This is a genomic window from Bradyrhizobium sp. NC92, from assembly GCF_025200865.1.
Taxonomy (GTDB): Bacteria; Pseudomonadota; Alphaproteobacteria; order Rhizobiales; family Xanthobacteraceae; genus Bradyrhizobium.
In genome coordinates, this window is the sequence record NZ_CP104171.1 from 7720810 (window position 1) to 7776383 (window position 55574).

56 protein-coding genes and 1 tRNA gene (2 of these 57 only partly in view) are annotated in these 55574 nt (G+C 64.6%); 30 read left to right on the plus strand and 27 right to left on the minus strand.

The annotated features are described in order from the left end of the window. The 6 genes from N2602_RS35875 to N2602_RS35900 all read right to left on the minus strand — a co-directional run. Positions 1-555, minus strand: partial view of a D-amino-acid transaminase gene (locus N2602_RS35875; protein WP_172787093.1) — the 5' portion only. It extends 306 nt beyond the left edge of the window; 555 of the gene's 861 nt are visible here — the first part of the coding sequence; the start codon lies at positions 553-555; the stop codon falls past the left edge of the window. 189 nt (positions 556-744) lie between these two features. Then, positions 745-1476 (minus strand): amino acid ABC transporter ATP-binding protein, encoded by a 732-nt coding sequence (locus N2602_RS35880; RefSeq protein ID WP_260381056.1) that lies wholly within the window; start codon positions 1474-1476, stop codon positions 745-747. A gap of 12 nt (positions 1477-1488) precedes the next feature. Beyond that, positions 1489-2181 carry an amino acid ABC transporter permease gene (locus tag N2602_RS35885; RefSeq protein WP_212260105.1) on the minus strand — a complete coding sequence of 231 codons (693 nt, stop codon included), beginning with the start codon at positions 2179-2181 and terminating at the stop codon, positions 1489-1491. A 3-nt stretch (positions 2182-2184) separates the two neighbouring features. Further along, entirely contained in the window at positions 2185-2916 is a 732-nt protein-coding gene (locus N2602_RS35890; protein WP_035997279.1) for an amino acid ABC transporter permease, read from the minus strand. 129 nt (positions 2917-3045) lie between these two features. Next, entirely contained in the window at positions 3046-3957 is a 912-nt protein-coding gene (locus tag N2602_RS35895) for an amino acid ABC transporter substrate-binding protein (RefSeq protein ID WP_172787089.1), read from the minus strand. A gap of 87 nt (positions 3958-4044) precedes the next feature. Beyond that, positions 4045-5430 (minus strand): M20 family metallopeptidase, encoded by a 1386-nt coding sequence (locus N2602_RS35900; RefSeq protein WP_260381057.1) that lies wholly within the window; start codon positions 5428-5430, stop codon positions 4045-4047. A gap of 271 nt (positions 5431-5701) precedes the next feature. Here N2602_RS35900 and N2602_RS35905 point away from each other — a divergent pair, with 271 nt between their 5' ends. Then, positions 5702-7081, plus strand: a complete 1380-nt coding sequence (locus N2602_RS35905) for an LLM class flavin-dependent oxidoreductase (protein ID WP_260381058.1) — start codon at positions 5702-5704, stop codon at positions 7079-7081. A 138-nt stretch (positions 7082-7219) separates the two neighbouring features. On the opposite strand, the gene N2602_RS35910 is transcribed toward N2602_RS35905, so the two are convergent. From N2602_RS35910 to N2602_RS35925, 4 genes are all read right to left on the minus strand, one after another. Beyond that, a complete protein-coding gene (locus tag N2602_RS35910) occupies positions 7220-8881 on the minus strand; it encodes a thiamine pyrophosphate-binding protein (RefSeq protein WP_260381059.1) in 1662 nt (553 codons plus the stop codon). A gap of 106 nt (positions 8882-8987) precedes the next feature. Beyond that, positions 8988-9491 (minus strand): GFA family protein, encoded by a 504-nt coding sequence (locus tag N2602_RS35915; RefSeq protein WP_260381060.1) that lies wholly within the window; start codon positions 9489-9491, stop codon positions 8988-8990. Between the two features lie 242 nt (positions 9492-9733). Further along, complete coding sequence (locus N2602_RS35920) at positions 9734-10861, minus strand: alkene reductase (protein ID WP_260381061.1); 1128 nt, start codon at positions 10859-10861, stop codon at positions 9734-9736. Between the two features lie 119 nt (positions 10862-10980). Next, complete coding sequence (locus N2602_RS35925; protein ID WP_260381062.1) at positions 10981-12477, minus strand: aldehyde dehydrogenase family protein; 1497 nt, start codon at positions 12475-12477, stop codon at positions 10981-10983. Between the two features lie 180 nt (positions 12478-12657). Between N2602_RS35925 and N2602_RS35930 the strand changes: the two genes are divergently transcribed. The 6 genes from N2602_RS35930 (at position 12658) to N2602_RS35955 (ending at position 19173) form a co-directional block, all read left to right on the plus strand. After that, positions 12658-13503, plus strand: coding sequence for an SDR family NAD(P)-dependent oxidoreductase (locus N2602_RS35930; protein WP_172787082.1), 846 nt, complete (start codon positions 12658-12660; stop codon positions 13501-13503). A gap of 125 nt (positions 13504-13628) precedes the next feature. Next, positions 13629-14438 (plus strand): crotonase/enoyl-CoA hydratase family protein, encoded by an 810-nt coding sequence (locus N2602_RS35935; RefSeq protein ID WP_172787081.1) that lies wholly within the window; start codon positions 13629-13631, stop codon positions 14436-14438. Positions 14439-14448: 10 nt separating this feature from the next. Next, positions 14449-16332: a feruloyl-CoA synthase gene (locus N2602_RS35940; RefSeq protein WP_260381063.1), complete on the plus strand. Its 1884-nt coding sequence runs from the start codon at positions 14449-14451 to the stop codon at positions 16330-16332. Positions 16333-16565: 233 nt separating this feature from the next. Then, positions 16566-17327: an SDR family NAD(P)-dependent oxidoreductase gene (locus N2602_RS35945; RefSeq protein WP_172787079.1), complete on the plus strand. Its 762-nt coding sequence runs from the start codon at positions 16566-16568 to the stop codon at positions 17325-17327. A 184-nt stretch (positions 17328-17511) separates the two neighbouring features. Beyond that, entirely contained in the window at positions 17512-17931 is a 420-nt protein-coding gene (locus N2602_RS35950; protein WP_172787078.1) for a thioesterase family protein, read from the plus strand. 90 nt (positions 17932-18021) lie between these two features. After that, complete coding sequence (locus N2602_RS35955; RefSeq protein WP_260381064.1) at positions 18022-19173, plus strand: ABC transporter substrate-binding protein; 1152 nt, start codon at positions 18022-18024, stop codon at positions 19171-19173. A 255-nt stretch (positions 19174-19428) separates the two neighbouring features. Here the strand turns inward: N2602_RS35955 and N2602_RS35960 are convergent, their stop codons facing one another. Further along, positions 19429-20157, minus strand: a complete 729-nt coding sequence (locus N2602_RS35960) for a glutathione S-transferase family protein (RefSeq protein WP_172787076.1) — start codon at positions 20155-20157, stop codon at positions 19429-19431. A gap of 38 nt (positions 20158-20195) precedes the next feature. After that, positions 20196-20504, minus strand: coding sequence for a hypothetical protein (locus N2602_RS35965; protein WP_260381065.1), 309 nt, complete (start codon positions 20502-20504; stop codon positions 20196-20198). A 127-nt stretch (positions 20505-20631) separates the two neighbouring features. Between N2602_RS35965 and N2602_RS35970 the strand changes: the two genes are divergently transcribed. Together N2602_RS35970 and N2602_RS35975 are read left to right on the plus strand one after the other, a co-directional pair. Then, complete coding sequence (locus N2602_RS35970; RefSeq protein ID WP_025033709.1) at positions 20632-21330, plus strand: YafY family protein; 699 nt, start codon at positions 20632-20634, stop codon at positions 21328-21330. 5 nt (positions 21331-21335) lie between these two features. Continuing rightward, positions 21336-21650, plus strand: a complete 315-nt coding sequence (locus N2602_RS35975; RefSeq protein WP_172787074.1) for a YkgJ family cysteine cluster protein — start codon at positions 21336-21338, stop codon at positions 21648-21650. Here N2602_RS35975 and N2602_RS35980 read toward each other — a convergent pair. Then, positions 21647-22042: a hypothetical protein gene (locus tag N2602_RS35980; protein ID WP_172787073.1), complete on the minus strand. Its 396-nt coding sequence runs from the start codon at positions 22040-22042 to the stop codon at positions 21647-21649. The two genes, N2602_RS35975 and N2602_RS35980, sit on opposite strands and share 4 nt — an antisense overlap. 193 nt (positions 22043-22235) lie before the next feature. After that, positions 22236-22583 carry a DUF3307 domain-containing protein gene (locus N2602_RS35985; RefSeq protein ID WP_172787180.1) on the minus strand — a complete coding sequence of 116 codons (348 nt, stop codon included), beginning with the start codon at positions 22581-22583 and terminating at the stop codon, positions 22236-22238. A 398-nt stretch (positions 22584-22981) separates the two neighbouring features. On the opposite strand from N2602_RS35985, the gene N2602_RS35990 reads away from it, so the two are divergent. From N2602_RS35990 to N2602_RS36005, 4 genes are all read left to right on the plus strand, one after another. Further along, positions 22982-24427 carry a TAXI family TRAP transporter solute-binding subunit gene (locus N2602_RS35990; protein ID WP_172787072.1) on the plus strand — a complete coding sequence of 482 codons (1446 nt, stop codon included), beginning with the start codon at positions 22982-22984 and terminating at the stop codon, positions 24425-24427. 193 nt (positions 24428-24620) lie between these two features. After that, positions 24621-24839: a hypothetical protein gene (locus N2602_RS35995; protein ID WP_035997220.1), complete on the plus strand. Its 219-nt coding sequence runs from the start codon at positions 24621-24623 to the stop codon at positions 24837-24839. 161 nt (positions 24840-25000) lie between these two features. Beyond that, positions 25001-26107 carry a cyclic nucleotide-gated ion channel gene (locus N2602_RS36000; protein WP_260381066.1) on the plus strand — a complete coding sequence of 369 codons (1107 nt, stop codon included), beginning with the start codon at positions 25001-25003 and terminating at the stop codon, positions 26105-26107. A 15-nt stretch (positions 26108-26122) separates the two neighbouring features. Next, the gene (locus N2602_RS36005) at positions 26123-26908 is read left to right on the plus strand and encodes an enoyl-CoA hydratase/isomerase family protein (protein ID WP_260381067.1); all 786 of its coding nucleotides are present in this window, start codon (positions 26123-26125) and stop codon (positions 26906-26908) included. Positions 26909-26917: 9 nt separating this feature from the next. On the opposite strand, the gene N2602_RS36010 is transcribed toward N2602_RS36005, so the two are convergent. Further along, positions 26918-27562, minus strand: a complete 645-nt coding sequence (locus N2602_RS36010) for a glutathione S-transferase family protein (RefSeq protein WP_260381068.1) — start codon at positions 27560-27562, stop codon at positions 26918-26920. Between the two features lie 86 nt (positions 27563-27648). Between N2602_RS36010 and N2602_RS36015 the strand changes: the two genes are divergently transcribed. Both N2602_RS36015 and N2602_RS36020 read left to right on the plus strand, forming a co-directional pair. Then, positions 27649-28629, plus strand: coding sequence for a YafY family protein (locus N2602_RS36015; RefSeq protein WP_260381069.1), 981 nt, complete (start codon positions 27649-27651; stop codon positions 28627-28629). A gap of 137 nt (positions 28630-28766) precedes the next feature. Next, positions 28767-29015 (plus strand): hypothetical protein, encoded by a 249-nt coding sequence (locus N2602_RS36020; protein WP_027574962.1) that lies wholly within the window; start codon positions 28767-28769, stop codon positions 29013-29015. A 56-nt stretch (positions 29016-29071) separates the two neighbouring features. On the opposite strand, the gene N2602_RS36025 is transcribed toward N2602_RS36020, so the two are convergent. From N2602_RS36025 to N2602_RS36035, 3 genes are all read right to left on the minus strand, one after another. Further along, positions 29072-30019, minus strand: coding sequence for a fatty acid desaturase (locus tag N2602_RS36025; RefSeq protein WP_260381070.1), 948 nt, complete (start codon positions 30017-30019; stop codon positions 29072-29074). Positions 30020-30034: 15 nt separating this feature from the next. Then, positions 30035-31051 carry an alpha/beta fold hydrolase gene (locus tag N2602_RS36030; protein ID WP_260381071.1) on the minus strand — a complete coding sequence of 339 codons (1017 nt, stop codon included), beginning with the start codon at positions 31049-31051 and terminating at the stop codon, positions 30035-30037. Positions 31052-31195: 144 nt separating this feature from the next. Further along, positions 31196-31999, minus strand: a complete 804-nt coding sequence (locus N2602_RS36035) for an MBL fold metallo-hydrolase (protein ID WP_260381072.1) — start codon at positions 31997-31999, stop codon at positions 31196-31198. A 185-nt stretch (positions 32000-32184) separates the two neighbouring features. Between N2602_RS36035 and N2602_RS36040 the strand changes: the two genes are divergently transcribed. Continuing rightward, the gene (locus N2602_RS36040; RefSeq protein ID WP_260381073.1) at positions 32185-33384 is read left to right on the plus strand and encodes an MFS transporter; all 1200 of its coding nucleotides are present in this window, start codon (positions 32185-32187) and stop codon (positions 33382-33384) included. Positions 33385-33587: 203 nt separating this feature from the next. After that, positions 33588-34538, plus strand: coding sequence for an AraC family transcriptional regulator (locus N2602_RS36045; RefSeq protein ID WP_260381074.1), 951 nt, complete (start codon positions 33588-33590; stop codon positions 34536-34538). 36 nt (positions 34539-34574) lie between these two features. Here N2602_RS36045 and N2602_RS36050 read toward each other — a convergent pair whose 3' ends face one another. The 4 genes from N2602_RS36050 to N2602_RS36065 all read right to left on the minus strand — a co-directional run bounded on the left by N2602_RS36050 (position 34575) and on the right by N2602_RS36065 (position 39538). Then, positions 34575-36188: an acyl-CoA synthetase gene (locus N2602_RS36050; protein ID WP_260381075.1), complete on the minus strand. Its 1614-nt coding sequence runs from the start codon at positions 36186-36188 to the stop codon at positions 34575-34577. Positions 36189-36328: 140 nt separating this feature from the next. Next, positions 36329-36817, minus strand: a complete 489-nt coding sequence (locus tag N2602_RS36055; RefSeq protein ID WP_260381076.1) for a DUF2059 domain-containing protein — start codon at positions 36815-36817, stop codon at positions 36329-36331. Positions 36818-36858: 41 nt separating this feature from the next. Beyond that, the gene (locus N2602_RS36060) at positions 36859-38070 is read right to left on the minus strand and encodes an OpgC domain-containing protein (RefSeq protein WP_260381077.1); all 1212 of its coding nucleotides are present in this window, start codon (positions 38068-38070) and stop codon (positions 36859-36861) included. A 571-nt stretch (positions 38071-38641) separates the two neighbouring features. Then, positions 38642-39538, minus strand: coding sequence for an alpha/beta fold hydrolase (locus N2602_RS36065; protein WP_172787058.1), 897 nt, complete (start codon positions 39536-39538; stop codon positions 38642-38644). Positions 39539-39753: 215 nt separating this feature from the next. On the opposite strand from N2602_RS36065, the gene N2602_RS36070 reads away from it, so the two are divergent. Beyond that, complete coding sequence (locus N2602_RS36070; RefSeq protein WP_212260072.1) at positions 39754-40449, plus strand: DUF899 family protein; 696 nt, start codon at positions 39754-39756, stop codon at positions 40447-40449. A 346-nt stretch (positions 40450-40795) separates the two neighbouring features. Then, on the plus strand, positions 40796-41707 hold the full coding sequence (locus tag N2602_RS36075) for an NmrA family NAD(P)-binding protein (RefSeq protein WP_260381078.1): 912 nt from the start codon (positions 40796-40798) through the stop codon (positions 41705-41707). Positions 41708-42063: 356 nt separating this feature from the next. Here the strand turns inward: N2602_RS36075 and N2602_RS36080 are convergent, their stop codons facing one another. Both N2602_RS36080 and N2602_RS36085 read right to left on the minus strand, forming a co-directional pair. Further along, positions 42064-42840 carry a cyclase family protein gene (locus tag N2602_RS36080; protein ID WP_260381079.1) on the minus strand — a complete coding sequence of 259 codons (777 nt, stop codon included), beginning with the start codon at positions 42838-42840 and terminating at the stop codon, positions 42064-42066. Positions 42841-42913: 73 nt separating this feature from the next. Then, complete coding sequence (locus tag N2602_RS36085; RefSeq protein WP_260383798.1) at positions 42914-43903, minus strand: fumarylacetoacetate hydrolase family protein; 990 nt, start codon at positions 43901-43903, stop codon at positions 42914-42916. 112 nt (positions 43904-44015) lie between these two features. Here N2602_RS36085 and N2602_RS36090 point away from each other — a divergent pair, with 112 nt between their 5' ends. Genes N2602_RS36090 through N2602_RS36110 form a run of 5 tightly spaced genes read left to right on the plus strand, consistent with a single transcriptional unit; the run spans position 44016 to position 47986 of the window. Then, positions 44016-44942, plus strand: coding sequence for an ABC transporter substrate-binding protein (locus N2602_RS36090; protein WP_260381080.1), 927 nt, complete (start codon positions 44016-44018; stop codon positions 44940-44942). Positions 44943-44953: 11 nt separating this feature from the next. Then, positions 44954-45658 carry a GntR family transcriptional regulator gene (locus tag N2602_RS36095; RefSeq protein ID WP_260381081.1) on the plus strand — a complete coding sequence of 235 codons (705 nt, stop codon included), beginning with the start codon at positions 44954-44956 and terminating at the stop codon, positions 45656-45658. After that, positions 45655-46461 (plus strand): ABC transporter ATP-binding protein, encoded by an 807-nt coding sequence (locus N2602_RS36100; RefSeq protein WP_260381082.1) that lies wholly within the window; start codon positions 45655-45657, stop codon positions 46459-46461. Before N2602_RS36095 ends, N2602_RS36100 begins: the two co-directional genes overlap by 4 nt. Beyond that, the gene (locus tag N2602_RS36105) at positions 46458-47222 is read left to right on the plus strand and encodes an ABC transporter permease (protein ID WP_172787051.1); all 765 of its coding nucleotides are present in this window, start codon (positions 46458-46460) and stop codon (positions 47220-47222) included. Before N2602_RS36100 ends, N2602_RS36105 begins: the two co-directional genes overlap by 4 nt. Beyond that, a complete protein-coding gene (locus tag N2602_RS36110) occupies positions 47219-47986 on the plus strand; it encodes an ABC transporter permease (protein ID WP_172787050.1) in 768 nt (255 codons plus the stop codon). The genes N2602_RS36105 and N2602_RS36110 overlap by 4 nt, the downstream gene beginning before the upstream one ends. Before the next feature lie 78 nt (positions 47987-48064). Here N2602_RS36110 and N2602_RS36115 read toward each other — a convergent pair. Beyond that, a tRNA-Met gene (locus tag N2602_RS36115) sits at positions 48065-48141 on the minus strand. Positions 48142-48562: 421 nt separating this feature from the next. On the opposite strand from N2602_RS36115, the gene N2602_RS36120 reads away from it, so the two are divergent. Next, positions 48563-50155, plus strand: a complete 1593-nt coding sequence (locus N2602_RS36120; RefSeq protein ID WP_260383799.1) for a GMC family oxidoreductase — start codon at positions 48563-48565, stop codon at positions 50153-50155. A 152-nt stretch (positions 50156-50307) separates the two neighbouring features. On the opposite strand, the gene N2602_RS36125 is transcribed toward N2602_RS36120, so the two are convergent. Further along, entirely contained in the window at positions 50308-51069 is a 762-nt protein-coding gene (locus N2602_RS36125) for an SDR family oxidoreductase (protein WP_260381083.1), read from the minus strand. Positions 51070-51190: 121 nt separating this feature from the next. Between N2602_RS36125 and N2602_RS36130 the strand changes: the two genes are divergently transcribed. Together N2602_RS36130 and N2602_RS36135 are read left to right on the plus strand one after the other, a co-directional pair. Next, positions 51191-51703 carry a CvpA family protein gene (locus N2602_RS36130; protein ID WP_260381084.1) on the plus strand — a complete coding sequence of 171 codons (513 nt, stop codon included), beginning with the start codon at positions 51191-51193 and terminating at the stop codon, positions 51701-51703. Positions 51704-51946: 243 nt separating this feature from the next. Further along, a complete protein-coding gene (locus N2602_RS36135; protein WP_212260058.1) occupies positions 51947-52729 on the plus strand; it encodes an SDR family oxidoreductase in 783 nt (260 codons plus the stop codon). A gap of 184 nt (positions 52730-52913) precedes the next feature. On the opposite strand, the gene N2602_RS36140 is transcribed toward N2602_RS36135, so the two are convergent. Continuing rightward, on the minus strand, positions 52914-53390 hold the full coding sequence (locus N2602_RS36140; protein WP_172787046.1) for a DUF3775 domain-containing protein: 477 nt from the start codon (positions 53388-53390) through the stop codon (positions 52914-52916). A 127-nt stretch (positions 53391-53517) separates the two neighbouring features. On the opposite strand from N2602_RS36140, the gene N2602_RS36145 reads away from it, so the two are divergent. The 3 genes from N2602_RS36145 to N2602_RS36155 form a co-directional block, all read left to right on the plus strand. Then, the gene (locus N2602_RS36145; protein ID WP_260381085.1) at positions 53518-54369 is read left to right on the plus strand and encodes an MBL fold metallo-hydrolase; all 852 of its coding nucleotides are present in this window, start codon (positions 53518-53520) and stop codon (positions 54367-54369) included. Between the two features lie 207 nt (positions 54370-54576). Then, a complete protein-coding gene (locus N2602_RS36150; RefSeq protein ID WP_260381086.1) occupies positions 54577-55419 on the plus strand; it encodes a fumarylacetoacetate hydrolase family protein in 843 nt (280 codons plus the stop codon). 131 nt (positions 55420-55550) lie between these two features. Beyond that, positions 55551-55574 carry the beginning of a glutathione S-transferase family protein gene (locus N2602_RS36155; RefSeq protein WP_212260054.1) on the plus strand. It continues 588 nt past the right edge of the window, so only the first 24 of its 612 coding nucleotides appear in the window; its start codon is at positions 55551-55553; its stop codon lies off the right edge, out of view.

Sequence of the window (55574 nt, forward strand, 5' to 3'; positions counted from 1 at the left end):
GGACGAGCCGCCCTCGGTCACATAGCCCTCCTGCAGCATCCAGGCTTCGCCGGCGCCGGCTTCGGCCGCGGCCTGCTTCGCCAGCACCTGCGCCAGCAGCGCCACGCTCTTGATGTCGCGGCGCTCCCAGCGGATGTCGGGCACCGTGATGACTTTGATGCCGGTCTTGGCCACCGGGGTGTTGATGATGTCCTTCTCCGAGGTGAACATCACCAGGCTCGACTTGACGTCAGCCTTGGGAAACGGGAAGTCGCGCCCCTTGTCGGCGCCGCGCGTCACCTGGAGATAGACGAGGCCGTTCACGAGCTTGTTGCGCGCGATCAGCTCCTTCTGCAGCTCTGTGATGCGCTCGATGGTCTCCGGCAGCCTCAAGCTGATCTCGCCGACGGACCGCTCCAGCCGCGCCAGATGCGAAGCATTGTCGACCAGCTTGCCGTCGAGCACGGCCGAGACCTCGTAAATGCCATCGGCGAACAGGAAGCCGCGATCGAGCACCGAGATCCTGGCTTCCGAGAGCGGGACGAATGAGCCGTTGACGTAGGCGATCGAGTCCAAGGCAGGTCTCCTGGGAGGGAAAAGGGGGGAATTGGCTATCGGTATAGGAGATTTGGCGAGCCCGATAAACCCTCGATCAGTCATTCCGGGGCATTCGCAAAGCGAATGAGCCCGGAATCCATCTCACCCCGGTACTGGCGCCCGATGGATCCCGGGCTCGCGCTAAGCGCGCCCCGGGATGACGACCGGTTAATGCGACAGAATCTTCGACAAGAACTTCTGCGCGCGGTCGCTGCGGGGCTTGCCGAAGAAATCGTCCTTCGCCGCGTCCTCGACGATCTCGCCGCGGTCCATGAAGATGACGCGGTTGGCGACTTTGCGGGCAAAACCCATCTCGTGGGTCACGACCATCATGGTCATGCCCTCGCGGGCGAGATCGACCATGACGTCGAGCACCTCGCTGACCATTTCCGGATCGAGCGCCGAGGTCGGCTCGTCGAACAGCATCACGATCGGATCCATGGCGAGCGCGCGGGCGATGGCGACGCGCTGCTGCTGGCCGCCGGAGAGCTGCGCCGGGAATTTCTGCGCCTGCTCCTTCAAGCCGACGCGCTCGAGCAGCTGCATGCCCTTGGTCTGCGCCTTGTCATGCCCCCTGCCCAGCACCTTCTCCTGCGCGAGGCACAGATTGTCGATGATCTTGAGGTGCGGAAACAGCTCGAAATGCTGGAACACCATGCCGACGCGCGAGCGCAGCTTCGGCAGATTGGTCTTGGGATCGTTGACCTTGGTGCCGTCGACCAGGATGTCGCCGCTCTGGAACGGCTCGAGCGCATTGACGCATTTGATCAGCGTCGACTTGCCCGAGCCCGAGGGGCCGCAGACCACGACCACCTCGCCCTTGGTGACATTGGTGGTGCAGTCGGTCAGCACCTGGAAGGTGGGGCTGTACCATTTGTTGACATGGCTGATTTCGATCATGATCGACACGCTCTATCGAATGATGGCGATGCGCGCCTGCAGGCGACGGACGCCGTAGGACGCGATACAGGAAATGGTGAAGTAGACGATCGCTGCGAACAGATACATCTCAACCAGGCGGCCATCGCGCTGCGCCACCTTGCTCGCCGCGCCCAGGAAGTCGGTGATCGACAGGACGTAGACCAGCGAAGTGTCCTGGAACAGCACGATGGTCTGCGTGATCAGCACCGGCAACATGTTGCGGAAGGCCTGCGGCAGCACGACGTAGCGCATGGTCTGCGCGTAGGTCAGCCCCAGCGCGCTGGCCGCGGCCGGCTGGCCGCGCGAGATCGACTGGATGCCGGCGCGCATGATCTCGGAGAAATACGCGGCCTCGAACATGATGAAGGTAATCAGCGAGGATGCGAAAGCGCCGACGCTGATCGGACGTGAGGCGCCGGTCAGCCACTGGCCGATATAGGGCACCAGGAAGTAGAACCAGAAGATCACCAGCACCAGCGGCAGCGAGCGCATGAAGTCGACATAGATGCCGGCGATGCGGCCGAGAATCTTGAAGCCGGACAGGCGCATCAGGGCGAGCGCCGTACCGAAGACCAGGCCGCCGAGGGCAGCCAGTGCCGTCAGCGTCAGTGTGAACGTCATGCCCTCGTAGAACAGATAGGGCAGCGCGCGGCGGATGACATCGAAATCGAGATTGCCGAGCATCGCTTATTTCCCCGTGATGTAGCCGGGGATCGCCACCCAGCGCTCGAGGAAGCGCATGGCGGTGACGACGACGGCGTTGACGAGGAGATAGAGGATGGTCGCGGCGGTGAAGGCCTCGAACACCTGGAACGAGAATTCCTGCATCGAGCGCGCTTGTCCGGTCAGCTCGAGCAGGCCGATGGTGATGGCGACCGCGGTGTTCTTGATGGTGTTGAGGAATTCAGACGTCAGCGGCGGCAGGATGATGCGGAAGGCCATCGGCAGCAGCACGTAGCGATAGCCCTGCACGGTGGTCAGGCCGAGCGCAGTCGCCGCCATCTTCTGCCCGCGCGGCAACGAGGAGATGCCGGCCTGCAGCTGCACGGCCACGCGCGCCGACATGAAGAAGCCGACCCCGATCGCAGCCGTCCAGAACGGCGCGTTCGGCAATTGCTTCAGCCACAGGCCCGCGGCTCTCGGCAGAATCTCCGGCAGCACGAAGAACCACAGGAAGAGCTGCACCAGCAGCGGCATGTTGCGGAAGAATTCGACGTAGGCGAAGCCGAACCAATTGGCGCCTTTCGAGGGCAGCGTGCGCATGACGCCGACGATCGATCCTGTGATCAGCGCGATCACCCAGGCCAACGCCGCGGTCTTGAGGGTCAGCGCCAAACCCGACAGCAGCATGTCGAGATAGGTGCCGGTCCCCATCGGATTCGGCTGGAAGAAAATTCCCCAGTTCCAGTTGTAGTTCACGTGTCCCCCGCGCGAACGCGCCCGTCATGGATGTCCTGGGCGCCTATGCAAATGTCCGGCCATTCTCCCTCCAGAAAAGGCCGAATGTACCGCCTCCCCCCGCAAACGGGGAGAGGCGGATGATGCATCTTACTTGTAATCGTCCGGGTTCGGCGAGTCCGTCGGCTTGGCGAACTCGTTCTTCAGCTCGGCCGAGATCGGCGTGTTGAGGTTCAGGCCCTTCGGCGGGATCTTCTGGGTGAACCACTTGTTGTAGATCTTCTCGGCCTCGCCCGAGGTGTAGAGCGCGGCGGTCGCAGCATCGACCACCTTCTTGAAGGGCGCGTCGTCCTTGCGCAGCATGATGCCGTAGGGCTCGGGCTTGGAGAACGCGTCCTTGGAGACCTCATAATCGCCCGGCGACTTCGAGCCGGCGACGAGGCTCGCGAGCAGGATGTCGTCCATGACGAAGGCGATCGCGCGATCGGTCTCGACCATCAGGAAGGCCTCGGCGTGATCCTTGGCGGGAATGATGTTGGCGCCGAGGCCCTTGGCGACGTTGGCCTCGGTGAGCTGCTTGATATTGGTGGTGCCGGCGGTCGAGACCACGGTCTTGCCCTTGAGGTCCTCGATCGACTTCAGGCCGCTCGACTTCTTGAAGACGTAGCGGCTCGCGGTCAGGAAGTGGGTGTTGGTGAAGGCAACCTGCTTCTGGCGCTCGGCATTGTTGGTGGTCGAGCCGCATTCGAGATCGATGGTGCCGTTGGCCATCAGCGGGATACGGGTCGCCGACGTCACCGGGTTGAGCTTGACCTCGAGCTTGTCGAGCTTGAGCTCCTTCTTCACGGCGTCGACGATCTTGTAGCAGATGTCCATCGCGAACCCGACCGGCTTCTGGTTGTCGTCGAGATAGGAGAATGGGATCGAGGAGTCGCGGAAACCGAGCGTGATCGCGCCGGTGTCCTTGATGTTCTTCAGCGTGCCGGTCAGCTCCTGGGCCCCGGCCTGGCTGACGACGAAGGTCGCGGCGAGCGCGAGCCCGATGTGACGGAAATGTTTCACGTTTTACTTCCCCTTTCGGATGGTGCGGCCCGGATGCAAGCACAAATCGGGCCGGATTAGAATGTAACTTTCGGCTGGATTAACGGCTCAGGTTAACGGCGCCGGCAACTCGCCGAGATCCCAGAACAGCCCGGCCATCACCGTCAAGGCCTCTTCGGTCAATGGCAGCAGGATGTGCTCATTGGGCGCATGCTGGGAGCAGCCGGGATAGGAGTGCGGCACCCAGATCGTCGGCAGGCCAAGGATCTCGGAGAACACGTCATTGGGCAGCGAACCGCCGAAATTCGGCAGCACGGCCGGCGCCTTGCCGGTGGTCTCCTGCACCGAATCCGCGGCCCATTTGATCCACGGGCTGTCGAAATCGGTGCGCGATGCAGCAAAACTCTGCGCCGCGCGCACCTCGACCATCGGGAAACCGCGTCCGACCAGGTGCGCACGGATCGCCTCGATCAGCCCCTCGACCTTCGTCCCGACCACGAAACGCAGTTGCAGCACGGCGTTGGCCTGGCCCGGAATAGCGTTGGCCGGCTTCTCGATATTGCCTGAGGACATCGCCAGCACTTCCAGCGTGTTCCAGGCGTAGAGCCGTTCGGCGGCCGAAAGCCCCTCCTCGCCCCAGTTCTCCGCGAGTGCGGGCTCGTCCGCGGTCGGGACCACCTCGACATCGGCGAGATAGGAGCGAATTTGGTTGGTCAGCCGCGGCGGCTTCAAGGCGTCGAGCTGGAGACGGCCATGGCCGTCGACCAGGGTGGAGATCGCGTTGACCAGGATGGTCGCGGGGTTGGCGAGCACGCCGCCCCAATTGCCGGAATGGTGACCGCCGTCGCGCAAGTTCACGTCGAGATGGATGCGGATGCCGCCACGGCAGCCGAGAAAGAGCGTCGGCCGATCGGCCGAGAGGCGCGGCCCGTCCGAGGCCATGAACAAATCGGCCTTGAGCGCGTCGCGATGGAGATCGCAGACCTTGCCGAGATCGGGCGAGCCGATCTCCTCGCCCATCTCGATGATGAATTTGGCGTTGAAGCCGAGCTTGCCGCCGCGCGCGTCGCGCACTGCGCGGAGCGCCGCCATATTGATGCTGTGCTGGCCCTTGTTGTCGGCGGTGCCGCGGCCGTAAAGGCGCGTCCCCGCAACATTGGTGCGCCAGGGATCGCGGCCGTCGCGCCATTCGCCTTCCATGCCGTCGACGACGTCGCCATGGCCGTAGACCAGCACGGTCGGCGCAGACGCACTCTCGTGGTGCTCGGCGAACAGGAACGGCGCCTTGCCGCTCGGGGATTCGACGATGCGGCTGGAAAAATCCAGCGCGGCGAAAGCCGGCTGCATCTCCTGTTCCAGATAGGCACGCAGCTCGGGGCCGCGCTGCGGATTCTGGCTCTCGGTCTTGTAGGCGACGCGGCGGTCGAGTTCAGCGAGGAACGCGCCGGACTTGAAATCCTCACGGGCGCGGGCGATGGCGTCGGCTCTGGTCATACTTGCTTTTCGAGGCTGTGAGACGAAGGACCTTACCGACATGGGTTGGCCTTCGAAAGTGGCGGGGACTTGGATTGCTCTTGTAGTTCTCTTGTCTTCTTATAGCTCTCTTGGGATTTCGTTCTTGCTTCACTAGGATTGGCCTGCCAAGCGCAGCTGCGACGCCGACTTTGGCCTTGCCAAGCGCAAGCGATATGCAAGAAGTTCGCCAAGGTCGGGCGCACATCTATCATTCGAAGAGCGCTCAGTACAGGGGCGCCGAGGGACCAGCATGGCCAAAGAGATCAGGCTCAACGCCTTTGCGATGAATTGCGTCGCGCACCAGTCGCCGGGCCTGTGGACCCATCCGCGCGACCGCACCGCCGACTATAATCGCCTGCCCTACTGGATTGATCTGGCCAAGACGCTGGAGCGCGGCCGCTTCGACGGGCTGTTCCTGGCGGACGTGCTCGGCGTCTATGACGTCTATGGCAACAGCCCTGACGCAGCTTTGCGCAATGCAGCGCAGACGCCGTCAAACGAGCCGCTGCTGCTGCTGTCGGCGATGGCCGCAGTGACGCAAAATCTCGGCTTCGGCGTCACCAGCAATCTGTCGTTCGAGCCGCCCTACCCGTTCGCGCGGCGGATGTCGACGCTCGATCACCTCACCGAGGGGCGGATCGGCTGGAATGTCGTGACCGGCTATCTCGACAGCGCCGCGCGCGGCGCGGGCAAGGACAAGCAAACCGGGCATGACGACCGCTACGACATCGCCGACGAATATATGGATGTGGTCTACAAGCTCTGGGAGGGCAGCTGGGAGGACGATGCCGTGCTGCGCGACCGCAAGCGCGGCATCTTCACCGATCCGGCAAAGGTTCATCGCGTCAATCACGAGGGCGCGAATTACCGCATCAACAACACCATTCATCTCAGCGAGCCCTCGCCGCAGCGTACGCCGGTGCTGTACCAGGCCGGCACCTCGCCACGGGGCCGGCAGTTCGCGGCCAGGCATGCCGAGTGCGTGTTCATGTCGGGACCGTCGGCCAAGGTGATTGCGCCGCGCGTCTCTGCGATCCGGCAGGAGGCCGCCGCGCTCGGCCGCAACCCGGCCGAGATCCTGATGTTCTCGATGATGACGATCATCCTTGGCCGGACGGAATCCGAAGCAAAGGAAAAATACGCCGATTATCGCCGCCACATCAGCCCCGAAGGCGCGCTGGCGCTGATGTCGGGATGGACCGGCGTCGACTTCTCCGGCTACGACCTCGATCAGCAGGTGCGGCACGTCCAGAACGATGCCGGCCGCAGCGCCATGGACAACGTCACCCGCGCCGATCCCGACCGCGTCTGGACCGTGCGCGACGTCATCGAGCATGTCGGCATCGGCGGCGCCGGCCCGGTCGTGGTCGGCACGCCCGAGATGGTCGCGGACAAGATCGAGGACTGGTTCGAGAAGACCGACGTCGACGGGCTCAACGTCGCGTTCGCGATCTCGCCCGGCGACTTCGAGGATATCGCCGACATGCTGGTGCCTGAGCTGACCCGGCGCGGGCGGTACAAGAGCGAGTATGCCAAGGGCACGTTGCGGGAGAAGCTATTCGGTGGCGGGCGTGCAAGGCTCGATGCGCCACACCCGGCGGCGGGCTATCGCGTGGGGAGGAAGGGCTAGCTGCCTCCTCCTCGTCATTGCGAGCGCAGCGACTTGTCCGCCGAAGCTTTAGCGAAGGCGGAAGCAATCCAGACCGCCACCGCGGAGAGATCCTGGATTGCTTCGCTGCGCTCGCAATGACGGTGGACAGATCCTGCCCTACACCTTCCCGTCCACCATCACCTCGATCAGCTTCGTCCCAGGCCGATTGAACGCCGACGCCAGCGTCGCCCTCAGCTCGCGGGGATCGCTGACCTTGATCGCCTCGCAGCCGAGCGCTTTCGCCATGCCAGCGAAATCCACCGGCGGATCGACGAAATCCATGCCGACGTAATTGTCGTCGCCGTGGAAGGCGAGCAGGCGCTGCTTGATGATGCGATAGCCGCCATTGTTGGCGATGACGACGTTGAGCGGCAGCTTGTGGTGGGCGGCAGTCCAGAGCGACTGGATCGAGTACATCGCGCTGCCATCGCCGGAGAAGCACACGACGGGTCGATCCGGATTGGCAATGCTGGCCCCGACCGAGGCCGGCAGGCCCCAGCCGATGCCGCCGGAGGCGAGGCCGTGATAGCCGTAGCGATCGCGATGCGGCCGCAGGGCCGTGACCTGGCGGCTGGAGGTGAGGCCTTCATCGACCAGGATGGCGTTATCAGGCATGGCCTCGACCATTTGCAGCACGAGGAAGTCCGGATCGATCGGCGTGCGGCCGGCGCTCTTGCCGATCTGCTCGACCAAAGCGGCGCGGCGCGCGGTCCAGTTCTTCGGCGCGAGCTCGGCGAGACGCTGCTTTGCGCGGCTCGCGAGGGCCGCGCCGCCCATCTCCGTCAGCACCGGAATCAGCGCGCGCAGCGTTTCCTTCAGATCCGCCTTCAGCGCGATCTCGGCACCGTAGTTCTTGGCGATCTCCCAATCGACGAGGCCGATCTGCACGATGCCGAGGCCGTCAGGCAGCGCGTCGACCTCGCTGTAGACCGACATCCGCAAGGGATCGCCGCCGAGCGCGATCAGCAGATCATACGGCGCGAGGGTATCGCGGGCGGCCTTCTGCACGCGCGCGAGCGTGCCGACGAAGCTCGGGCTTTCCGAGAGGAAGTGCGAGCCGTACGGTGTCGAGGACTGATAGGCCGCAGCGCCGAGCAGCTCGGCCAGTTCGGCGGCTTCCTTCAGCGCATCGCTCTTGACCACCTCGTCCATGGTGACGATCACAGGACGCTCGGCCTTGAGCAGGCGTGCGGCAAAGGCCTTCAGCGCCTCGTCGGATGGTTTCGTGCGCGCATCGATGCGGGTGGAGCGGCCGAGATCGATGCCGGCTTCGCTGTTGAGGATGTCGCCGGGCAGCGAGATGAACACAGGCCCGGTCGGTGGCGTCATCGCCACCTTGGCGGCACGGCGCACGATGCGCGGCAGGTCCTCCAGCCGCGTCACCTCGACCGCCCATTTCACCAGCGGCTCCGCCATGCGCACCAGCGGACCATAGAGCACCGGCTCCATCAGGCCGTGGCCCTGCTCCTGCTGGCCCGCGGTCAAGATCATCGGCGTGCCCGTGAACTGGGCGTTGTAGAGCGAGCCCATCGCATTGCCGAGGCCGGGCGCGACATGGACGTTGCAGACGACGAGCTTACCCGAAGCGCGGCTGTAGCCGTCGGCGATCGCGACCACGAGGCTCTCCTGCATCGCCATCACATAGGTGAGATCGGGATGGTCCTTCAGCGCATGCATGATCGGCAGCTCGGTGGTGCCGGGATTGCCGAACACATGCGTGATGCCCTCGTCCTTGAGCAGCGCGAGAAAGGCGGAGCGGCCGGTGATCTTGTTCTTCATGTTTCCTCCAGGAGCGGACCGTTGCCGCAAGGACGAGGCATGATGGCCGAAGTGTCGGCAGACGCGCAAGAAAGCGCTGTCATGGCTGCGTTGCGCGGGAGAGGCGCTACATCTCCTCGCGACCGAGCTCGAACGGATCCTCGCCGCTCGGGCGCTTCTTCTTTTTCGCGCGCTGCCAGACGACGCCGGGAAAGCCCTTCAGCGGCACCAGGGGCTCGCCGGTATAGGCCCATTCCTGCAGCTCCTCGATGGCGATGTGATAGAGCGGCTGGCGGCCGGTGCGCTCGCTGAACAGCGCACGCGGGATGTTGACCATGTGCGGGCCGCGCGGACGTTCGTACATGATCGGCGTGCCGCAATGCGAGCAGAAGCTTCGCGCGGTCTTCGTCGGCTTGTCCTCGTAGCGGGTCAGCGCGCTCTTGCCGGAGGTGATGCGGAAGCGCTTCTTCCAGCTTCCGACATAGGTTGCGTAGGCCGCGCCGTGGGCGCGCCGGCTGGCGGCGGAATGATCGTGCCAGGCCCAGCGTGCGGGGACGTCGATCTCGAAGGTGACCTTGCCGCAGAGGCATTGGCCGGTGGCGATCCCTGCGGCGGCTGCGGCTTTGGCCATCGTCTCTCTCCGTCGTCATTGCGAGCGCAGCGAAGCAATCCAGGCCGTCTCCGCGGAAAGATACTGGATTGCTTCGCTGCGCTCGCAATGACGGAAATTGTGGTGGCGGCCGCGCCACAAATCAAGATCGTCATTCCGGGGCGCGACGAAGTCGCGAGCCCGGAATCCATTGGCGGCAAGCCAGGACGTGAAATGGATTCCGGGTTTCGATGCTCCGCATCGCCCCGGAATGACGGGTGAGATCAGGCCGGCGTCAGTTCGTCATACGCCGGATAATCCGTGTACCCCTTCTCCTCGCCGCCGTAGAACGTCGCGCGGTTGTACGGCGTGATCGGATAATCATGCTCGAGGCGCCGCGGCAGATCCGGATTGGAGATGAAGATGCGGCCGAAGGCGATGATGTCGGCGTGGCCCTCCGCGATCGCCGCATTGGCGGTCTCGCCGGTGAAGCCGCCGGCCGTCATCAAGACGCCGCTGTAGAGCGGGCGGAACAGCATCATGGCGGAGGGCACGTTCTCCCAGTGGACATCGGCGCGGCCGGTGCCGCTGGAGCGCGGCTCTATGAAATGCAGATAGGCGAGACCCAGCTTGTCGAGCGCCTTCACCACATGCGTGTAGAGCGGCATCGGGTCGGGTTCGCCGGAATCATTGGCGATGCCGTGGGGCGACAGCCGCACGGCGACGCGGTTCGCGCCCCAGACGTCGATCGCGGCCTGCGTGACCTCGAGCAGCAGGCGCGCGCGGTTCTCGATTCCGCCGCCATACTGATCGGTGCGCTGGTTGCTGCGCGATTGCAGGAATTGCTCGAGCAGATAACCGTTGGCGCCGTGGATCTCGACGCCGTCGAAGCCGGCGGCGAGCGCGTTCTTGGCACCCTGCCGGAACGCCTCGACGATGCCCTTGACCTCCTCGGTCTCCAGCGCGCGCGGCGTCTCGTAGTCAGAGATCTTGCCGTCGGCCGTCATCGCCTTCATGCCCTCGGCCTTGATCGCGATCGCCGAGGCCGAAACCGGCAACGCGCCGCCGTGGAAGGAGGAATGCGAAACGCGGCCGACATGCCAGAGCTGGAGGAAGATGATGCCGCCCTTGGCATGCACGGCATCCACCACCTTGCGCCAGCCGGCGATCTGCGCGTCCGAATAGATGCCGGGTGTCGCCGGGTTGCCGCGGCCGTGCGAGAGCACCGGCGAAGCTTCGGCAACCAGCAAACCGCCCTTCGTTGCGCGCTGACCGTAATATTCGGCGTTGAGCGAGCGCGGCGAAAAGCTCTCGCGCTCGGCCCGCATACGCGTCAACGGCGCCATCGCGACGCGATGGGCGAGCTTGTACGGACCGACCTGCAACGGCTTGAACAACGCCTCGAATTTCATGCTGACACCGACTTTCTATGGAAGGATGCGGATCATATAGCGGGGGGCGGCCCTTCGAAAAGGCGCCGCCCCTGCAAAAATAGATATTCCCCCTCGCGGAACGCGGGAAGGAATGGATGCTACGCCGTCTTGATCCAGACGGCCTTCACGTTGAGATATTCCTCGACGTGCTGCTTGCCTGATTCGCGGCCGTAGCCACTCATCTTGTAGCCGCCGAACGGCACGGCCGGGTCCATCGCCTGGTAGCAGTTGACCCACACCGAGCCGGCACGCAAGCGTTTCGCCACCGCATGGGCCTTGCTGACGTCGCGCGTCCACAGGCCGGAGCCGAGGCCGAACGTGGTGTTGTTGGCGCGCTTGACCAGCTCGTCCATGTCCTTGAACGCGATCGCGGAGATGACGGGGCCAAAAATCTCCTCCTGCGCGATGCGCATGTTGTCCTGGACGCCCGCGAACACCGTCGGCGAGACGAAGAAGCCCTTCGACAATGCGCCTTCGGTGACGCGTCCGCCGCCGGCGAGCGCCTTGGCGCCTTCCTTCTGACCGATATCGAGATAGCCGGTGACGCGCTCGAGCTGCTGCTCGGAGACCAGCGGGCCGATCTGCACATTGGGATCGAGGCCGTTGCCGACCTGCAGCTTCTTGCCGAACTCGGCGACGCGGCCGACGAACTCCTCGTAGATCGACTGCTCGACGAACAGGCGCGTGCCGGCGCTGCAGATCTGCCCCGAATTGGCGAACACCGCCATCGCCGCGCCCGGCACGGCGGCGTCGAGATCGGCATCGGCGAACACGATGTCCGGCGACTTGCCGCCGAGCTCGAGCGAGACGCGCTTGAGGTTGCCGGCCGAGGCACGGATGATCGACTGGCCCGTGACATGCGAGCCGGTGAAGGCGACCTTGTCGACGTCGTGATGCGAAGCGAGCGCCGCGCCCGCGGTCTCGCCATAGCCGGGAACGACGTTGACGACGCCGGGCGGCACGCCCGCTTCCATCGCAAGCTCGGCGATGCGCAGCGAGGTCAGCGGCGCTTCTTCGGCCGGCTTGAGCACCACGGTGCAGCCGGTCGCGATCGCCGGACCGATCTTCCAGATCGTCGCCGTGAGCGGGCCATTCCAGGGGATGATCGCGCCGACGACGCCGACCGGTTCCTTCAACGTGTAGGAGAAGATTTCGCCGGGCAGCGAGTTCTCGATGGTCTCGCCGTGAATCGCGGTGGTCTGGCCGGCGTAATAGCGCAGCATGCCGACGGCGCGCAGGCGGTAGGCACGGGTGCGGCTCAGCGGCGCGCCCATGTCGAGCGTGTCGAGCTGCGACAATTCATCGAAATTCTTCTCGACGAGGTCGGCGAGCCTCAGAAGCAGGTTCTGCCGCTCGAACGGCTTGACCTTGCTCCACGGACCGTCGAAGGCGCGGCGGGCGGCCGCGACCGCACGATCGATGTCTTCCTTGTCGCCTTCGGCGACGGTTGCGAGCAGCTCGCCGGTGGCGGGATTGCGGGTTTCGAATCGCTTGCCCGAGGCTGCATCGACCCACTTCCCGTCGATCAGCATCTGCTTGTAGGACCCGTTTGCGAACGGATGGCGCGCGATCGGAATAGCCTGCGACACAGCCATGGCTGCACTCCCTGTCGGTTATTGGTTGGTTCGATCTGGGCGGGATCGTTCTGCAAAGGATACAGCCGTGCCTGATCAGCGTAAAGGCAGCGCGGAACGAAGACCTCCCATGCCGACTTGTGCAGGGTCGCATCGCTGCCATGCTATAGCTCGACTGAAGGCTTTCCACGGAGACGATCCATGTCACATCCCGCCATCGTCAAAGACAATGTTGCCGTGATCACGGGTGGCGCAGCAGGCATCGGATTTGCCGCCGCTGCGGCCTTTGCGCGCGCTGGAATGAAAGTGTGTATCGCGGATGTCGACGAGGCACGCCTGGCAGAAGCTGCAACAAAACTGTCATCCGTTACGTCGGCCGCGAACGTGATGACCTCGGCCGTCGATGTCAGCAAGATTGAGAGCGTGACGGAACTCGAGCGCGCAGTCCATGAGCGGTTCGGCGGCACCGACGTCCTCATGAACAATGCCGGCATTCAGCCCGGCAGCACGTTGTTCGACGCGCCGGACAATTGGCAGCGCATCATCGCCGTCAACATGTGGGGCATCATCAACGGCTCGCGCATCTTCGCGCCGAACATGATCGCGCGCGGCAAATGCGGCCTCATCATCAACACCGGCTCCAAGCAGGGCATCACCACGCCGCCGGGCGACCCCGCCTACAATGTCTCGAAGGCCGGCGTGAAGGCGTTCACCGAGGCGCTCCAGCACGAGTTGCGCAACACGAAGGACTGTCGCGTCACGGCACACCTGCTGATCCCAGGCTTCGTCTTCACCGGCCTGACCGCGAAGGGCCGCACCGAGAAGCCGGCCGGCGCCTGGACGCCGGAGCAGACGGTCGATTTCATGCTGGCGCGGCTGGAGGCCGGCGATTTCTACATTCTCTGCCCGGACAATGACGTGCCGCGGGCGCTCGACGAGAAGCGCATGCTGTGGGCCGCCGGCGACATCGTCGAGAACCGCCCGCCATTGTCGCGATGGCACCCGGATTACGGCGACGCGTTCGCCAAGTTTGTGGCGCAAGAGTAGGCCCGCACCGCTCTGTCGCTGGCCCCGGTGCTCGCGGAGAGGGTGGGCCCCGCCACCTGGCTGTGCCCCCACCTTGACTCCCTCAAAATTCGTTATACAACATAACTATTCTGACAAGGACGCAAATGACACAGGGAAACGCCGAGACCGCGGACGCGGGCGCCTCCGGGCTTTTGAGGATCGAGCGGGCGGACCGGGTTCTGACCGTGGGTCTGAACCGGCCGGCCAAGCGCAATGCGCTCAATGACGGCATCATCCTGGAAATCGGCGAGTGCTTTGCGAACCTGCCCGAGGACATCGGCGCGGTCGTCATCCATGGCATCGGCGACCATTTCTCCTCAGGCCTCGACCTCTCCGAGCTGACCGAGCACGACGCCACCGGCGGGCTGCTGCATTCCCAGATGTGGCACCGGGTGTTCGACCGCATCCAGTACAGCCGCGTGCCCGTGATCGCAGCGCTCAGGGGCGCCGTGATCGGCGGCGGGCTGGAGCTGGCCTGCGCGGCCCATATCCGCGTCGCCGAGCCCTCGACCTATTTCGCGCTGCCAGAGGGGCAGCGCGGCATTTTCGTCGGCGGTGGCGGCTCGGTGCGGCTGCCGCGGCTGATCGGCGTTGCCCGGATGATGGACATGATGCTGACGGGACGCGTCTACAGCGCGACCGAGGGCGCGTCCTACGGCTTCGCGCAATATCTGACGGAGGCCGGCAACGGGCTCGGGAAGGCGCTTGAGCTTGCGACCAAGGTGGCGTCCAATGCCCCGCTGACGAATTTTGCCGTGCTCCAGGCGCTGCCGATGATCGCAGAGGCCAATCCGCAGACCGGCCTGTTGATGGAGTCGCTGATGGCCACCGTCGCGCAGAGCGACAAGGAGGCCAAACGGCGGATCCGCGAATTCCTCGAGCACAAGACCGCGAAGGTGAAGCCCAAATCATGAGCGTAAAGTCATGAGCGCGGAGCCATCCTCTTCCGGCATGGAGCGCGGCGCGAGCGATTTCCCGCTGCGGCCCATCTCGTTCGGCGATCCCGTCGTCAACATCGAGCGGCGCAACGACGGCACGATTTACTTGCGGCCAAAGCAGCCGCTCGGCGACTACCCGGTCCGCATCACCGACCGCCTGCATCATTGGGCCACGACGACGCCGGACCGCGTCTTCATGGCCGAGCGCGAAGGTGGTCGCGGCTGGCGCAAGATCACCTATGCCGAGCTGCTCACCGCGAGCCGGCACATCGCCTCCGCATTGATCCAGCGCGGCGTGTCGGCGGAGCGGCCGGTCGTCATCCTCTCGGGCAATTCGATCGACCACGCGCTCCTCGCCTTTGGCGCGTTCTACGCCGGCGTTCCGTTCTGCCCGGTGTCGCCGGCCTATTCGCTGGTGTCGAAGGACTACGGCAAGCTGTCCTATCTGATGAAGCTGCTGACGCCGGGCCTGGTCTTCGCCGACGATGCCGACAAGTTCGCCGATGCGCTCGCCGCCAACGTCTCGCTCGGCACCGAGATCGCCGCGTCCTATGGGCACGTGCCGGGCCGCGACGTCACCCTGCTCGCCGATCTCATGGCGACGCCGATCCGTGGCGATCTCGACGACGTCCACGCCAGGATCGGCCCCGACACGATCGCAAAATTCCTGCTGACCTCGGGTTCGACCGGCCATCCCAAGGCCGTCATCAACACCCAGCGCATGATCTGCGCCAACCAGGTGATGCTGCGCGAGACGCTCGCCTTCCTCAAGGACGAGCCGCCGGTCATCATCGATTGGCTGCCGTGGAATCACACCTTTGGCGGTAATCACAATATCGGCCTGACGCTCTACAACGGCGGCTCGATGTATCTGGACGCCGGCAAGCCGGTGCCTGGCGGCATCGAGGAGACCGTGCGCAATCTCCGGGAAATTTCGCCGACGGTCTATTTCAACGTGCCCAAGGGCTACGAATCACTGCTGCCCTATTTGCGCGACGACCAGGGCTTGCGCGCCAAGTTCTTCGACCGGCTGCATGCGATGTTCTTCTCCGGCGCGGCGCTGTCGCCGTTCGTCTGGAACAGCCTCGACGAGCTCGCGGCGAAGGAGAAGGGCTATCGCGTGCCGATGCTGACCGGTCTCGGTGCGACCGAGACCGCGCCGTTCTTCATGTCGGTCAATCCGCGCACCAGCCGTTCCGGCCATGTCGGCCTGCCCGTCTCCGGCAACGACGCCAAGCTGGTGCCGAACAACGGCAAGCTGGAAGTGCGCGCCAAGGGGCCGAACGTGATGCCCGGCTATTGGCGCCAAGGCGACATCACCGCAAAATCCTTCGACGAGGAAGGATTTTACAAGATGGGCGACGCGCTCAAGCCCGCCGATCCCGATGATTTCAATGCCGGCTTCGATTTCGACGGCCGCGTCAGCGAGGACTTCAAGCTCGCGAGCGGCACCTGGGTCAGCGTCGGCCCGCTGCGCGCGCGCCTCACCGCGGCCTGCGCGCCGCTGGTGCGCGACGTCGTCATCGCCGGCATCAACCGCGACGAGGTCTCCGCGCTGGTCGTGCTCGATCTCGACGGCTGCCGCCTGATCAACCCGACGCTGCCGCCCGACGATCTCGTCGTCGCGACACGCGACCGCCTGGTGCGCGAGGCTTTCCGCGAGCGCCTGACCCGTTTCCTCGGCCAGGCCACGGGTTCCTCGACGCGGATCACGCGCGCGATCCTGATGGACACGCCGCTCTCGATCGACAAGGGCGAAGTCACCGACAAGGGCTCGATCAACCAGCGCGCGGTGCTTGAGCATCGCGGCGAGCTGATCGAGGAGCTCTACGCTGCCAATCCGTCGAACCGTGTGATATCGGTCGGCTAAGATGACAATTAGGATGAACCAGTCGGCTCTTTCTTCACCTCTCCCCGCTTGCGGGGAGAGGTCGAATTTGCGCAAAGCGCAAATTCGGGTGACGGGGAGCCGCCGCGAGTCCCACTGCCACCGCATTCGCGGAAGCAAGCTCCTCACCCCAACCCTCTCCCCGTAAGAACGGGAAGAGGGAGCAGACCGGCCGATCCGGTCGCACCTAATAAGAACGATCAAAGGAGAACGCCATGTTGTTGAAGGATCAGGCAGCCATCGTCACCGGCGGCGCATCAGGACTTGGCGCGGCCACCGCAAGAAAGCTGGCCGCGCAGGGCGCCAAGGTGGCGGTGTGCGACCTCAACACCAAGCTTGCGGAATCCGTTGCCGCCGAGATCAAGGGCGTTGCCGTCACCTGCGACGTCTCGGATGCCGCCTCCGCTGAAGCCGCGATCGCGCAGGCGACCAAGGCCCATGGCCCGGCGCGCGTGCTGGTCAATTGCGCCGGCATCGGCGTTGCCAAGCGCGTGGTCGGCCGCGACGGTCCGATGGCGCTTGCCGATTTCGACAAGGTGATCAAGGTCAACCTGATCGGCACCTTCAACATGCTGCGTCTCGCCGCCACCGAAATGTCCAAGCTGGAGCCGCAGGCGACCGGCGAGCGCGGCGTCATCATCAACACTGCCTCCGTTGCCGCCTATGACGGCCAGATCGGCCAATCCGCCTATTCGGCCTCCAAGGGCGGCATCGTCGGCATGACGCTGCCGATCGCGCGCGAGCTCGCGCAGTTCGGCGTCCGCGTGCTGACGATTGCGCCCGGCCTGTTCCTGACGCCGCTGCTCGCGAACCTGCCGCAGGAGGCCCAGGACTCGCTCGCCGCCGCCATCCCCTTCCCGCGCCGGCTCGGCCAGGCCGACGAGTTCGCCGCGCTCGCGCTGCACATGGTCGAGAACGCCTACCTGAACGGCGAAGTGGTGCGCCTCGACGGATCGCTGCGCATGGCGCCGAAGTAAACTGATGAGCGGGATTGCAGCAGCGACTTCGACCTTACCTCTCCCATTGGGAGGAGGTCGGCGCGCAGCGCCGGGTGAGGGGCCCTGCCCTATCGAGGGACTGGAATCCCTCACCCGAATTGCTGCGCAATTCGACCTCTCCCTCCGGGAGAGGTGTGGCACAGCGCTAGTGGATGCATAAGCCATGTTCGTGAACCGGCGCGAGGTCCAGATCCAGTGGGGCGATTGCGACCCCGCCAACATCGTCTATTACCCGCGCTATTTCGCGATGTTCGACGATTCGACCTCGACCCTGTTCGAGGCCGCCGGCTTCTCCAAGCAGGACCTGGTCCGCAAATACGGCCTGGTGGGCATCCCCATGGTCGACACGCGGGCCAAGTTCTACATCCCTTCGACCTATGGCGACTGGATCACCATCGAGACCAGAATCGAGAGCATCAAGCGCTCGAGCTTCGAGGTGAAGCACAACGTCTACAAGGGCGAGGCGCTCGCGATCGAGGGTTTCGAGACCCGCGTCCTGGTCGGCCGCGATCCCGATAATCCCGACAAGCTGAAATCCGCACCATTCCCGGCGGAAATGGTCACCAAATTCACGGGGAGTTAAGTCCGGAGCTAAATCGCCGCATCACCGAAAGAGGGGGCTGAATTACCCCGCGATTTCTGCTTTCAAATAAACACGTCAAGGGAGGAATAGATGAAACGCTTTTATTTGACCGCTGCCATCACTGCGGCTGCGCTGGCGCTGCCAGTGCTGCCCGCGCTGGCCCAGACCAGCGAAGTCACCATCGGCATCACCACCACCACGACCGGCCCGGGTGCAGCCCTCGGCATTCCCGAGCGCAACGCGCTGGAATTCGTGCCGAAGGAGATCGGCGGCGTGCCGCTGAAGGTGATCGTGCTCGACGACGGCGGCGATCCCACCACCGCCACCACCAACGCCCGCCGCTTCGTCACCGAATCCAAGGCCGACATCATCATGGGCTCGGCGCTGACGCCGCCGACCATTGCTGTCTCCAACGTCGCCAATGAAGCCGGTATCCCGCACTTTGGTCTGGCGCCGTTCCCGATCACGCCCGAGCGCATGAAGTGGTCGGTGGCGATGCCGCAGCCGATTCCGATCGTCGGCAAGGTGCTGTACGACCACATGAAGGCCAAGGGCGTGAAGACGCTCGGTTACATCGGCTATTCCGATTCCTACGGCGACCTCTGGTTCAACGACCTGAAGGCGCAGGCCGTGCCGATGGGCATGACCATCGTCGACGAGGAGCGCTTCGCCCGTCCCGACACTTCGGTGACCGGCCAGGTGCTCAAGCTCGTCGCCGCCAATCCCGATGCCATCCTGGTCGGTGCCTCCGGCACCGCGGCCGCGCTGCCGCAGACCGAGCTGCGCGAACGCGGCTACAAGGGCCTGATCTACCAGACCCATGGCGCCGCCAGCATGGACTTCATCCGCATCGCCGGCAAAGCGGCCGAGGGCGTGCTGATGGCCTCCGGTCCCGTCATGGATCCCGAGGACCAGCCGGATGAAGCCGCCACCAAGAAGCCGGGTCTCGCGCTCAACTCGGCGTATGAGGCCAAATATGGCCCGAACAGCCGCAGCCAGTTCGCAGGTCACTCCTACGATGCCTTCGAGATCCTCAAGCGCATCATCCCGACCGCGCTGAAGACCGCAAAACCCGGCACGCCGGAATTCCGCGAAGCGATCCGCCAGGCCTTGCTGACGGAGAAGGAACTCGCGGCGAGCCAGGGCGTCTACAACTTCACCGAAAAGGACCGCTACGGCCTCGACGAGCGCTCGCGCATCCTGCTCACCGTGAAGGACGGCAAGTACACGCTGGTGAAGTAGGCGTAGCGAGATTTGAGACAACGAGAGCCGGCCCGATGGGCCGGCTCTTTTCATGTGTGGATCGAGCTGCGGCTACGAGCGTTGCTGCGCCCCCTCTCCCGCTTGCGGGAGAGGGTTGGGGAGAGGGTGCCTCCGCGTTGGGACCGTCCGAGACCTGCAGAGACAATCCCCAGAGGAGAAAGCCCTCACCCGGCGCTTCGCGCCGACCTCTCCCGAAAGCGGGAGAGGTTACACCGGGTCTGCCGATGCACTGGGCTACGCCGCCTGCCGCAGCGGGGTCCAGGCGAACTCCGGATAATAATCGTCCATCATGCGGTCGACATAGGCGGTGAGGTTCGGAAATCCCTCTGTGCGCTCGCGCAAGGCGGATTCGAAGAACGGCGTCAGGATTCCGGCCAGCGCGCCGAAGGCGGTCGCGTCGACGCCGCAGGGCCTGTTGCCCATCAGGTACGCCTTGTCGCCGAGCTGCACCGACAGCGCGAACAGCGAACGCACGGCAAGATCGACGTCGTCATCCGGCGCGTGACGGCCGAGACCGGAGAGCAGATAGTTCTCGGCGACGCGGAACTGCGCATCCTCGCGCAGCTTCTCGCGATTGTGCTCGGGCGCGCCGTCGAAGAAATGCGCAGGACCCTTGGCGAAATTGACCGGATCGACCCAGCGCGCGCCGACCAGTGCCCAATAGACGTGATGCTCGATCATGCGCTCGAACGCCCAGGCCTGCGCGCGCTCAGCCAGGGAGAGGCCGGCGTCGAAATCGAAGCCGTAGCGGCGCTCGATATGGGCCCGGATGAACGTGGAATCGGCCACAGCCTCGCCGCCGTCGTCGATGAAGGGCAGCTGCCCCTTGGGCGAAGCCGGCGGCATCGCCCGCTCTTTCCGGTAAGGCAGTCCTGCCATCTTGAGCTGCACCTCGGTCTTGGTGACGAAGGGGCTGATTTCCGGCAGGCCGAAGCCGGCGCCAAAGCCGTAAAGCGTGATCATGCAAGCTCTCCTGAACCTGTCGAACGAGTGGAAGGAACCTAGCGGCCGGCTGCTGCCACCATGGTGGCAGCAGCCGTGATATCTTCTGCGAAGCGGGCCCCTCGCCAGGCGCGGCCCATCACATGGCGGACCAGCGCGTCCGCAGCATGGACCAGCGATCGCGTCGCGGCGGTCGCGAGCGCAAGGCGGAGGTCGACAATTGTTGTGACGTCAAGCGAGACGAGGCGGCTGAAGGCCCAAGCCTGCCGTGCCTTGACCTGGAAAGGCTGGACCTGGAAAGGCTGGACCTGGAAAGGCTGGCTCCGCCACAACGGGCCGGCCTGGCCGAAATGGGTTGGAATGATCATGGACAAATCCTCTTCAGTCGATGTGTTGTCCCGGTATAGAACTCCCCTGCTGCCAACATCCTGTCAGCAGCCGCGCGCCGCCTTCTGAAAACACCACCTTAGAAAAAGCAGCGACAAGAGACCTGTCATGAGACGCGCCGACCGGCTGTTTCAAATCATCCAGGTGCTGAGACGCACGCGTAAGCCGTTGACGGCGGACGCGATCGCGGCCGAGCTCGAGACTTCGAAGCGCACCATCTATCGCGACATCGCAACCCTGATCGGCCAGCGCGTGCCGATCCGCGGCGAAGCCGGCATGGGTTACATCCTGGAAAAGGGTTTCGACCTGCCGCCCTTGATGCTGACGCCCGACGAGATCGAGGCGGCCGTGCTGGGCGCGCAATGGGTCGCCGGGCACGCCGATTCCGCGCTGGCGCGCGCGGCCGAAGACTTGATGGCCAAGATCGCCGACACCGTGCCGGAGCGCCTGCGCCCCTTCGTGCTGGAGCCGGCGAGCCGGGCGCGGCCGAGCTGGAACCGGGAACCCGACCGCCTGGACATGGCGCGCACCCGCACCCAGATCCACGAAGGCAAGAAGATCATGCTGCGTTATCGTGACGAGCAGGGCCGCCCCAGCGAGCGCATGATCTGGCCGATCTCGGTCGGCTATCTCGAAGCGGTGCGGCTGCTGGCGGCCTGGTGCGAGCTGCGCGGCGACTTCCGCAGCTTCCGCACCGACCGCGTGGTCGAGGCGACCTATCTCGACGAGAAATATCCGGAGCGGCGCGACGTGCTGCGCGCGAGATGGCGGCAGAGCCTGGTCTGGGGTCCGCCGAAGGACACGTGAGGACGATGGACGAGACCGAGCTGTCGAGCTGTTGCCAGGGCTGCGGTGCCTGCTGCGGCTATTCGCAGAACTGGCCGCGCTTCTCGATCGAGAGCGACGAGGAGCTTGCGCTGATCCCGGCGGCGCTCGTCAACGACCGGCAATCGGGCATGCGCTGCGAGGGCGATCGCTGCGCGGCGTTGCAAGGCGAGATCGGAAAGACGACGGCCTGCGGTATCTATGACGTGCGGCCGGAGGTGTGCCGCACCTGCATGCCGGGCGACGCCGAATGCGCGATGGCGCGGCGGAAGTTCGGCCTGCCCGTTATCGAGATCTCTTAGGCCGGAACCGCTTCGATCTCGTCGTCGAGCTCGTCATCGAGCGGTGCAAGCACCGAGAGCGGCTTGGTCGACAGCGTGATCGGCTTGCGCCCTCCCGACAGCGACGTTGAAGCTTTCGCCGTGCGTTCGCGCGACAGCGCGAAGAGCGTCGAGCCGACGCGGCCGCCATTCTCGATCAGGTCGCGCTCGCTGCAGCTCGCTGCGATCGCGACCGCCAGCGAGTGCAAATGGCTGCGGTGGTAGCAGAACAGCGCCAGCCTGGCGCGCACGTCAGGGGAAACACTCTCAACCAGCCTCGGCAGGCCACTCTCGCTGGCGCGATACATCTCGCCAAGGAGCTCGTCGCGGACCGGGCAGAAATCGCTTTCAAAGGCATCGCGGCTTGAAAACATTGCAGTTCTCCCTCGTGTGGGGAAGATGCAGCGCAATTCTCTAACGAAAGGTTAACCACGCTGCCCGGTAGTCACCCGGGGTGCTTGCGCCCTTGCCGTGAATCAGAGTGGCGCAGTGAAGCGCAAACGCCACCACAGCGTCATGGCCGGGGCTTGTCCCGGCCATCCACGTCTGGCCACTGGGCCGCAGGCCTCAGTTCGCCGCCATGAAGATGGAGAGGCCGAAGCCGGTCAGGTGATGCAGCGCCTGGTCGACGCCGATCAGGGTCCAGAACCAGGGATGGGCGAGGTCGACGCCGAAATTGGCGGAGACGAATCCCTTGGCGCGGTCGATCGTGATGTGGATCGCGAAGTCGATGAAGGCGACGAACCAGAATCTCGGCGCCACGATCACGATCAGCGGCAGCGCGACGGCAAGGTGGACCAGGCAGTGCACCAGGAGCGGCAGGGCCCAGCCATGCTTCTGGTCCTTGCCGTGCGCCATCCAGGCGGTTTGAAGAACGAAATCGGCGATGACGTGCTTGAAGGTGAGCAGCGACATCCAGCCAATGAGCGCTTCAACCGGAATCGCCGATGACATGGGTGGAAACGACAAGCTGACGCCTCATTGACGTGACGAGAAGAATTGGAGCGTTCAGCGCAACTTCTTCTTGGACCGGTCAAATCGCCGGGACGCGTGATTTATGACATCTCCCGCGGCGGAATGCAGCCGGGTGGAACTGGAAAATCGCCAAGTGTGGCTAACTGGTGATAGGATGACCAATCGCCGCGGACATCTCGAGTAAGGTTACCTCCGGCTCGAAATTTGCATTCCGCTCCCTTCGCGCTATCATCGGCGATCGGGAATCTCGTTCTTTTTTCAGGCGTTTACGAATTACCGGGCCGGCTGCGCTTCCAAGCCAGGCGCCGTCAGCCAAACGATAAGGCCAGAGTGCTGCCATGAGTACTGAAGGCCCCACTGCATCGCCGACCGTGCCACCGCCCCGGCGTCCCAAGGTGATCAAGACCAACCAGCAGCAGGTTTTCCTCTACGTCGTGCTGACCCTGCTGCTGTCGCTTGCCACCGTCTGGGCCGGCCGCACGCTGGTGCACAATTCGGAGACGCTGACCTTCGCCGTCGGCGGTCCCAACAGCGACGAGGCGCTGTTCGCAGCCAAGCTCGCCGCCCTCCTGAAGAACAACGCATCGCGCTTCCGGATCAACATCGTCAGCAACGCCGACAATGCCAAGGCGCTCGCGCAGTTCGACCGCAGGCAGGCCGACCTCGCCGTGCTGCGCACGGACGCAAAGGTGCCGCTGCGGGCGCGTACACTCGCGATCCTCGAGCACGATCTCGTGCTCCTGCTCGGTCCCGGTAACAAGAAGATCAAGTCGCTCGCCGAATTGAAGAAGAAGAAGGTCGCCGTCGTCGCCGAGAACGAATCCTCGCTCGCCTTCGTGCGCAGCATCCTCGACGTCCCCGATGGTCCCGAGGCTACGAAAATCCAGATGGCGCCGCAGGGCGCGACGCTCGACAAGCTGTTTGCCCCGGCAAACGGCTTCAGCGCAGTGATCGCCATCGTCCACGCCTCGAAGGCGATCCGGGATAAATCCTACGAGCAAGCCGCCAAGCGCGGCGGCTTCACGCTGAACGCCATCGACGAAGCCAAGACGCTGGCGCGCAAATTCCCCGGCATTTCCGACGAGACCGTGACAGCGGGCTCGGTGTCGACGTCCCCGCAGATTCCCGACGACGATCTCGACACGATCGGGCTCGAATGGCTGCTGGTCGCGCAATCCAGGATGTCCCCGACCACGGCCGGCGAGCTCGCGCGCATCGTCTACGAGAACAAGTCGGCGCTCGGACTCGACAACGGCTTTGCCACCAGGATCGAGCCGGCCTCGGTCGAGAAGGACGCCTTCGTGATCGCGCATCGGGGCGCCGCCGACTACATCAACGACGATACCAAGTCGTTCATGGATAAATACAGCGACCTGATGTATCTGGGCGCCGCAGCGCTCAGCATCATCGGCTCGATCTTCGCCGCGATCTACGCCAAGATCACCCGTATCGCGCCGGAGAAGGCCAGCGAGCTCTCGACCGCCATCCTCGACATCGGCGAGCGGATCGAGCACGCCCACTCGCTGGATCAGCTCGAATGTCTCCAGGATGAGCTCGAGACCATCTTGCGCGGTGCCGTCATCGGCCTCAGGGACGGCACGATCAGTACCGACGGGCTCGACACCTTCAAGCTCGGCTACGAGTTCGTCCGCGACGAGATCGGCATGCGCCGCGACTATCTGAAACGTCATGCCGGCGAGGCTGACAAGACGGGGCGCGATGCCGGGCCGGCTCCGCTGGACGACAGCAACGTCGTGGTGGTGAAGACCGCCCAGAGCGCCTGATACCGCCGGATTGGACGACCCGCCTTTCTCGTGTCCCGGACAAGCTGCAATGCCGAAGGCAGTGCAGCGTTGAGCCGGGACCCAGGAACTTCCACGATTTGCGTTGCCACAGGGTCCCCGACTCTGCGGCACGCCGTCTGGAACCCTGCCCATTCGCAACCGTTGGTTTCCGATTGCAACCGGAGAACGCGGCATGCGTGCACTCCTCATCATCCTCCTTCTGGCAATGCTGGCGGCGGCCGGCTACTTCGCCTATTCCGCAATGGCGGTCGAAGGTGAGCCGATCCCGACGGAAGGCTATGTGGCACTGGCGCTGGGCGCGGGGTTTTCCGTCATTGTCGGCGTCGGGCTGATGGTGCTGCTGTTCTTCAGCAGTCGCCGCGGCTACGACGAACCGCCACATTTCAGGTAGCACCCCGCCGGCGATGGCGGCACCGACGGCGGGCCCGGCGCAGCGACGCCGGCAAAACGACCTGCACCGTCGTTGACGGCCTCCGCCCGGGCAGGCACTTTGGCGCCGACGTCCCATCCGGGGCCTCGAGACCTGCCCCGAGACCGAATAGCCTTCTTCGCATGTCCAAGCCGCTGATCTCCGCTCTGGCCCAGTTCGCGGCCGCCACGGCCGGCCGCAACATGACCAAGGCGGCCTATGTCGCGGTGACCGTCGGCGTGCTCGGCATGGTGCTGCTGACGGACAACCGGGCCAAAGAGGCGTGGGGCTGGGTCGGCGCCCTGCTCTGGACCTGCCTCGCCTATTTCGTGTTCGAATGGCTGGTGCGGCTGCGCCATATGGCGCGGCAAGGGCGGCTTTCGCTCTACGTCTCCTCCTCCGCCGGCATCGTCGATGCGATCGGGGCGCTGGCCGTACCGGCCGCGCTTCTCCTCGGCGTCGAGCCGAAGACGGCCTGGTTGCTCAGCGTGCTCTGGGTGCTGAAGGTGGTGCCGGGCATTCCCGGCCTGCGGCAGCTGCGCCGCGTTCTGGTGCTGGAATCGGGGCCGTTAGTCAGCGTGCTCGTGATCTTCCTGATGGTGGTCTTCCTCGCCTCCGTCGCTGAATATTTCCTGGAGCGGGACGTGCAGCCGCAGACATTCGGCAGCGTCCCGAGCGCATTGTGGTGGGCGGTGGTGACCCTGACCACGACCGGCTATGGCGACGTCGTGCCGGTCACCCCGCTGGGCCGCTTGGTGGCAGCGCTGGTGATGATCTCGGGCCTCGGCGTGTTCGGCCTCTGGACCGGTATCCTGGCGACCGGCTTTGCCGCGGAGACACGGCGCGACAATTTCCTCAAGACCTGGGAATCCGTCAGCAAGGTGCCGTTCTTCGCAACCCTGGGACCGGCGGCGATCGCCGACGTCACCCACATGCTGCGCACCATCGAGCTGCCGGCGCGCACCACGATCATCCGCAAAGGTGCGCAGGGTGACTGCATGTATTTCATCGCCGCCGGCGAGGTCGAGGTCGATCTGCCCGGCAAGAAGGTGCAGCTCGGCGAAGGCGCCTTCTTCGGCGAGATGGCGCTGCTCGGCAACAACAAGCGCGGGGCCAACGTCTCGACCACGAAGGTGTCGCAGCTGCTGGTGCTCGACCTCGTCGATTTCCGCGTGCTGATGGCACGGCATCCGGATCTCGCCGAAACCATCGATGCGGAAGCAAAGCGGCGCGCGCGCGAAAACAATTAAGCAATGGAGACAAGAATGTCGGACACAGCCGACGCAGCCACCGGCCCGCTGCTCGAAGTCACCGGCGCCCGCGCCACCATCCGCCTCAACCGGCCGAAACATCTCAACCGGCTGCAGGCGGAGGATCTCGACGAGCTCGTCAGACTGTTCGACCGGATCGAGGCCGACCCCGCAATTCACGTGCTGGTGCTGACCGGAACCGGGCGCGCCTTCTCCGCCGGCTACGATCTCAATTCAGTGGCGGAACGCGCGGTCAGCGCGAGCGAGCAGCAAAGCGCGGGCTCCGCCTTCGAGGCGGTGGTCAACCGGCTCGAGGATCTCGGCGTACCGACGATCTGCCGGCTCAATGGCGGGGTCTATGGCGGCTCGACCGACCTCGCACTCGCTTGCGATTTCCGCATCGGCGTCGATACCGCGGAAATGTTCATGCCGGCGGCGCGGCTCGGGCTGCATTATTACCCGAGCGGGATCAAACGCTACGTCACCCGCCTCGGCGTCGACAATGCGAAGAAGCTGTTCCTGACCGCGCAGAAGATCAGCGCCCCGGAGATGCTGCGCATCGGCTATCTCACCGCGATGGTGCCGATCGAATTCCTGGACGAGGAGGTCGACAAGCTCGCTGCGATCCTCGCCGGCAACGCGCCGCAGGCGATGCGCGGCATGAAGCGCGCGATCAACGAGTTCGCCCGCGGCGAGCTCGACGAAGCCGCCGCCGACCGGCGCCACCGCGACAGCATGCGCGGCGACGAGATCAAGGAAGGCATCAAAGCATTCGCCGAGAAGCGGGCACCGCGGTTTTGAAGCGCCCTCTCATCCGCCCGCCACAGCGGCATGCTGCGCCGCCATCTCGGCGTCGGCGGCATTGATTCGCTGGAACGCCGGCCGGGCCGTCATGCGCTCGGCATAACGGACGAAGACGTCCTTCTTCGGCACGATGCCGAACATCATGGTCCAGCTGAAGGCGACGCCCCACAATACGTCCGCCGCCGTCATGCGCTCGCCGAGCAGATAGGGTCCTTTCGCCAGCTGGGCCTCGAGCGCACCCAGCATCGTATCGTAATCGGCATAAGGCGATTGCGTGATCGGCGCTGGCTCACGCTGCATGAACTTGTCGATCAAGGCCGGCTCGAACGACGACCCGTAATAGGCGATCCAGCGCAGATAAGGCCCGCGCAGCGGATCGTTCAGAGCGGGCGTCAACCCCGCCTGCGGGAACAGATCGGCGAGATAGATGGTGATCGCAACCTGCTCGGTCACCAGCGCCTCGCCGTGGCGAACCGCAGGCACCTTGCCGAGCGGGTTGATGGCGAGATAGGCGGGCTTGCGCTGCTCGCCGGTCTTCATGTTGAGGACATGGAGATCGTAGGGCGCACCCAGCTCCTCCAGCAGCACACGCGTGCCGGTGGCACGCGTCTGGGGCGAATAATACAGCGTGATGCGGTTCGAATCGGTCATGGCAGGTCTCCTCGGTGCCGTCTGGCGAGGCGAGCCTTGTAGCGAACCATACCTGACATCCTGTGTCAGGTATGGTTTAAGGGATCATGCGCGCGAGCCGGATGCTGTCGATCCTCACCACCCTCCAGGCCAGGGGACAGGTCACCGCGCCCGAACTCGCGGAGGCCTGCGAAGTGTCGGTGCGCACGATCTATCGCGACATCGACGCGCTCGCGGCGTCCGGCGTTCCCGTTTACGCCGACCGTGGCGCGGAAGGCGGCTATCGCCTGCTCGACGGCTATCGCGTGCGGCTGAACGGGCTGTCGCAGAGCGAGGCCGGCGCGCTGTTCCTGGCGGGGTTGCCCGGCCCGGCCGCGGCGCTCGGGCTCGATGCCGCGATGATCGCCGCCCAAAACAAGCTGATGGCGGCCCTGCCTGCGAATTTGCGCGAGGATGCCGGGCGGATGCAGGAGCGTTTCCACCTGGACGCGCCCGGCTGGTTCGGCGAAGCGGAAGACCCGAAGCACCTGCGCACCATCGCCGGCGCGGTGCTGCGCGGGACGCTGATCAGGATTCGGTACCAGAGCTGGCGTGCGGAGAAGCAGCGCCGTGTCGCACCGCTCGGCCTCGTGCTGAAGGGCGGCAGTTGGTATCTCGCAGGACAAGTCGACGGCAGCGTGCGCACCTATCGCGTCGCACGCGTGCTCGACTGCGCGGCGCTCGATGACCGCTTCGACCGCCCCGCCGATTTCGATCTCGCTGCTTACTGGCACGCTGCGACACTTCGTCTCGAAGCCGAGATGCATCCCAATGTCGCGATCGTCCGGCTGTCGCCGTTCGGCGTCAAGCTGCTCGACGCGCTGAGCCAGCCCTACGTCAAGGCGCGCACGCAGCTCGAGGAGACGACCGACGCAGACGGCTGGCGCATTGCGCGCGTCCCGGTCGGCAAGACGTCGTGGCACGCAGCGGCCGAACTGCTGCGGCTTGGCCCGGAGGCCGAAGTGCTGGAACCCGCCGATCTCCGCGACAAGATGGCCGAGATGACGCAAGCGATGGCCGCGCGCTATCCCGCGGCGCGCAAAGCCTGATCGCGGCACATTTTGCTGCAGCCGACGAAACATTCCTGAAACACGATTCTTCGCGCCTGCCATGAACGCGATCGCGTCTCGTCTCGACCGAAAGCCAGGGACGCAACACTGGCCCTAGCGCCGAATGGAGAATGAAGATGTTTCGTAAGCTTGCACTTGGTCTGATCGCCGCCGGTTCGCTCGGCGTTGCCGCTCTCGCGCCCACCGCCGCTTCGGCCGGTGGCTTCCATCATCACCACTGGGGTCATCACTGGGGTCCCGGCTGGGGCTTTGGCGGCGTCTATGTCAACACCGGCGTCAGCAATTGCTACCAGGAGCGCCTGGTCCAGACCCGTCACGGCCTGCGCGTGCGCGTCGTGAATGTCTGCGCCTACGGGATCTACTGATATCTCGCCTTCACGACAAAGCTCCGGTCGCATCGCGGCCGGAGTTTTGCGTTGAGCTAGCCCGCCTGCCGCTGCCGGCGAAACCAGGCCCAGGTCTCGCGCGTCGTTCTGATGTAGCCGCGGCCGCGATGGACGATCTCGCCATCGACGATCGCGTTGAGCTTCGGCAGCGCGTGAAAGGGGATCGAGGGATAAGCGTGGTGCTCGACATGATAGGGCATGTTCCACGCGAACCATTTGACGATGGCACCGGTATAGGTGGTGCGGGTGTTCTGAAAGGCGCTGCGGGTGCGGTCGCAGCCGGTATGCTCGGCATAGAGATAGGGCCGCAGGAAGCACTGCCCGATGATCAGCGGCACGATCCAGACCCAGAGCAGCAGCGCTGAAGAGAACCACAGCGAGAGCGCGAGCAGCAGGGCGTAGAGCGCGACATAGGCGCGCGCCTCGGCCACGATGGTGCTGCGCTTGCTCTCGGGTATCCATGGCACGACGACCTTGCCGGTGATCGCATGGCCCAGCATCAGCCGCAGACGGCCGGCGACCTGGAGCAGGCCGCTATAGGCGAGCGCAAGCTGGGTGTCGGACGTCGGCTTCACGCCAACGATCAGCTCGGGATCCCTTTCCGGATCCTGCGTGTAGCGATGATGGTCCCAGTGAAACAGGCAGTAATATTCGTAAGGCAGCCCGATGATGAATGCCGAGAGATAACCGACGCCGAGATTGAGGCCGCGGCTCCTGAACGCGGTCTTGTGCGCGGTCTCGTGCACCGCCATGAACAGGAAGGCGACGACATAGCCCTGCACCACCATCAGCGGCAGCGCCCAGAGCACGCCCCAGCTCGACGAAACGAAAAAGATCAGCGCGCCCATCAGCATAATCGCGCCGTAATGGCCGAGGCTTTGCACCGAACCTCTGACGTTGGAGCGAACCGACAATTCGCGCAGCGTGGCCGGCGTCAGCGGCTTCAGGCGATGACCGGCGTCCGAATTGGTTGCGTCGCTCATGATCGGTTGCGTGCCCTATTTGCGGAGAAGCTCGGCGATCTCGGCCTTGATGAAGGCCTGGTCGTGCGGATTGTTGACGGGGTTGCCGGCGCGGTGGCCATGCAGCGATGGGATCGGATGCAGCACGGCTGACTTTGCATTGACGAGCTTGCCGAGCTCGTCCTCGTTATCGCGGAGGTCGAAATAGCGGTCGGTCGCGCCAGGCAACAGCAGCATGTGGGCCTTGATCGCCGCCAGCGCGCGGTCGAGATCGCCGGCGAAGGCCGCACAGCGGCTGATGTCGCCACGCTGCCAGATGCCGATTTGCGCCAGAAGATCGTTGGCATCGCGCCGCGCGAAGGTCGCATCCCAGGCGCGGGTAAGATAATCCTCGAGTGAGGTGAAGCCAGCTTCGCGCCAGACTTCGTCGCGATAGAAGCCGTGCGACATCGCCCAGCCGGCATAGACGCGCCCCATGGCACGATAGCCGGCGACAGGTCTTTCCACGAAACGGCCGTCGCGGAAGGCGGGATCGGTCGAGAGCGCGGCCTTCACGCTTTCGAGGAAGACGTGGTTGTAGGGGGCACAGCGGGCGCTGCCGCAGACGACCGCGGCGCGCGCGACCATGTCCGGATGCAGCGCCGACCAGTGATAGGCCTGCATGCCACCCATCGACCAGCCATAGACCAGCGCAAGCTTCGAGATGCCGAAGTGTTCGGTGAGCAGCCGGTGCTGGACCGCGATGGCATCGTGATAGCTCACCTCGGGGAAGGGCGCGGGCGTGTTCGAGGGCGAGGATGACAGGCCATTGCCGAACAGGTTCGGGATGATGACGAAATAACGCGTGGGATCGAGCACGCCGTCGGGACCGATCAGCCATTCAATGTCGGTGTGCTGCGCGCTGAACGAGGTCGGATAGAGAATGACGTTGTCCCTGTCGGCGCTCAGCGTGCCGTAGGTCTTGTAGGCGAGCTTCAGCGCGGGAAACACGGTCCCGGACTGGAGCGTGACGTCGCCGGCCTTGAAAATCTCGTAATCGCGTTGCGCCGTCATGCACCCAGCTCCCGCTCACGGCGGCCTTCTCTGCGTCGCGATGCATCGATCATGCCGGCTTTCGCGGCCGCGCCGCTCGCCTTATAATGTACCTTTAGTACAGTTATTCGAGAGCGGCAAGATAAATCCGATCCGCAGCCCGGCTCAGGCGATGGCCGCGAGATAGCGCGCGACGGACGCAGCAAACGCAACCTTGGCACCGCTGGCGATGTTACGGCCCCACCAGGCGCCGTAGATCCGGTCGAAGGCGAGCGGATCGACGCCTGACGCAATGCGCCGCACCGCGGCGGCGTTGAGCGGCATGTAGTTCGGATAGGAATACATGAAGCTGACGAAGCGCCGGTCCATCGTGACTTGCGCGATATCCCCCGTGAGCAGCGCGCCCTTCCCGTCCGCACCATGCGCATAGTGCAGCACCGTGGCGCCGGCGAAATGACCACCGGTGCGCAGCAGCAGCACGTCGTCGGAGAGGCGATGGCTTTCACCGGTCCAGTGCACGATCGCCGGATGAGGCCGCGTGACGAAGGCGCGATCGTCGGCGTGCAGATAGACCGGCACGCCGCCGAACGTGTCGCTCCAGTCGGCGGCCGCGCCATAGTAATGCGGATGCGAGATCGCGATTGCCTTGAGGCCGCCGAGTGCTGCGACGTGCTGGTTGACCCCATCGGTCGCGAGCGGAAGGCAATCCCACATCACGCAGCCGTCGCCGTCGGGCACCAGCAGCGCGCGCTGACCAATGGCAAAGCTGGGCTCCATCCCGATCCCGGTCAGGCCGAGATCGTCGCGCACCACCAGTCGGTGCTCGCGCGCGAGCTCCTCGCGCGTGAGGAAGGCCTGACCGCTCCAGCCGACGAACTGGCGCTCGTCCTCGCAGATCGGACAGGCCGCAGGGGGATTTCTGCTATCCGGGAATTGAGCGCCGCAGGTTGCGCAGGTCCAGAGGGCCATTGCAGTGATCCATCTTGAGTCCATTCTTGCAAGACATGACGTCGCAGTCGTCGGATCGCAAGAGCAACCGGAACCAATGCGATGAGAGCAGGTTAAGTTCTGGTCCGCCTCGGGCACCCGCAGCGCCCGCCGACCCCGCCTCATGCGAGATCCGATTCGATCGGCAGCATCAAGTTCAGCGTCTGATGACATCGCGCCCTTCAACGTCTCGCATCTGGCCCCTGTTCGCGCTCAACTTCTTCATGGCCGACATGCAGTCGGGCATCGGGCCGTTCGTCGGGGTGTTCCTCCAGGAGCGCGGCTGGGCCAGCGGGCTGATCGGCACCGCCATGACCATCGGCAATGTCGCGGGCATGCTGATCACCACGCCGATCGGCGGCTTCATCGATTCCAGCCGCAACAAGCGGCTCTGGGTCGTCATTCCCGGCATCTGCGTGGTCGCGGCATCCGCGATCATCCTGATCTCGCAAAACTTCTGGGCGGTGACGTTCTCGCAAGTCGCGCAATCGCTGGCGAGCGCCGCAATCGTGCCGGCGGTCACGGGCATCACGCTCGGCATCGCCAAGCAGAAGGGCTTCAATGCGCTCAACGGCCGCAACCAGGCCTTCAACCATGCCGGCAACATGGTTGGCGCCGCATTGTCGGGCTATCTCGGCTACAAGTTCGGCTATGTCGCCGTGTTCGCGCTGGCGGCCGTGTTCGGTGCCATCGCCATCGCCTGCGTCATGATGATTCCAGCCGAGGCGATCGACGACCGTGCCGCGCGCGGCAGCAAGGAAGACGATTCCAAGGCGCCGCCGGATGCGATGGCGATGCTGCTGAAGCACAAGGCGCTGCTCGTGCTGGCTCTCGCCCTCGCGCTGTTCCATCTCGGCAATGCCGCGATCGTGCCGCTGTACGGACTTGCCGCGGTCGCCGAGGGACAAGCCAACGGGCCGAGCTTCGTCGCAACCACCGTGGTGATCGCACAAGGCGTGATGACCGTGACGTCGCTGATCGCGATGAAGGCCGCGAGCAAGCGCAACTACTGGCCGGTGATCCTGGTGTCTTTCATGTTCTTGCCGGTCCGCGGCGTGCTCGCCTTCTTCGTCACGGGATGGTGGGGCGTGGTGCCGATGCAGGTGCTCGACGGCATCGGCACCGGACTGCAGACCGTCGCCGTCCCCGGCATGGTCGCGCGCTCGCTCAACGGCACCGGCCGCATCAATCTCGGCCAGGGCGCCGTGATCACCGTGCAGGGCGTCGGCGCCAGCCTCAGTCCCGCCCTCGGCGGCTGGATCGCGCAATGGATCGGCTATGGGCCGACCTTCCTGCTGCTCGGCAGCTTCGGCCTCGCGTCGATCGCGCTATGGCTGACTTTCGGCGCGGCGGTGAAGAAGTATTGAGCCACAGCGCCGCACGGCGGGCGCGGCGCAAACTGCCCGCCTCCGATCTGCCCAATAAGCAGGCTGCGGCACCTGGTCGCTGGCTCCGCGCGTAGTTGCGAGTGGTTTTTCGCGCAATCCGGTGCTTTTTGAGTTGCCGCATCCCCGGCGCGCCGACAAAAGTGCGAACCGCAATGAATCGGCAATAGGCGTTCCGGCGATCGATGACCCAGCCGCAGCTCTCATTCGATGGCGACCCGAATGGTGCGGCCTATGAACAATGGCGCGAGCAGTTCTGTCGGCAGGTCGCTAACGTCGATTTCGTGCCGGTGGGCGAAGGACGGGTTCACCGGACCATTGCGCCGGCCATTCTTCCCCGCCTCAGACTCTCGGCCTCGTTCGGCACGCCGATGTCTTTCGTGTCATTGGGGACGAACGATGAGTTGATCGTTACGATGTCGCCCAATTCGGCCTTGAGCGGGGCGATGGGCAAGCGCCCGCTGGAGATCGCGGCGGGCGACGTCACGATTGGCGATCCCTCGATCAAGGGCGCCCGCATCACGCAGATAACGCATGGCAATTTCCAGACCGCGCTGCTGCCGCGCAAGGCGCTGCTGCGCGCGTGCCCGAACGCCGAGGACCTGATTGCACGCGCGATTCCTGGCGCCAACCCGATCACGTCGATGTTCCTGCGGTATTACGACCTCGCACACGCGCATGCCGACAAGCTCGCCCCCGCGGAGCTCGATGCGGTCTCGCAGCACCTGTTCGACCTCGCCGTGCTGATGATCGGAGCGCGCGGCGATGTCGCCGAGGAGGCGCGACTGCGCGGCCTTGCGGCGGCGCGTTTCGAAGCCATCAAGGCCGACATCCTGGCGCAGCTGGACAGCGCCGCGCCGTCGCTGTCCGACATTGCGGCCACGCACCGCATCAGCGCGCGCACGATCCAGCTGCTGTTCGAGAAGGCCGGCATCACCTATAGTGGCTTCGTGCTCGAGCAACGTCTGCTGCGCGCCGAGCGGCTGCTTCGGAACCCGGGCCTGCGCTCGCGCAAGATCATCGAGATCGCGCACCTCGCTGGATTTCACGACGTCTCCTACTTCCATCGCGCGTTTCGCCGCCGTTTCGGGGCGACGCCCGACGATGTCAGGAAGCTGGCCAGCGAGGCCGAATAGGCCGCTTCCGCCGCGACGGCGCCGGAACGATGCCTGCTAGGTCCCGAAGCTCTTCTGCACCGCCTTGTCGAGCGTCTCGCCGCCGACGAAGCGCTGGCGCAGCTCGCGCTTGAGCAGCTTGCCGCTCGGATTCTTCGGCAAGGCGTCCACGAAAATCACGCGCTTGGGGACCTTGAAATGCGCCATCTGACCGGCGCAGTGCTTGATGACGGTGTCTTCGTCGAGCTTTTCCCCGGTCTTGACCACGACGATGGCGGTCACCGCCTCAATCCAGCGCGGATCGGGCAGGCCGACGACCGCGACCTCGGAGACGGCGGGGATGCGGTAGACCATCTCCTCGACTTCGCGGCTCGCGACATTCTCGCCGCCGGTCTTGATCATGTCCTTGACGCGGTCGACCACGGTGATGTGGCCTTCCTCGTTGACGGTGGCGAGATCGCCGGAGTGAAACCAGCCGCCGGCGAATGCCGCCGCGGTCTTGACCGGATCGTTGTAATAGCCGGAAAGCAGATGCGGCGAGCGATGCACGATCTCGCCAACTTCGCCGACCTTAACGTCCTCCATCGCCGTGTTGACGACCCGCGTCTCGACATTGATCACGGGCTTGCCGGCCGACCCGGCCTTGCGGAGCTGATCCTCCGGCCGCAGCACGGTCGCGAGCGGCGCGATCTCGGTCTGACCGTAGAAATTCCAGAACTTCACGGCGGGCAGGCGGCGCTGAAGCTCGAGCAGGACTTCCACCGGCATGATCGAGGCGCCGTAATAGCCCTTCTGCAAGGTCGACAGATCGGTCTTGTCGAAGTTCGGCGAGCGCAGCATCGCGATCCAGATCGTCGGCGGCGCGAAGAACGAGGTGATCCTGTGCGCCTGGATCAGCGCCAGGATGTTGTCGGCGGTCGGCTTGCCCGTGATGACGCCGGAGGCGCCGAGATAAACCTGCGGGCCCAGGAACACATCCAGCTGGGCGCAGTGATAGAGCGGAAGGGCGTGCAGGAACTTGTCCTCCGCACTCATGCCGCCGTCGATGATGCAGCTGACATACTGCCACATCACGGCTTCATGGATCAGCATCGCGCCCTTGGGCAGCGATTCCGTGCCTGAGGTGTAGACGATCTGCGCGAGATCGCGGCTGTCGAGCGACGCGTCCAGGAACGAACCGTCGGCATGCAAGAGATCGTCGAAGGTGGTGAGGCCCGTGGGCGCGGTGGCGGGATCCTCGCCCGGCAGCCAGATCATCTTCTCGACCGCGCAATCCTTCGCGCTCGCCGCGCGTGCCGGCTCGACGAAGTCGGGACCGGTCGCGAGCAGCTTTGCGCCGGAGCTCTTCAGGATGAAATTGATCTCGTCCGGATTGAGCATGAAGTTGATCGGCACCAGCACGGCGCCGATCCGTGCCACGGCGAAGCGCAGCGCCGCGAAGGCATGCGAGTTGCGCGAGAGCACCGCGAGGCGGTCGCCCTTCTTCACGCCGAGCCCGAGCAGGCCGCGGCCGAGCCGGTTGCAGATCGCGTCCATCTCGGCAAAGCTCCAGCTCACGTCGCCGCAGCTCACCGCGAGCTTGTTCGGCTCGCGGCCTGCGGAGCGGCGCAGCAGATCGCCGATGGAATGCTCGCGCGCTTTCGAGATGGTGGCTGCGGTGTCGACGGTCATTTCTTCCCCGTGGAATTTTCGCTCAGCACAAATGCCGCGAGCTTTCGTGTTCCGCGGAGCGTAATCGGCGCTGTCAGCGCCGTCAAACTGAGGCCGCAGCTGAATGAGTCGGCACGACGGATGCCGCACATCAATACGGCTCAGGGCTTGCGCCCCTTCTGCCGGAGCGTCTCGATCAGACGCAGCTTCAGGTCGTCGGCGACCTTCTGGCTGACGTCCTGGCCGACCTGCGCGCTCGCCTGCGCCAGCGCATCCGACTTGGCCAGGAACTTCTGCCCCACGGGCTGGGCATAGAACGCCTCGATCTGGCGCAACTCATCGACGCTGAAACTCGCAGCATAGAGCGCGGCGATCTGGTCGGTGATCGCCGCAAGGGCCGGAGCGTAGATCTCGGAGCCGGCGGCCGTCATCGCGTCATAGTCGCGCTCGATCTCCGGCCGGTCCTGCGCGACCACCGGGCGGAGCTTGAGCAACAGCTGCGGCAATAGCGCGCGATAGGGCTCCGCGATCCTCAAGGTGACCACGAGCTTGCGCGCCGCGTCCATCGTCTCCGGCGAGGGCGTCTGTGCCGATGCAGCGCAGGTGAGGAGCAGCAGGACGCCGGCGATAGTCAACACGCGTCTCGACATGAATCTCTCCTTCGCCACGTGGTAGCCGGATGCGCGATGTATCAACGAGCCGCAGGCACTGCCGCGGCCGTCGCCGCCGGCGTGCTTTGCAATGCCGTCTCCTCGACCTCCGTCACCTTCACGAACAGGTTCGGTACCCGCTTGGCCCGGTCGAGCAGCCAGGCCGCGCCAATCATGATAACGATGCCGGCGATGGAGACGGCAAGCTGCTCCCAGATGCCCTTGTTGTACTGAGTGAGGATCCAGTGCGCCGAGAACGACAAGAACACGCCCAGGCAGAAGATCGGCAGCGAATGCTGGCCGCAGAGGATCACGGGGCGCAGCCAGCCGCGGTACAGCGGCCGCCATTTGCGCGTCAGGAAATAGGTCACCCAGATCGCCAGCGCCAGGAAGTGAGTGAAGCGCAGCATGTCGAGGTCGGTCTTGTCGATCGGGTAGATCGCCTTGATCATCCATTTCGGGATCAAGGCTTCCAGCGCGTGGACGTGCCAGGTCATCACGATCAGCAGCGCAAAGACCAGCCAGGCCGCAGCCAGCGCCATCGCCGGCTTCGACCACACCCAGCGGGCGATCTTGTCGATCTGGCCGATGCCGCACCATGCCGCGAACACGAACATCAGCTGCCAGCAGAACGGATTGAAGTACCAGTGGCTGCCGGGCGGATAGGACGCCACGTTCCAGTCGAACCAGCGCGACAGCACGTAGAGCACCACCGAGCCGGCGAGCGTCAGGTTCGGCCGCCGCACCAGGCCCCACACGATGAAGGGCGCGGCGAACACCAGCGTGATGTAGAGCGGCAGCACGTCGAGATTGACCGGCTTGTACTTCAACAGGATCGCCTGCCCGATCAGCTCGTCCGGATGCGCCAGGAAATTGAACACGTTGAACTCGTGCTCGTACATCGGATTGTCGAAGCGGCGCGCGGTGCGGGCGATCTGCGCGGTGAACAACAGGAACAGCATGATGTGGGCGACGTACATCTCCGCCGCGCGGCGCCACAGCCGCTTGAGCGCGGCGAGGAACCAGCCGCCGGCGACGATCGGCCCGTAGATCCAGCCGACGAGATAGCCGGAGATGAAGACGAAGAACTCGGCGGCATCGCTGAAGCCGAAATTGCGCAGCGTCAGCCAGGCCACGACATCGTGCGGGATGTGGTCGAGGAAGATCATCCACAAGCCGATGCCGCGGAAGAGATCGAGCCGCAAATCGCGCTCGACCGGCGCCAACAATGCCGACTGGTCCCGTGTGATCATGGCCCCGCCTCGTTCGCTGGGCGTCGCGCCAAGAGCGGCGCCGAACAATCGGATGCTAAAAAACGTGAATCAAAAGGTCGACTGCCGCATTGGCTAACCCGGCAACGGTAGCCGACCCCGGGAGCCACGCAAGGGACTTGTGGGGCAGCCAGCCGCGCTCTTGCGCTGCAACAGGCGAGCCCGACCTCAAAACTGCGAAAACAACCCCATGCACAGTAGACGATGGTTGCAAGATCAATGGGTTAGGTGGGGCGCGGGATTGGCTGCGGGTCGGGCAGGATTTCAGGAGCCAAAAAGCCAAGGGATCGTGGTTTGACTCGCCCGTCCGGCGCGCCCAAGCGAGCCGAGGAGAATTGGCCGCGATCGTTGCCGCCCATTCCGAATGACGTCTCCCGCGATTTGCTTCGTCGGGCAAAACAGGAGCATAGTGGCATCATCGCAGGAGGTCGGACAGGCCGGGGGTCGGGCTGATTCAGCTCTGGCGTGATGCTCGACCGTAAGCGAACCGACCGTGGCAGGAGCATTGCGTTTGGCCGCAAGGAATCACTGTGGCGGCATGCCGGCCACGCCGTTAGCGCATGCCGCAGAACCGGTTCAACTCGTCGGCGGTCTGCTGCGGAAGCTCCTCCGGGAAGAAATGTCCTCCATCGAGCGGCTTTCCTTGCACGTCGCCGGCCCAGTTTCGCCATAACCCCAAGGGGCCACCCGCGCCCGCATACCATGAATTCAACGGTCCGCGGCCGCTCCAGAGGACGAGAACAGGGCAATCGATCCGACGGCCGGAATTGCGATCGGCCAGATCGTGCTCGTGATCAATTGTCGCCGCCGCGCGATATTCCTCGCAGATCGCATGAACATGCGCCTCATCGCGCAACGCCTCGACGTAGGCCGCCCGTACGGCTGAACTGAAACTGTCTGCGCTCGACCCCCAACCATGGAGCGCATTGTCGACGACGGCATCGGGTGCTGCGGACAAGAGCCGCTCGGGGAGCGGCTCAGGCTGCGCGAGCAATGACCAAGGCCAATAGCCGACGGCCAGTTTCTTGTCGGCGCGTTCCCAGGCATCGGCGATCGGAACGACGTCGAGGACGGCGAGCCGTTCCACGCGTTCGCCATGGTCGAGCGCAAGCCGATAAGCGACGCGGCCGCCGCGATCATGGCCCGCTACCGAGAAACGGGTGAAGCCAAGCTTTGTCATGACGGACACCATGTCCTTTGCCATCGCCCGTTTCGAATATGGCGCGTGGTCCGGGCTGGAGGGCGGACAAGCGCTGCGACCATATCCGCGAAGATCGGCACAAACGACGGTGAAGTCTTGCGCGAGCAACGGCGCAACGTCTCGCCACATCAGATGCGTCTGGGGAAATCCGTGCAGCAGGAGAATGGCCGGTCCAGAACCGCCCCGGCGTATGAAAATCCGCGCGTCCTCGGCCTGAACATCGGCGGCTTCAAAATCCTCAAACTTCATGGGACGAGCCCTTTCCGAACGACGGCGAACCAAGAAGCAATCCTATCCCGCCATCTGACATCGACGCCGCGGATGCAGGTTGGGTTCCGCCGCGATATCGTGTCGTTCGAACGATGTTGCGATCGCGAAAACATTCCGAATAGGTGAGTGGAGGTGTCGGAACGAGGCGTCGCCGAACGTCTTCAGAGATATCGGCCCTAACCAGAGGTTAAGCCATGGATAGTTCCATCCTGAGGCCTGCTTCCGAACTCGCTCGCACGAACAAGGCCCATTTTCCCAACGAAAGCGCCGACTACCGCCGCGCCCGGCAAAGCCTGCTGGCCGAGGAGATCGAGCTGCGTCGCCAAATCGAGCGTGTGGCTAAACTGCGCCGGGCGCTGCCGCCCGGCGGCGAGGTGACGAAAAACTACGTGTTCGAGGGCGAGAACGGCAAAGCGAATTTCTCCGACTTGTTCGACGGCAAGCAGACGCTTGCGATCTACAGCTACATGTTCGGGCCGCAGCGGCAGACGCCATGCCCGATGTGCACCTCATTCATGAGCACGTGGGAGCACAAATTGCCCGACGTCGAGCAGCGTATTGCCTTCGTCTTCATCGCGCGGTCGCCGATCGCGCGTTTGATCGAGGCAAAGAAGGCGCGTGGCTGGTCACGACACAAGATCTTCTCCGACATCTCCGGCGATTACACCCGCGATTACGTCAGCGCCGAAGACGCCGACGTGCCCGGTTACAGCGTGTTCACGCAGCGCGACGGCACAATCCGGCATTTCTGGTCCGGCGAGATGGGGGCCACGATGGCCGACCCACAACAGGACCCACGCGGCGCGCCCGACATCGATCCGCTCTGGACCATCCTCGACACCACGCCAGAGGGGCGCGGCACCGACTGGTATCCAAAGCTCGCGTACTGAGCACCTTCTGCTGTCATTGGCCGCGCGCGCCGCGCAATCCGATCTACAAGGGTCGTTTGGCGGACGATGATCTCTATAAGGTCACAAAACCCGAAACAAAAATGGCCCCGGCTCATGCGAGCCATTTCGTCTCGTGTCCGGATAAATCCAAACTTGGTTGCGGGGATGCGCAACCACCGAGGGGCCGCACCACTGCCGCGAACGGTCGCCGAATCATTGAGAGGAGGTGTCGGAACGAGGTGCCTCCGGCAATTGTGATTTACGCCCTTCCTATGATCCGCTTGCTCGATTACGGAACCATGGGCGACTGGAATACTTACCCGGTTCAGCCTGATGGAGAGCAGAAATGTTCATCGTGATCGGAGCAAACGGCCGTGTCGGCTCGGCAGTGGCGTCGACGTTGCTGAATGCAGGTCGGCCAGTCACGGCCGTGCTTCATAGCAGCAACAACGAAGCCGATTGGCGCAAACGCGGCGCCCAGACCGTGGTCGTCGATGTGCGCAACACCGACGCCCTGCGTGCGGTGTTCAGAACGGGCACCCGCGCTTTCCTGCTAAACCCGAACGCCGATGTCTCGGCCGACACCGATCGTGAGGAACATGCTACTGTTCGGAGCATCGTCGCGGCCGTCGACGGATCCGGTCTCGAGAAAGTCGTCGCGGCATCCACCTATGGCGCCCAGCCGGGCGAGCGCTGCGGCGATCTCAATATCCTCTACGATTTCGAGCAGGCGCTTGCCGCGCGATCGATACCGGCGACCATACAGCGAGGCGCCTACTACATGAGCAACTGGGACGAAATGCTCAGTGCCGCGACGGGAGGCGTGTTGCCGACAATGATTCCGGGAGACATGAAGATCCCGATGGTCGCGCCCGCCGATCTCGGCAAAGCGGCCGCGCGCCGTCTACTGGAGCCACCTTGCGATCATGATGTACATTATGTCGAAGGGCCCGAGCGATATTCGCCGCAGGACGTAGCGGACGTCTTCGCGGCGGCGCTCGGCAGTCCGGTGAAGGTCGAGGTCCTACCGCGCGATCAATGGATTGCGACTTATCGAAAGCTGGGCTTCTCTGCCGCAGCGGCCGAATCTTATGCGCGAATGACCGCAGTCAGCGTCGATAGCGGCTTTGCCATGTCAGAGCCCTTCGAACGCGGGAGGACCACTCTCGAAGACTATATTGGCACGCTTGTCGCCAAGTCGCGCGGCTCGCACGCTCTGCCAGCGGGGCATGGCGCGCCTCGAGAGAGTTGGCATTGAGGAAGGCGCAACCACCGCGGTGACAACCGCCTATTCAGGCAAACCCGCCTTGCTCAACCCCCTCGCGCAAGCGCTCCGAGCCTCCGGCTGATGCGAGCTGGATCGTGCTCAGGAAGCGGGCGATCGTCAAATCGGGACAAGGCACATTGGCGCAGCCGCGGCCGTTCTGGCTTCATCTTCCAGTCCTACCTGTGCCGCCGCGCCCGCGTGCCAGACGCGCGAATGTTGCATCGCGGGCAAATGGTCCATCGCTGTCCGGCTTGGTTCCAACGCCTCTCGATATCGCCGGGCAGGACATAGCCGTTGCTGATGACGGCCATTTGAAGCGTTACGGACGCGTACAGGCGCCCGAGAACTTACCCCTCCAAAATCGCGACCGCTCTTGTCCATCCTGCCGAGGCTCGTTCGATCTTCACGGGGAAGCATGACACCTTGAAGCCGGTTGGCGGCAGCAATTCGAGATTGTGCAGTTTCTCGAGATGGCAATAGCCGATATGACGGCCGGCCTTGTGCCCTTCCCAGATCAGGCTGGCGTCTTTCGTCTCGGCGTATTTCTTCGCGGTGTGAACGAACGGCGCGTCCCAGCTCCAGCCGTCGGTGCCGGTCAGGCGCACACCGCGCTCGAGCAGGTACATGGTTGCCTCATAGCCCATGCCGCAGCCCGAGGTGACGTAGTCCTGCCGGCCATATTTGGCGCCGGCGCTGGTGTTGACCACGACGATCTCGAGCGGCTTCAGCTCATGGCCGATGCGCTTCAGCTCGGCCTCGACGTCTTTTGCCGTTGCGACGTAGCCGTCCGGCAAGTGCCGGAAGTCGAGCTTCACGCCGGGCTGGAAGCACCATTCCAGCGGCACCTCATCGATGGTCCAGGACCGCTCGCCGCGATTCATGGTCGGGTGAAAATGCCAGGGCGCATCGAGATGCGTGCCGTTGTGGGTGGAGAGGCTGACCTGCTCCACCGCCCAGCCCTGGCCATCAGGCAGATCCTCGGCCTTCAGTCCGTCGAAGAACTGCAGCATGCGCGGCAGGCCCTGCTGGTGATTGATATACTGGATCGTCGGATGATTGCCGGGCGGATCGGCCGGCACGTCGTTCTGGAGGGGGACGGAGATGTCGATCAGCTTGCTCGTCATGGCGCTTCCTCGTTGATTGTTCTCGTTGGCGGCCGTCAGGCGGTCGCTTCAGACGCGCCTTCAGACGTCGTCTTCAGGTTTCTTGCCGCTCGACGCGGTTCTTCAAAATGCCGATCTTCTCGACCTCGAGCTCGATCGTATCGCCATGCTCGAGAAACCAGCCGAGCTCGAGGCCGCAGCCATTGCCGACCGTGCCGGAGCCGATGAATTCACCGGGCATCAGCGTCTCGTCCTGGGTGACGTGGGCGATGATCTCCTCGAAGGAAAACAGCATGCCCTCGGAGACGCCTTTGGAGCGGGTCTCGCCGTTGACGCGCGCTTCCATCTTCAAACGATAGGGATCGCCGATCTCGTCCGGCGTCACGATCCAGGGACCCATCACGTTGCCGCCGTCAAAACTCTTGCCCTTGGCCGGGCCGAGCCGCCCCTCCATCTCGATGCGCTGGGCGTCGCGCGCGGAGAAATCGTTGAAGATGGTGTAGCCGAAGATGTGATCCCCAGCCTTCGCAGGCGTGATGTTCGCGCCCTTGTTCCTGGTGATGATCCCGAACTCGAGCTCGTAGTCCATCACCTTGCTGTAGCGCGGCCATTTCACCGTGGTGTTGGTGCCGCGGACGCTGAAGCGGTTGGTGATGTAGTAGATCGGCTGCTTGCGATAGACCTCGGGCAGCTCGCCGAGTGGCTCGGCGTCGATGCGCGCCAACTCCGCCATGTCGCCCCTGGCGCGTGCGGCGAGCTTCCGCTGCCCGCGCGGCGCCTGCAGGATGTGCAGGGCAAACGACATGCCGTCGCGCATTTGCCGGGGCTCCGGCACCGGCGCGAGGATGTCGACGGCGCTGACTGCCGCCGACAGCGTCGCGTCCTGGCCGTGCTTGTCCAGCAGGGCCCGGGCAGAATCGAGCGCGCGGGGACCTGCGTCGATCAGCGCCAGCATCGAGGCGAAGGCCGGATCGGCCCCGCCGCCCCGTGCGGCCGCGGCGGCGAGGTCGAACACCTGGCTGTCATTGGCGTGGACGGCGCCGATCTTCTCCTGACCGGCCGATCTGAACGTTGCGAGCTTCACCTTGGGCACCCCTTGCTATCGTTCATAATATATGATCAGATAAAATATCGATAAACAAGCCTGAAAAATACAAACTGGGGAGAGCGCGGTGAGGCGAACGCAGATAAGCAGCATGCTGGCAGGTCTCACGCTCGGCGTCGGGGTGTCGGTTGCCTTGACGGCGACAGCGCTGGCGCAGGCCAAGATCCAGATCGGCTGCACCGCGACCTCGGACTGCGCTTCGGCCATGGTCGCGGTCGACGCAGGCATCTTCAGAAAGCACGGGCTGGACGTCGAGATGACGCCGATCGCGATCAACTCCAACATCCCGGCGGCGATCCTGTCGAACTCGATCCAGGTCGGCGGCCCCACCTCCACCGTCTTCCTGCAGGCCGTCGACGGCGGCCTCGACCTCGTCGCGATCGCCGGCGCCTCGGTGATGAACCCGGTCTCCAACACCGCGATCGCGGCGTTCGTCCGCAACGGCATCACGATCAAGGAGCCGAAGGATTTCATCGGCAAGAAGGTCGGCGCGCCCGGCCTGAACGCCTTTCTGCACGTGCTGTTCGTGAAATGGCTGGTCGAGAAAGGCGTCGATCCCCGAAGCGTCAATTTCGTCGAAGTCACCTTCCCGACCATGGCCGACATCATCAAATCAGGCGGCGTCGATGCCGTGCTCACGGCCGAGCCGTTCGTCACGCGCATGAGCAATGCGGGGCTCGGCTCGGTCGGCGCGCGCTACGGCGCCGAGCTCGGCCGTACCGATCCGATCATCTTCTATGCCGCATCGCGCGACTGGGCGGAGAAGAATGCGGCGAATGTGAAGAAATTCCGCGAATCCATCGCCGAGGCCGCCGTCATCGTCAACAGCGACCCCGAGAAGGCCTCGGCCTCGATCGCCAAATTCACCAAGCAGCCGCTCGATCTCGTCAAGGCGACGCCGCCGAACCAGTCCGAGCCGAACCTCAAGCCGCAAAACCTCAGCTGGTGGATCGAGGTGATGTCGTCGCAGAAGATGCTGCAATCAAAGCTCGACACCGCGAAACTGGTGCTGAACTAGGGATATCGACGATGCCTGCTCCCGAGCGCACTCTCGAACGCCCGCCGGCTGAGACCGGAACCCTGAGCGAGCGCGCCGCAAGCCTGATCGAACAGGACATCCTGGCCGGAGATCTCGCGCCGGGATCGCGGCTCGGCATCATCGACCTCGTGCAGCGCTACGAGATCGGCGCCACCCCCTTGCGCGAAGGCCTGTCGCGGCTGATGTCGCGCGGCCTGATCGTCGGCATCGGCCAGCGCGGCTTTCGCGTCGCCGAGGTCAGCCGCGAGGATCTCGCCGACATCACCCGCATGCGAACGGCGATCGAGATCGAGGCGGTCAGGCTCGCCATCCTCCACGGTGATGTCGCCTGGGAGGCCGGCATCGTCAGCGCGCTGCATCAAATGCGCCGGCACATCGAGCGCACCGGCAACGAATTCCGCGAGGGCGCGGCCGATTTCGACCGGCTGCACAAGGGCTTTCACACCGCGCTGCTCGCCGCCTGCGGCTCGCGGCGCATGCTGGCCGCCCATTCCGACCTCTACGACCAGGCCTACCGCTACCGCCGCGTGATGATGAGCGCCATCGATAGCGGCGAGGGCTTCATCCGCAGTCACCAGATGCTCGCCGACCATGTGCTCGCCCGCGACGTGGCCGCCGCGCAGAAGATGCTGGCGGCGCATCTGCACTCGACCATCAAGTTCGTCTATCCGCCTGAAAGCGGGGAGCAATCATGAGCGTCGTTGCCAAGCTCATTGAGGCGCGCGCCGCGCGGCGGCAAAAAGCGCTGATCGCGTTCGATGCCGCGACGCTGCGGCTCGGCGGCAAGACCATCATCGAGAATCTCGATCTTCAGGTCCGGCCGGGCGAATTCCTCTGCATCGTCGGCGCCTCCGGTTGCGGCAAGACCACGGCGCTGCGGCTCGCCGCAGGCCTCTATCGCCCGACGAGCGGCGCGGTGACGTTCGACGGCGAAGAGATCACCGCGCCGCGGCGCGAGGTCGCGATCGTGTTCCAGGATTACGGCAAGGCGCTGTTGCCGTGGCGGACCGCAGCCGGAAACATCTCGCTGGCGCTGGAAGCCTCGCGTGTCCCCGCGCGTGAACGCGGCGCGCGCATCGAGGCGCTGCTGCGCAAGGTCGGATTGCCCGGCCATGCCGACAAATATCCGACGGAAATGTCGGGGGGCATGCAGCAACGCCTGCAGATCGCGCGCTGCCTTGCGCAGGAGCCGACCACGCTGCTGATGGACGAGCCGTTCGGCGCGCTGGATGCGATGACGCGGCAGGGCTTGCAGGACGAGGTGCTGTCGCTGACGCAGGCGAGCCAGACTACCGTGATCTTCGTGACCCACGATCTCGACGAAGCCATCTATCTCGGCGACCGCGTCATCGGCCTGTTGCCGCATCCGGGCCGGATCGGGATCGAGCTCGACGTCGACCTGCCGCGTCCGCGCGACCAGCTCGCCACCCGCGAGCATCCGGAATTCCTGCGGCTGCGCCGGCAATTGTTCGACTTCATCAAGGCGACCGAACATTGAGCCTCGACCGCACGAAGCCCTTGTTGCTGCCGCTGGCGCTGATGCTGGCGTTCGAGCTGTGGGCACGCCTCGCCCATCTGCAAAGCGACAGCCTGGCGCCGCCGAGCGCAATCCTCGCGGCGCTGGCCAATGCGCTTGCCGATCTCTCGATTCCGATCGCGACCCGCGACACGTTGTTCGCCGCCTTTGCAGGCCTTGCGATCGGCAGCGCCATCGGGCTTGCGCTCGGCATCGCCTTCGGCATTTCGCGTCCCCTCGACCGGCTGATGGAGGTGACGGTCGAGGCGATCCGCCCGATTCCCTCGATCGCGCTGCTGCCTATTGCGTTGATCGCGCTCGGCTTCGGCTACCGCATGGAGATCGTGATCGTGGCGTTCGCCTGCGTCTGGCCGATGCTGATCCTGACGCGCAGCGCGGTGCGCAGCATCGAGCCGCGATTGATGGAAGTGTCGCGGGCCTTGCGGCTGAGCGCGCCGCAACGGATCGCGAAGATCGTGATCCCGGCCGCACTGCCGCGAATCTTCGTCGCCTTCCGCCTGTCGGCCGGCATCGCCCTGATCGTCGCCGTCACCGTCGAGATCGCGATCAATCCGATTGGCCTCGGTGCCGGCATCATGCTGGCGCAGCAGGCGCTGCGCGCCGACCTGATGCTGGCCTACCTGGTCTGGATCGGCGTGATCGGCTACGCGCTGAACATCCTGTTGATCGCGGCGCAGCGCCGCCTGTTCGGCCGCGCCGCGCTCGCCGGAGACAATCCATGAACCGCGCTGCGATCCTCTGGCGTGTCGCAAGCGTCCTCGTCGCAGGCAGCTTCATTGCGGCGTGGCAGCTCGTCGCCAATCTGAAGCTGGTGTCGCCGGTGTTCCTGCCCGGTCCGGACCGCGCCTGGGCCGCGTTGGTGCGCGGCTTTTCGAGTGGCGATCTCGCCGGCAAGCTGATCGGCACGCTGGAGCACATGGCCTATGGCTGGCTCGCCGCCTCGATCGCCGGCATTGCGCTTGGCGCGCTGATCGGTTCGTCCAGGACGATGCGCGCCTATGTGGCGCCGTCGCTGGAATTCTTAAGGCCCCTGCCGGTCTCGGCGATCATCCCGGTCGCGATCGCGATGCTCGGGCTGACGCAAGGCATGGCGCTGTTCGTGATCGCGTTCGGCGCGATCTGGCCGATAATTCTCGCAACCATTCACGGCTTTGCCGCCGTCGAGCCGCGGCTCTATGAGGTCGCCCGCTCGCTGCAGATGTCGCGCGCCGCCATCATCGGCAAGATCGCCCTGCCTTCGGCATTGCCGGATATCCTCGCCGGCATGCGGCTCAGCCTGACCGTCGCGCTGATCCTCTCGGTGGTCTGCGAGATCCTTGCCGGCCTCGACGGTCTTGGTCATTGGGTCCTGCTCTCGGCACGCGCGTTCCGATCCGCCGACCTCTTCGCCGGCGTCATCCTGCTCGGTGCGACCGGATATGTGACGTCGATTGCGATGTCGCTGGTCGAGCAGCGGCTGCTCGCCTGGCAGACCGCGGCGAGATAGCGCGGTGATCCCATCGCCAAACAAAAACGGCCCGCATCAAGCGGGCCGTTGTCGTCTCGGATCCGGTCAATCCGAATTTGGTTGCGGGGATAGGATTTGAACCTATGACCTTCAGGTTATGAGCCTGACGAGCTACCGGGCTGCTCCACCCCGCGTTAAACCTTTGCGCGCCTTCGGTTAAATCCTGGGGACGGTCGGTTGAGGCCGGCGCTGGTCGCGCTGGCTTGCCGCTTCCGTCCCAAAGGCTTCCTTGGAAGGCGACCCCCGGGCAATGCCCGTCGGGTGCGGGGGGTATGTATCAAGGCGGGCTGCCTTTGGAAAGGGCTGCGGGAACGTTTTTTTCGACTTTGTGACAGGGGGATGAGCGAATTTCCGCCCCGTTCCGCGCGCTCTTGCCAGAAGTTCCACAAAGGACCAGCTTGCGGCAACAAGATGAGGGGCGAAAACGCCTTGGGTCATTCCGGGGCGATGCGCAGCATCGAACCCGGAATCCATTTCGCAGCACGTTATGCGGCTCAATGGATTCCGGGTTCGCGCTTCGCGCGCCCCGGAATGACGAGAAATGGGGGGCTAATATTGACCGACACATTCGATTTCGTCGTCGTGGGCGCGGGCTCGGGCGGCTGCACCGTCGCAGGGCGGCTGTCGGAGGATGCGGGCACATCCGTCGCGCTGCTCGATGCGGGCGGACGCAACGACACCTGGCGGATCACCACGCCATTCGGGCTGGCTTTGCCCTACGCCGCGGCCAACTGGGCCTTCGATACCGTGCCGCAGAAGGGCTTGAACGGCCGCATCGGCTATCAACCGCGCGGCAAGGGCCTCGGCGGATCCTCGGCCATCAACGCGATGGTCTACATCCGCGGCCACAAATGGGATTACGACCATTGGGCCGCGCTCGGCAATGCCGGCTGGTCGTATGCGGACGTGCTGCCCTATTTCAAGCGGTCGGAGAACAACGCCGATTTCGACGGCGAATATCACGGCAAGGGTGGCCCGCTGCACGTCAACAGGCTGCGCTCGGACAACCCGATCCATGACGTCTTCCATCAGGCCGCGCGCGAGGCGCAGTTCCGCATCCGCGAGGACTTCAATGAAGAGGACCATGAGGGGCTCGGCAGCTACCAGGTGACCCAGCGCCACGGCGAGCGCTGGAGCGCGGCGCGCGCTTATCTGGCTCCCCACATGGACAAGCGGCCGAATCTGCGGGTCGAGACGGGCGCGCAGGCAACGAAGATCCTGTTCGAAGGCGGGCGCGCGGTCGGCATCGAATATGTGCAGGGCAGACAAAAGAAGCAGATGCGCGCCCGCCGCGAGGTGATCCTCGCCGCCGGTGCCTTCCAGTCGCCGCAGCTATTGATGCTGTCGGGAATAGGCGACGGCGATGCGCTTGCCGCGCACGGCATCGGCGTCGTGCATCACCTGCCCGGCGTCGGGCGTAATCTGCAGGACCATCCGGACTTCGTGTTCGTCTACGCCTCCGACTATCCGCACTTCGTTCACGCCTCGCTCGGTCGGCTGCCCTCCCTGCTGCGCGGCATCCAACGCTATCGCCGCGAGCGGCGCGGCGTGATGACGACCAATTTCGCCGAGTGCGGCGGCTTCCTGAAGACCCGGCCTGATCTCGACGTACCGGACATCCAGCTCCACTTCGTCATCGCGATGCTCGACGACCACGGCCGCAAGAAGCACAAGGAGGCCGGCTTCTCATGCCATGTCTGCCTGCTCAGACCGAAGAGCCGCGGCAGCATCTGGCTGAAAAACGCCGATCCGCTCGCAGCACCGATGATCGACCCAAATTTCCTCGGCGAGGAAGAGGATGTCGAGAGGATGGTCGCCGGCTTCAAGACGACGCGGCGTCTGATGGAGACGCCGGCGCTGCGGGCGCTACAGAAGAAGGACATGTTCACGTCCGACGTGAGAACGGACGACGACATCCGCGCCATTCTGCGCGCGCGGGTCGATACCGTCTATCACCCCGTCGGCACCTGCAAGATGGGCATGGACGCGATGGCCGTGGTCGACCCGACGCTAAAGGTGCATGGCGTCGAAGGATTGCGCGTCGTCGACGCCTCGATCATGCCGACGCTGATCGGCGGCAACACCAATGCGCCGACCATCATGATCGGGGAGAAGGCGGCGGATATGATCCGGGGAGAGATGCGGTAGCATCGCCTCCCGTCATTGCGAGCGCAGCGAAGCAATCCAGAATCCCTCCGCGGAAAGACTCTGGATTGCTTCGCTGAGCCTGTCATCGGGCCGCGCTTCGCGCGGACCCGTTGGCTCGCAATGACGATGTGGATAGGGCGGCGAATACACGTTCAACTCAGCAAAAACCCGCCGTCCACCGTCACCACGCTCCCCGTCATGTAGCGCGACGCATTCGACGCCAGCAGCAGAATCGCGCCGTCGAGATCGGACTCGGCGCCGACGCGGCGTTGCGGGATGCGTTTGGCGAGGCGCTCGCCTGATGGCGTCGACCAGAAGGCGTGGTTCATCTCGGTATCGATGTAGCCGGGCGCGAGCGCGTTGATGCGGATGTTCTGGCCCGCGAGCTCCAGCGCCATCGCTCTCGTCGCCTGGATGATGCCGGCCTTCGAGATCGCGTAAGGCGAGAGCGCCTTCAAGACGCCGGTGCCGAGCACGGAAGCGATGTTGACGATGTTGCCCGGCTGCTTGCGCGCGATCATGCGGCGCGCGACTTCGGTCGCGAGGAAATAGGCGCCCTTGAGATTGGCGCCGATCACCGCGTCCCAGTCCGCCTCGGTCTGATCGGTCGCGAGCTTCTCGATGGCGATGCCGGCATTGTTGATCAGCACGGTGACGGGACCGAGCGCGGCTTCGGCGGCATCGACCGCCTTGGCGATCGAGGCGGTGTCGGTGACGTCGAGCGCGACCGTCGCAGCGCGGCCGCCCTTGCCGCGAATTTCCTCTTCCAGGCTCTTCAACTTGTCGGCCTGCCGTGCGGCCAGCGCGACGGCCGCACCATGCGCCGCCAGCACGCGGGCAAATTGCCGGCCCAGCCCCTGGCTCGCACCGGTGACGAGGATGGTTTCTTTACTGACGTCGAATAGGTCTGACATGACGCGTTCCTTGCGCGGTTCCCTTACTCTTTGGAGCCACCAATACAGACGATTTTAGCGATCTGAAACCGGAATGATCGGCTCGGCGTTCATTCGTTCCGTCGAGGCAGGGCTTTCGCGCATGAACAGTTTCGATCTCGCCGTCTACGCCGCGCTCGCCGTCGCGGTCGGCTTCGGCTTCAGGACCGGGCTGCTGCGCAGCGCCATGACCATCCTCGCCTATCTGCTCGCCGCGCCGATCGCGGTGGCGCTGATGCCGCTGATCGCACCGCAGATCGCCGGCAATCCCAACTCGCCGCTGCTGCAGAACTGGATCTGGTTCTTCGCCATCTTCGTGGTCGTCGGCATGTTGTTCGGCCAGATCGGCCGCGTTGCGTTGAACGACACGATCGGCGAGACCGGCATCGGCGACCGGCTCGGCGGCGCCGCGCTCGGCGCCGCCAGGGTCGGCCTCGTCGCCACCACCCTGGTGCTGGTGTTCGACCAGATCGTGCCGACGAGCCGCCAGCCGCCCTTCCTCGCCGGCTCGCATCTGCGGCCGCTGTTCTCGACCGTGGGCCAGATGGGCTTCAAATCGCTGCCGCCGGAAGCCGCCGCCGCAATCGATCGCCTCAAGCAGGAGCGGCGGATCTAGAGCGCGACGAGGTCGCGCCCTAGATTCTCGTCTCGGGCATGATCTTTTCGGAAAACCGCTCCACACTTTTCGCTAACGCGCCCTTCGGGTCCGGATCATGCCGCTCCGGACCATGCCCGCGCTTTTGCATCACCCGATCGCGCGCCATGCATTTTGGTGCGAGCCCCTCCCTTATCAGCGGCGTCGCACTTGGCTAGAGTGCGGCCCGTCCAAAACCTGCCTGATAGTTACGGGAGTGAAACAGTGGATCTTGGGATCAAAGGTCGCCGCGCCATCGTCTGCGCATCCAGCAAGGGCCTCGGCCGCGCCTGCGCCATCTCGCTGGCGGAGGCCGGCGTTCACGTCACGCTGACCGCGCGTGGCACTGACGCGCTGAAGAAGACGGCCGATGAGATCCGCAAGGCCTATCCCGACGTGACGGTCACCGAGATCGTCGGCGACATCACGACGCCGGCGGGCCGCGAGGCAGTGCTGAAGGCCTGCCCCGAGCCCGACATCCTGATCAACAATGCCGGCGGCCCGCCGCCCGGCGATTTCCGCAACTGGACCCGCGACGACTGGATCAAGGCGATCGACGCCAACATGCTGACCCCGATCGAGCTGATCAAGGCGACCGTGGACGGCATGATGGCGCGCAAGTTCGGCCGCATCGTCAACATCACCTCGGCGGCGGTGAAGGCGCCAATCGACATCCTCGGCCTCTCCAACGGCGCACGCGCCGGCCTCACCGGCTTCATCGCCGGCCTGTCGCGCAAAACAGTCATCAATAACGTCACCATCAATGGCTTGTTGCCGGGCCCGTTCGAGACCGATCGCCTCACCGGCACCGCGAAGGCCGAGGCCGACAAGCGCGGCGTCAGCCCTGAGCAGATCCTGGCCGAGCGCGCCAAGCTCAACCCCGCCGGCCGCTTCGGCCAGCCCGACGAGTTCGGCTATGCCTGCGCCTTCCTGTGCGGCGCCAAGGCCGGCTTCATCACCGGACAGAACATTCTGCTGGATGGTGGTGCTTTCCCGGGGACGCTGTAACGCATCATCGCAGGTGTACTCCCTCGCCCCGTTCTTACGGGGCCGCGACGAGCTTCGCTCGCGCTGAGAGGGTTGGGGTGAGGGGCTGCTGCAGCAAACACGGTGACAGTCGGACTCGCGGAGAGTCCCCCTCACGCGGCGCTTCGCGCCGACCTCTCCCCGCAAGCGGGGCGAGGTAAGATCATCACCGCTGCTTGGTCGGCTCGTCCTCATCCTGCTGGCTCGGAGCGGAGGAATCGGCGGTGGTGCGCTCATCGGTCCAATCGACGCCGAATTCGTCGAGGCCGTTCGCAAGCAGGTCGCCCAGCATCGGCTCGCCGAGCAGATAGTGCACGGTTTCGCGGCGCGGGCTGCCATACTCGCGCCGCGCCTCCACCGCGCGGGCGCGCAGATCGTCCCATTCATCGATCGAGCCGTCGCCGCGGCCGAGCCAGGTCAGCGCGACGAGATCGAGTTGCTCGTCCTCGTTCAAGGCGATCATGAAGCTTCCGAGTTCCTGGACGACAGGGTCGGAGCCGTCATCGTCGAGGACGTCCATCATATCGTCATCGGCCGCGTTCGAACCGGAGTCGGGATCAGAAGCCCCCTCCTTGACGTCGAATTCGCGCGCCTTCTCGATGATGAAGGCGACCTTGTCCGCGGAAATCGCAAGCTCTGGCATGGCTTCCCCTTCGGCGTCTGTCTCGGGTTTCGGCGATAACGCCGCACCGCGTCAGATGATCCATTGCGCTCGATGGCAGAAAATGTGCATGTTCCAGCGCAAGAGCAAGAATACGGGGAGGCGCCGGATGCAGTGGAAGGTCGGCAAGGTCAGGATCACCAAATTCGTCGAAATGGAGACGGTCGGCTCGACCCGCTTCATCCTGCCGGCAGCCACCCATGACGAGATCCAGAAGCTGCCCTGGCTGATCCCGCATTTCGCCACCGAAGAAGGCCGACTGAAGATGTCGATCCATTCGCTCGTGGTGGAGACACCCTCGCGCCGCATCGTGGTCGATACCGGCCTCGGCAACGACAAGCAGGGCCGCAGCGTGCCCACCTGGAACAACCGCAGCTCGCCGTTCCTGGAGACGATGATTGCGGCCGGCTTTCCGCCCGACAGCATCGACACCGTGCTGTGCACGCACCTTCACGTCGACCATGTCGGCTGGAATACGAAACTGGTCGATGGCCGATGGGTGCCGACCTTCCCGAAGGCGCGTTATGTCTTCGGCAAGACCGAATATGAGCATTGGCGTGATGACACGGCCGAGCCGGACAAGGTCGCGGTGTTCAACGATTCCGTGAAGCCGGTGGTCGATGCCGGCCAGGCCGAGCTGGTCCCGAGCGACCACCGGCTCTGCGAGGAGATCAAGCTGATTCCGACCCCCGGTCACAGCCCGGGGCATATGAGCGTCCTGATCGAATCCGACGGCGAGCAGGCGCTGCTGACCGGCGACGTCGCCCATCATCCGTGCCAGATGGCGCATCTGGAGTGGTGCTCGACGGTGGATACCAACCCCGCGCAATCGGCGGCAAGCCGGCGCGCGGTGTTCTCGCGCTTCGCCGACACGCCGACGCTGGTGCTCGGCGGGCACTATTCGGCCGGGCATATCAAGCGGGATGGGGACGCGTTCAGGTTTGTGGCGCTGCAATCATAGGCTTCGTAGGGTGGGCAAAGCGAAGCGTGCCCACCGGTCCGGGCTAACTGGAAGAGATGGTGGGCACGGCGCCTTGCGCCTTTGCCCACCCTACGAGCGCCGGAATCGGGGGGCTGCAATGCGCCGCTTTTGAGCGGTTGAATTTCCTGCCGCCCTGTTCCAAGAAGCTATTCAACCGATCGGTCCAATCTCCAGGGAGAAACGAGAATGAAGCTTGTTCGTTATGGCGAGAAGGGGGCGGAAAAGCCCGGCCTGATCGACAGATCCGGCCAGTTGCGCGACCTGTCGGCGCATGTGAAGGACTTCACGGGTGAGGCCTATTCGCCGGAATCTTTGAAGAAGCTGGCGGCGCTCGATCCCGCCTCGCTGCCCGCCGTGTCCGGCAAGCCGCGGTTCGGCGCGCCCGTCACCGGCATCTCGAAATTCATCGCGATCGGCCTCAACTATTCCGACCATGCCAAGGAGACCGGCGCGGAGATCCCGAGCGAGCCGATCATCTTCATGAAGGCCAACACCTCGCTGTCGGGCCCGAACGATCCGGTCGAGAAGCCGCGCGGCTCGACCAAGCTCGACTGGGAGGTCGAGATCGCCGCCATCATCGGCACCCGCGCCAAATACGTCTCGGAAGCCGACGCGCTGAACCACGTCGCGGGCTATTGCGTCTGCAACGACGTCTCCGAGCGCGCCTTCCAGATCGAGCGCCTGGGCCAGTGGACCAAGGGCAAGTCGCACGACACGTTCGGCCCGCTCGGGCCGTGGCTCGCGACCAAGGACGAGATCAAGGACGTGCAGAACCTGTCGATGTGGCTCGACGTCAACGGCCAGCGCCGCCAGACCGGCTCGACCAAGACCATGATCTTCTCGATGGCCAAGTGCATCTCCTATGTCTCGCAGTTCATGACGCTCCTGCCCGGCGACGTCATCACCACCGGCACCCCTCCCGGCGTCGGCCTCGGCATGAAGCCGCCGACCTTCCTCAATGTCGGCGACGTCGTGACGCTCGGCATCGAAGGTCTCGGCGAGCAGCGCCAGGAGATCATCGCGGCGTAAGGCCTCCGCTCTCTCCCCGTCATTGCGAGGAGCTCTTGCGACGAAGCAATCCAGGTTCTTTCTGCGGAGACAGTCTGGATTGCTTCGCTTCGCTCGCAATGACGAAAACAACTGCTCATCAGGATCGTCCCATGAAGCTCACCTTCTCCCCCGCC

Excerpts from the sequence above, each read along its gene's own strand:
- N2602_RS35940 (WP_260381063.1), top strand. The coding sequence starts at position 14,449 with ATGAGCGCGGAGCCATCCTCTTCCGGCATGGAGCGCGGCGCGAGCGAT.
- N2602_RS35985 (WP_172787180.1), bottom strand. The coding sequence starts at position 22,583 with ATGTCGCTGCTCACCTTCAAGCACGTCATCGCCGATTTCGTTCTTCAA.
- N2602_RS36025 (WP_260381070.1), bottom strand. The coding sequence starts at position 30,019 with ATGAGCGACGCAACCAATTCGGACGCCGGTCATCGCCTGAAGCCGCTG.
- N2602_RS35915 (WP_260381060.1), bottom strand. The coding sequence starts at position 9,491 with ATGGCCAAAGCCGCAGCCGCCGCAGGGATCGCCACCGGCCAATGCCTC.
- N2602_RS36030 (WP_260381071.1), bottom strand. The coding sequence starts at position 31,051 with ATGACGGCGCAACGCGATTACGAGATTTTCAAGGCCGGCGACGTCACG.
- N2602_RS36095 (WP_260381081.1), top strand. The coding sequence starts at position 44,954 with ATGCCTGCTCCCGAGCGCACTCTCGAACGCCCGCCGGCTGAGACCGGA.
- N2602_RS36145 (WP_260381085.1), top strand. The coding sequence starts at position 53,518 with ATGCAGTGGAAGGTCGGCAAGGTCAGGATCACCAAATTCGTCGAAATG.
- N2602_RS35900 (WP_260381057.1), bottom strand. The coding sequence starts at position 5,430 with ATGACCAGAGCCGACGCCATCGCCCGCGCCCGTGAGGATTTCAAGTCC.
- N2602_RS36015 (WP_260381069.1), top strand. The coding sequence starts at position 27,649 with ATGCGCGCGAGCCGGATGCTGTCGATCCTCACCACCCTCCAGGCCAGG.
- N2602_RS36110 (WP_172787050.1), top strand. The coding sequence starts at position 47,219 with ATGAACCGCGCTGCGATCCTCTGGCGTGTCGCAAGCGTCCTCGTCGCA.
- N2602_RS35995 (WP_035997220.1), top strand. The coding sequence starts at position 24,621 with ATGCGTGCACTCCTCATCATCCTCCTTCTGGCAATGCTGGCGGCGGCC.
- N2602_RS36000 (WP_260381066.1), top strand. The coding sequence starts at position 25,001 with ATGTCCAAGCCGCTGATCTCCGCTCTGGCCCAGTTCGCGGCCGCCACG.
- N2602_RS36100 (WP_260381082.1), top strand. The coding sequence starts at position 45,655 with ATGAGCGTCGTTGCCAAGCTCATTGAGGCGCGCGCCGCGCGGCGGCAA.
- N2602_RS36045 (WP_260381074.1), top strand. The coding sequence starts at position 33,588 with ATGACCCAGCCGCAGCTCTCATTCGATGGCGACCCGAATGGTGCGGCC.
- N2602_RS35920 (WP_260381061.1), bottom strand. The coding sequence starts at position 10,861 with ATGAAATTCGAGGCGTTGTTCAAGCCGTTGCAGGTCGGTCCGTACAAG.
- N2602_RS35945 (WP_172787079.1), top strand. The coding sequence starts at position 16,566 with ATGTTGTTGAAGGATCAGGCAGCCATCGTCACCGGCGGCGCATCAGGA.
- N2602_RS35980 (WP_172787073.1), bottom strand. The coding sequence starts at position 22,042 with ATGTTTTCAAGCCGCGATGCCTTTGAAAGCGATTTCTGCCCGGTCCGC.
- N2602_RS36130 (WP_260381084.1), top strand. The coding sequence starts at position 51,191 with ATGAACAGTTTCGATCTCGCCGTCTACGCCGCGCTCGCCGTCGCGGTC.
- N2602_RS35880 (WP_260381056.1), bottom strand. The coding sequence starts at position 1,476 with ATGATCGAAATCAGCCATGTCAACAAATGGTACAGCCCCACCTTCCAG.
- N2602_RS36070 (WP_212260072.1), top strand. The coding sequence starts at position 39,754 with ATGGATAGTTCCATCCTGAGGCCTGCTTCCGAACTCGCTCGCACGAAC.
- N2602_RS35925 (WP_260381062.1), bottom strand. The coding sequence starts at position 12,477 with ATGGCTGTGTCGCAGGCTATTCCGATCGCGCGCCATCCGTTCGCAAAC.
- N2602_RS35885 (WP_212260105.1), bottom strand. The coding sequence starts at position 2,181 with ATGCTCGGCAATCTCGATTTCGATGTCATCCGCCGCGCGCTGCCCTAT.
- N2602_RS35975 (WP_172787074.1), top strand. The coding sequence starts at position 21,336 with ATGGACGAGACCGAGCTGTCGAGCTGTTGCCAGGGCTGCGGTGCCTGC.
- N2602_RS36140 (WP_172787046.1), bottom strand. The coding sequence starts at position 53,390 with ATGCCAGAGCTTGCGATTTCCGCGGACAAGGTCGCCTTCATCATCGAG.
- N2602_RS35905 (WP_260381058.1), top strand. The coding sequence starts at position 5,702 with ATGGCCAAAGAGATCAGGCTCAACGCCTTTGCGATGAATTGCGTCGCG.
- N2602_RS36035 (WP_260381072.1), bottom strand. The coding sequence starts at position 31,999 with ATGGCCCTCTGGACCTGCGCAACCTGCGGCGCTCAATTCCCGGATAGC.
- N2602_RS36150 (WP_260381086.1), top strand. The coding sequence starts at position 54,577 with ATGAAGCTTGTTCGTTATGGCGAGAAGGGGGCGGAAAAGCCCGGCCTG.
- N2602_RS36075 (WP_260381078.1), top strand. The coding sequence starts at position 40,796 with ATGTTCATCGTGATCGGAGCAAACGGCCGTGTCGGCTCGGCAGTGGCG.
- N2602_RS36065 (WP_172787058.1), bottom strand. The coding sequence starts at position 39,538 with ATGAAGTTTGAGGATTTTGAAGCCGCCGATGTTCAGGCCGAGGACGCG.
- N2602_RS35965 (WP_260381065.1), bottom strand. The coding sequence starts at position 20,504 with ATGATCATTCCAACCCATTTCGGCCAGGCCGGCCCGTTGTGGCGGAGC.
- N2602_RS36125 (WP_260381083.1), bottom strand. The coding sequence starts at position 51,069 with ATGTCAGACCTATTCGACGTCAGTAAAGAAACCATCCTCGTCACCGGT.
- N2602_RS36010 (WP_260381068.1), bottom strand. The coding sequence starts at position 27,562 with ATGACCGATTCGAACCGCATCACGCTGTATTATTCGCCCCAGACGCGT.
- N2602_RS35955 (WP_260381064.1), top strand. The coding sequence starts at position 18,022 with ATGAAACGCTTTTATTTGACCGCTGCCATCACTGCGGCTGCGCTGGCG.
- N2602_RS36080 (WP_260381079.1), bottom strand. The coding sequence starts at position 42,840 with ATGACGAGCAAGCTGATCGACATCTCCGTCCCCCTCCAGAACGACGTG.
- N2602_RS36060 (WP_260381077.1), bottom strand. The coding sequence starts at position 38,070 with ATGATCACACGGGACCAGTCGGCATTGTTGGCGCCGGTCGAGCGCGAT.
- N2602_RS35990 (WP_172787072.1), top strand. The coding sequence starts at position 22,982 with ATGAGTACTGAAGGCCCCACTGCATCGCCGACCGTGCCACCGCCCCGG.
- N2602_RS35910 (WP_260381059.1), bottom strand. The coding sequence starts at position 8,881 with ATGAAGAACAAGATCACCGGCCGCTCCGCCTTTCTCGCGCTGCTCAAG.
- N2602_RS36050 (WP_260381075.1), bottom strand. The coding sequence starts at position 36,188 with ATGACCGTCGACACCGCAGCCACCATCTCGAAAGCGCGCGAGCATTCC.
- N2602_RS35960 (WP_172787076.1), bottom strand. The coding sequence starts at position 20,157 with ATGATCACGCTTTACGGCTTTGGCGCCGGCTTCGGCCTGCCGGAAATC.
- N2602_RS36055 (WP_260381076.1), bottom strand. The coding sequence starts at position 36,817 with ATGTCGAGACGCGTGTTGACTATCGCCGGCGTCCTGCTGCTCCTCACC.
- N2602_RS35930 (WP_172787082.1), top strand. The coding sequence starts at position 12,658 with ATGTCACATCCCGCCATCGTCAAAGACAATGTTGCCGTGATCACGGGT.
- N2602_RS36040 (WP_260381073.1), top strand. The coding sequence starts at position 32,185 with ATGACATCGCGCCCTTCAACGTCTCGCATCTGGCCCCTGTTCGCGCTC.
- N2602_RS36005 (WP_260381067.1), top strand. The coding sequence starts at position 26,123 with ATGTCGGACACAGCCGACGCAGCCACCGGCCCGCTGCTCGAAGTCACC.
- N2602_RS35970 (WP_025033709.1), top strand. The coding sequence starts at position 20,632 with ATGAGACGCGCCGACCGGCTGTTTCAAATCATCCAGGTGCTGAGACGC.
- N2602_RS36090 (WP_260381080.1), top strand. The coding sequence starts at position 44,016 with ATGCTGGCAGGTCTCACGCTCGGCGTCGGGGTGTCGGTTGCCTTGACG.
- N2602_RS35935 (WP_172787081.1), top strand. The coding sequence starts at position 13,629 with ATGACACAGGGAAACGCCGAGACCGCGGACGCGGGCGCCTCCGGGCTT.
- N2602_RS35950 (WP_172787078.1), top strand. The coding sequence starts at position 17,512 with ATGTTCGTGAACCGGCGCGAGGTCCAGATCCAGTGGGGCGATTGCGAC.
- N2602_RS36020 (WP_027574962.1), top strand. The coding sequence starts at position 28,767 with ATGTTTCGTAAGCTTGCACTTGGTCTGATCGCCGCCGGTTCGCTCGGC.